This window comes from Myxococcus sp. AB056 (assembly GCF_006547365.1).
GTDB classification, from domain to species: domain Bacteria; phylum Myxococcota; class Myxococcia; order Myxococcales; family Myxococcaceae; genus Myxococcus; species Myxococcus virescens.
In genome coordinates, this window is record NZ_VHLB01000050.1 from 1 (window position 1) to 56122 (window position 56122).

Below are 56122 nucleotides of genomic sequence, written 5' to 3' on the forward strand. Positions count from 1 at the left end.
ACCCACAGCAGGGCGACTGGAAGAAGCCCCGTCCAGAGGTTGCCACGCCCACCACGCCGAAATGACCCCATGACACGCTCCAAGGAGCCTGCTCCCGTCCACCGGAAGCGAGGCCCTGGGAACCTAAGCAGCGTGTCCAGCCCCCGGCATTCCCCCCCAGCCCAGGGGCACTGTCACATGGCAAGGGGGCATCCAGGCGATCAGCGCGCCCATGTGCCCCAGCGTGCCGGGGTGTGCGGCAGCGGAATAGGTCTCCCCCCGAACGGTTGGCAGTGCACGCCTTGGCACAGGGGTGGCGGAATCCTTTGGTCCCAGCGCCGCCCACGAATTAAGAGAACCCTTCCATGGAAAGCGCCGCCCCCGACTCTCTGCCCGTGCCCGACGCCTCGAGCGACGACCTCCGTGCCGTCGAGGAGCTCGCCCAGGCTCGCAACGAAATCGTCGCCCAGATTGAAAAGCGCGTCGTCGGTCAGCGCGAGGTGGTGGAGCACCTCCTCATCTCCCTCTTCAGCCGCGGCCACTGCCTCTTCGTGGGTGTGCCGGGCCTCGCCAAGACGCTGCTCATCTCCACGCTGGCGGACGTCCTCAACCTGTCCTTCAACCGCATCCAGTTCACGCCGGACCTGATGCCGTCGGACATCACCGGCACGGACATCCTGGAAGAGGACCGCACCACCGGCCGGCGTACCTTCCGCTTCCTCCAGGGTCCGCTGTTCGCGAACATCATCCTGGCGGACGAGGTGAACCGCACCCCGCCGAAGACGCAGGCCGCGCTGCTGCAAGCCATGCAGGAGTACCGCATCACCGCCGGTGGCCGCACGTACCCGCTGGAGCTGCCCTTCCTCGTCTTCGCCACGCAGAACCCCATCGAGCAGGAGGGCACCTATCCGCTGCCCGAGGCCCAGCTCGACCGCTTCATGTTCCTGGTGGACGTGGGCTACCCCACCGCCGACGAAGAGGTGCAAATCGTCAAGAGCACCACCGGCGGTCCGCAGCCGAAGCTGGAGAAGATTCTGTCTCCCGAGCGCATCCTCGCGCTTCAAGAGCTGGTGCGCCGCGTACCGGTGCCGGACCACGTGGTGCGCTACGCCGTGGAGCTGGTGCGCCACACGCGGCCCAAGGAGCCTGGCGCGCTGGACTTCATCGCCAAGAACGCGTCCTGGGGCGCCGGCCCCCGCGCCAGCCAGTACCTGGTGGTGGCTTCCAAGGCGCGCGCCATCCTCCACGGCCGCTTCGTCGCCACCGTCGAGGACGTGCGCGCCCTGGCCCGTCCCGTGCTGCGCCACCGCGTGCTGCCCAACTTCACCGCGGAGAGCGAGGGCATCACCTCCGTGAAGCTCATCGACCAGCTCCTCACGGTGGTGAAGGGCTAGCCAGGCCCGCGCCATGCTGCTCGACGCCCAGACGCTGGCCCGCCTCCAGGGAGTGAAGCTGCGCGCCCGCGCGGTGATGGAGGGCGTGTTGTCCGGCCTCCACAAGAGCCCGCATCAGGGGCAGAGCGTGGAGTTCGCGGAGCACAAGGAGTACGCCCCCGGCGACGAGCTCCGCCACCTGGACTGGAAGGCCTACGGCAAGTTCGACAAGTACTACGTCAAGCGCTTCGAGCATGAGACGAACCTGCGCGCCGTCATGGTGGTGGATGCGTCCGCCTCCATGGGCTACCGCAGCGGCGCGCTGAGCAAGCTGGACGTGGCCACCACGCTGGCGGGCGCGCTGTGCTACCTGCTGGTGCGCCAGCAGGACGCGGCGGGCCTGGCGCTGATGGCGGGCGGCAAGTGGAAGGACGTGCCGCCGCGCGCGTCGGCCGGGCACCTCAACGTGCTGCTGGACACGCTGGAGCACACCGAGCCCACCGGCACCACGGACCTGGGCAGCGCGGCGGACCACCTGGCGGAGGTGTTGCCCCGGCGCTCCAGCGTCATCGTCCTGTCGGACCTGCTGGATGAGAACCAGGACGCCCTGCGCCGCATCCTCGCGCTGCGCCAGCGGAAGAACGACGTGTCCGTGTTCCACCTGGTGGACCCGGCGGAGCTGACGTTCCCCTTCGACGACCCCACGCTCTTCATCGACATGGAGGGCCAGGGCCGCATCGAGGTGAACCCGCGCGAAATCAAGGAGAGCTACCTGGAGGAGTTCAACGCCTTCCTGGCGAACGTGAAGGCCGCGTGCGCCGAGGCGGACGTGGACTACGACCTGGTGCGCACGGACGACAAGCTGGATGACGTGCTGCTGCGGTACCTGTCGCGGCGCGGGAGGCGCCGGTGACCTTCGGCAATCCGTGGATGCTGCTGGGCGCGTTGGGCGCCCTCATCCCCCTGCTGGTGCACCTGTTCGACCGGCGCCGTCCCCGGCCGCACCCCTTCGGGCCGCTGGCCTTCGTGATGCGCAGCCAGAAGCGCACCGCCAGCCGCCTCAAGCTCAAGCGCCTGCTGCTGTACGCGCTGCGCACGCTCATCCTGCTGGCCATCCCCATTGCCCTGGCGCGCCCGGAGCTGACGCGCGACGCGGCCGCCGCGCAGGTGGTGAAGGGCCCCGCGGCCACGGCCATCATCCTGGACGCGTCGCTGTCCATGCGCTGGTCGGACGGCACGCCGCTCTTCGAACGCGCCCGCGACGAGGCCCGCGACGCGCTGAAGGACCTGCTGCCCGAAGAGCCCGCCACCGTGCTGGTGTGCACGCAGTCCCCCGCCGCGCCGCCGCCACCGGGCTTCGACCGCGGCCGCCTGCGCTCGCTGGTGGATGAAGCGAAGGCCACCCACGGCACCGCGGACCTGTCGCGCTGCCTGGACATGGCGGCCCGCGCGCTGGAGGAGAACCCCATGCCGGCCAAGCGGCTGGTGCTGGTCTCCGACATGACGGCCGCGGCCTTCCGCCTGGAGGCGCCGCCGCCCACGGTGAAGGGCCCCACGGGCGCACCCGTGAAGCCTGAGGTGGTGCTGCGCGACGCGGCCGAGGGCCACGAGGTGCTGAACAACCGCGCCATCGTCGACCTCAAAGTGGAGCCCGCGCTCCAGGCCGGCCCGCGCACGTTCCAGTTCACCTTCACGGTGCGCAACTTCGGCGCAGAGCCGGTGAAGGACCTGGAGGCCGCGGTGCGCGTGGGCGAGTCCACGCTAGCCAAGGGCTTCGTGGACATCCCCCCGGGCGGCACGACGCAGAAGACGCTCACCGTGCGCTTCCCGCAGGGCGGCACGGTGCTGGGACAGGTGACGCTGGCGCCGGACGCGCTGGTGGAGGATGACCGGCGTTCGTTCGTGCTGCCGGTGCCCCGCGCGCTGAAGGCGCTGGTGGTGAATGGCTCGCCCCACGCGACGCGCTACCGGGATGAAGCCTTCTTCGTGGACGCGGCCCTCACCGCGCCGGGCTCGCCGGTGGAGGTGGCCACGCGCGACGCGGAGGTGGGCCTGCGCGAGGACTTCTCCGCCTATGACCTGGTCCTGCTGCTCAACGTGCCCGCGCCGAGCGCCGACGAGGCGCAGAAGCTGACGGCCTTCGTGGAGAGCGGCGGCGGCCTCTTCATCAGCATGGGCGACCGGGTGAACCCGGAGGCGTACAACCAGCGGCTGGGCCCGGTGCTGCCGCGTCCGCTGCGCCTGGTGCGCACCAGCGCCGAGCGCGACGACCCGGACGCGGACACCAAGAGCGCGCGGCTGGCGCAGGTCTCCGTGGAGCACGTCCTCTTCTCGCCCTTCACGGGGCAGGCGGAGGAAGGGCTCGTGGGGGCGCGCTTCTACAAGTACATGCTGCTGGAGGCGGACTCCCCGGGCACTGGCGGCGCCAGTCAGGTGCTGGCCACGTATGAGGACGGCGCGCCGGCGGTGGCCGTGGCGCGCAAGGGCAAGGGGCGCGTGGCGCTGCTCACCAGCACGGTGGACCGCGACTGGAGCGACTTCTCCATCCGCACCTCCTTCCTGCCGCTGATGCAGCGCTTCGCCGCGTACCTCACCGGCTCCCTGGACGAGCGCGAGGAGGTGCGCGTGCGCGTGGGCGAAAGCGCCACGCTGCGCCCGGAGGGGGCCCAGAAGGTGTCCTCGGTGCGCGCGCCGGATGGCGCCGAGGTCAGCGTGAAGGAGCAGCCGGAAGGCGCGCTGGTGGCCGGGCCGGTGACGGAGCCGGGCGTGTACTCGGTGCTGGGCGCGGACGGGAAGGTGCAGCCGGACCTGTCCTTCGCCGCCGTGCTCGACCCTTCCGAGAGCGACCTGGGACGTGTGCCGACGGACACCCTCACCGCCTACTTCGGAGAAGAGACAGTGAAGGCCTCCACGGGTGACGCGGACAAGCCGACGGTGCCGCTGTGGACCTGGCTCATCCTGGCCGCGTGTCTGGCGTTCTTCTTCGAAGGCACGCTGCTGCGCAAGTAGCCTTCACCAGGCCCGGAGCCGGCGCATCACGACGCCGCCGACGAGGACGACCGCCGCACCCGCCGCGAGACGCGGAAGGCCCCTCCGCAGCTTGTGCTCGGCCACGTCCACCCGGTCCGCCAGCAGCAACATCATCCAGTGCCGCGCCGAACACCACCACCGTGTCCCCGGGCTGGATGCCGCCCATCTCCGCGCCCAGGTAGCCCGTGGGGAAGATGTCGCTGAGGAAGAGGACGTCCTCCTCGTCCACGACGCCGGCGAACTCGTGGCCGAACGTACAGCCCACCCGCGTGTCGGGGATGAGGCCGTGCAACAGGTGCAGGTCCGAGCCACAGATGGCCGTCTTCGTGACCCGGAGCACCGCGTCCTGTGGGTGCTCGATGCGGGGGTCCGGCTTGTCCTTCACCCGAACCCGATAGGGGCCTTCGTAACTGAGTGCGCGCATGGGTGTGCCGCTCCTTTGTGGGGAAAGGAGTGAGGACCCCACACAGAGGTGGCAAGCCAGGGCTGGCGCCAGTCTGGATGCCCCCTTGCCCTGCCTGACGACCTCGGCACCGGGATGAGCGGGAGCCAGGCCTCAGCGAGTGCCGGCACCCACCCAAAACCGGCTATACGAGTAATTTTACACATTCAAGAAACTGATTCGCGAATGTACGAACTTAAGGAATTCTTGGGATTGAAGATAATTTCAGTTTCTCTGAAAATCTTGACTTGTACGTGACGTTCTCCGGCTTCCGGGGATGTCGCGGACAAGCCCCCTTGCACTCAGGAGAACACCTTGAAGCGCTCCACCCTGAAATTGACCTCGGCCGCAACGGCCCTCATCTCGTTGAGCACCTTCGGCGTGGGCTGCGGCCCCTCGGACAACGGCGCCGCGGTCCGCGTCGCCCAGAACCCGACGCAGTCCGGCCAGAGCCTCTTCAAGGGCATGGCCTTTGGCCTGGGCCCGGACGCCCACCACTTCGATGACATCTGGCAGCGTCCGGAAATCAAGGAGCGGCTGGGCGATGACACCCTGGCGAAGCGCGAACAGGCCGCCGAGTCAGTCATCGCCAAGATGGCTCAGTTGGACGCCGCGTTCTTCGAGCGCTTCAACAAGGACCTGCGCAGCGGCAATCACCTGGTCGTCGACCAGTTGCTGACCGACACGCGCACCCTGGTGATGTCCGCCGTGAATGAGCTGAGCAAGACCGCGGACCAGGAAGGCGGCGTGGGCATCGGCTCCATGGAGCACGTGCAGGCCGGTCTGACCGTCTACATCGAAACCGCCGCCGCGGTGATCCTCCTCGTGTTCCTCTTCATCACCCAGTTCGACATGACGCCGGTCATGGAGTCCGAGGCCAGCCGGCTCAAGCGCGATGTGTGGGTGGACATGCTGGTGAAGAAGTTCGCTCCCGCCGAGTAGTCCCCTGGGGAGTGTCCGCCGCCCTCACCGGTGGGCGCTCCCCTTCTTCCCTCCCTTTCACGAGCACGGCTGTGACCGCGTCTTCCCACTCCCCCCGAACCTCCTCGCCCCGCCGACTGGGCCTGCTGGCATTGGGCCTCATCCTCGGCTGGGCCAGCGTCACGATGTACGCCGTGCACGCGTCGTTGCCCTACAACCCCATCCACCTCCCCTTCGAGAAGCACTTCGACATGAAGCTGATTCTCCCGGAGGGGTGGGCCTTCTTCACGCGAGACCCACGTGAGGACCGGACGCTGCCCTACCTCCGCACGCCGGAAGGTCAATGGGTCTGGGCGAGCAATGCCCCCAACTTCCAGCTCCAGAATGCCTTCGGCATCAACCGTGTCTCGCGGGCCCAGAGCGTGGAGCTGGGCATCTTGACCAACGATGCCGCCGCGCTCGAACAGGTGGCCTGCAACGAGGCGCCCAGCACCTGCCTCGAGCGCGCCCCGGTGGCGAAGACGCTCCGCAACAAGAGCCCCCGCCCCACGATGTGCGGTGAGCTGGGGCTCGTCTTCCAGCGGACCATCCCGTGGGCCTGGAGCCGCACCCATCAGGACAAGCCCATCACCCTCCCCTCGAAGGTCCTGAGGTTGAACGTCGAATGCTGACCGAGCTTGGCAACCGCGCGCGCGCCTGGGTGGCGGGGCCTTCTCCGTGGACCAACGTCTACGGCCTGGCGCGAACACTCATCGCGCTGGCGACGGCGGGCACCCTCGCCTTCAGCCACTCCACGACGATGTTCCATCCCGTATCGGGCATCTCCAACACGCCGCTCTGCGATGGCCTCCGGGCGGCATCCCTCTTCTGCGTGCTCCCCGCTGGCTGGCTGGAGGTCGCGCGCTGGACGGCGGTGCTGCTGCTCGTGGTCGTCGCTTCCGGCTGGCGCCCGCGCCTCACGGGGCTCGTGCATTGGTGGGTGGCCGTCAGCCTGCACTGGTCCGCGACGCTGACGGACGGCGGTGACCAGATTGCCGCCATCCTGGCGCTGCTGATGCTGCCCCTGACGCTGACGGACGACCGGCGCTGGCATTGGAGCGCGCCTTCCGAAGCCGGCCTGAACGACGAGCCGAAGCGGCTCATCGCCCGGTCCGCCTGGGTGATGCTCCGTCTCCAGGTCGCGGGCATCTACTTCCATGCCTCCGTGGGCAAGTTCAAGGTGGCGGAGTGGGTGGACGGCACCGCGCTGTACTACTGGTTGCTGGACCCCCTGATTGGCGCCCCCGCCTGGCTGGCTCGCCTGATGCTCCCGGTGCTCAGCAGCCCCGTGGTGGCGCTGCTCACCTGGTCCGTCCTCCTGCTGGAGCTGGGACTCGCGATGGGGCCGCTGCTGAGCCCGTCCCTCCGGCGGGTGCTGTTGCCGCTGGGGATCGCCTTCCACCTGGGCATCGCCGTGTTCCACGGGCTCATCAGCTTCGTGGCCATCATGTTCGGCGCGCTCATCCTCCTGCTGCGCCCCTACGATGAGACCTTCCGCTTCGAGCGCCTCCACGCCTGGCTGCGGCAACCGCGTCCCCAGCCCGCCCCCGCGCCAGCAATGGAGCCGGTGACGGCGCAGGCGGTGCCCACCACCGAAGTCACCTGAGAGCGCCCATCGACGCCGCCGTCCCGGCCCCCGCCGGGGCGGCGGCTTCCGCGCTTCGACGAGCGGCTGGCGGGCGCCCTCCTGCTCGCCTGCCGCAGAGCAGGCATGAGGCCCCGCGTGGGTCCATCGTCGACCCGCGCGGCCTTTCCGCTACGCTGAAGCCCCCTCCCGTCAACGCGGGAGGGCTCACCAGCGGAGGCAGCGGCAGCCCATGGACATCCATCTGGCGGAGGAGATCCGCAAGCAGGTCGAAGAGGCCTTCCGCAAGCGCGGCCGGGTCAACATCGTCATCGCGGGCCGCAGCGGCGTGGGCAAGAGCACGCTGGTCAACGCGGTGTTCCACGGCCGCATCGCGGACACCGGCCAGGGCCGCCCCGTCACGAAGGAGACGCGCGAGTACACGAAGGACGGCATCCCCGTCAGCATCCTCGACACCCGCGGCCTGGAGCTGGGCGCCTTTCAAGAGACGCTGAAGCTGCTGGAGGAGCTGGTGGCCGCGCGCGCGAAGGACGCGGACGCCACGCGCCACCTGCACTGCGCCTGGTTGTGCATCAGCGAGGACTCGCGCCGCGTGGAGGACGGTGACCTGAAGGCGGCGGAGATGCTCGCGCGGCACATGCCGGTGGTGGTCGTCGTCACCAAGGCGCGCAGCGACCAGGGCTTCCGCGCGGAGGTGCAGAAGCTGCTGCCCATGTCCCGTAACGTCATGCGCGTGCGCGCGCTCCAGGAGACGGACGACGAGGGCCATACGCTCCAGCCCAAGGGCCTGGTGGAGCTCGTCGAGCTCACCATGGAGCTGGTCCCCGAAGCCCAGCGCAACGCCTTCGCCGCCGCCCAGCGCGTGAGCATCAGCCAGAAGCGCAAGCGCGCCCACGGCATCGTCGCCAGCGCCGCGGCCGCCGCTGGCCTCATTGGAGCCGTCCCCATCCCTTTCGCCGACGCCGCCCTGCTCGTCCCCACGCAGGTCGGAATGCTGGCGGGGGTGAGTAGCGTCTTCGGCCTCCCGATGACGGAGGCCTTCCTCTCCACGCTGGTGGGCGCGAGCATCACCGGCCTGGGCGCCACCTTCACCGGCCAGTCCATCGTATCCGGCCTGCTGAAGCTCGTCCCCGGCCCGGGCACGGCGATTGGCGCGCTCATCTCCGCCACCACCGCCACCGCGCTCACCACGCTGTTCGGCGAGGCCTACGTCGCCGTCCTCTCCAAGTTGATGGAGAAGCGCTGTGGCGAGTTGCCCACGGAAGAAGAGGTCATCCAGGCCTTCCGCGAGGAGATGTCCCTGCGCGGCGCCGCGTAGACGCCAGGGCTACTTCACGCGCTCGATTTTGTAACGGCGGCCCTTGATGCGGCCCTCGCTCAGCCGCTGGAAGGCCACCCGCGACACGCGCCGGGCGACGGCGACGTAGGCCACGTGGTCCTGGATTTCAATCTTGCCCACGTCGGTCGCGTTGAGTCCGCCCGCCTCGCCCGTGAGCGCGCCCAGGATGTCGCCGGGCCGCATCTTGTCCTTGCGTCCGGCGGAGATGTAGAGCGTGTCCCACGTCGACTCCAGGGACACCGCGTTGCGAGGGTCCGCCGAGGGCAGTGACTCCACGTCCCCGCGCTCCAGCTTCACGCCGGTGGCCAGCTCGATGTCGTCCACCTTGCGGCCATCCCGAGGCGTGACGATGGAGACGGCCAGGCCCGCGCGCCCCGCCCGTCCGGTGCGTCCGATGCGGTGCACGTAGGGCTCGGCCTGCATGGGCAGGTCGAAGTTGATGACGGCATCCAGCGCCTCCACGTCGATGCCGCGTCCCGCCACATCCGTGGCGATGAGCACCCGCGTGCTCTGGTTGCGGAACTTCGCCATCACCCGGTCGCGCTCGAACTGCTCCAAGTCCCCCTGGAGCCCGTCCACGCTGACGCCCGACGCGGAGAGCGACTTCTTCAACTCCACCACCGTTGCCTTGAGGTTGCAGAAGACGATGGCGGACGCCGGCTGGTAGTGCCGGAGGATGCGCAGCAACAGGGCCTGCTTCTCCTCCGGCTCGCAGTCGTAGCGAACCTGCTGGATGTCGGGCCCCGCCGTGGTGGTCTCCACCGTGACGCGGACGGGTTGACGCTGGAAGGCGCGGCTGAGTGCCTCGATGTCCGGCGGGAAGGTGGCGGAGAAGAGCACCGTCTGCCGCCGCGGCGGCATGGCCCCGAGGATGCGCTCCATGTCCTCGCGGAAGCCCATGTCGAGCATCCGGTCCGCCTCGTCCAGCACCACCGTGGACAACTGCCGCGTCTCCAGCGCCTCGCGGTCCAGCACATCCATCACCCGGCCCGGCGTTCCCACCGCCAGGTGCGCGCCCTTCTCCAGTGCTTCCAACTGCGGGCGGATGGGCTGGCCTCCCGCGAGCACCAGCACCTGGAGCCCGGGCAGCCGCCGCCCCAACCTGCGAATCTCGCCCGCCACCTGCGCGCACAGCTCTCGCGTCGGACACAGCACCAGCGCCTGCACCTTGCGGTGCTGCAACTGGACCTTCTGGAGCAGCGGCAGCGCGAAGGCCGCCGTCTTGCCGCTGCCCGTCTGCGCCTGGCCGACCAGGTCCCTGCCCTGGAGCAGCACCGGGATGCTCTGCGCCTGGATGGGCGTGGCCGTCTTGAAGTCGAGCTCCTCCAGGACCTGGAGCAGCGGGGGAGATAGCGCAAGCGCGGAAAAGTCCATTCGGGGCCTCGATGAGCGGAGGCACGGAAGGAGCCTCGGGTTCTGCAGGCCCCATGTCACACCCAGCGAAGGCAGGACAAGTGAAGCCGCCGACCTCTCCCCGCCGCCCGCACCGGATTGCCCGGCGCAGCTTCCGCGAAAAATCAAGCTTTACCTGAAATCACCAGCCCCGCCAGGAGCCGCCATGCCCTCCCGCCGCATCGGACCGGCCAGGCTGTCCACCCTTGTGTTCGCCACCGCCGGTGGCGGCATGAAGGAGCCATCCGCCGTGAAACCGCACGCTCCCTAACAGGGCGAGCGACCGGCAGCACATGCGCCAGGAAGTCCTGTTAAGTGGCGGTATCCCAATTTCTGGAGAACCCCACATGAAGACGTCTGCCTGGAAGCATCTGGCCCTCGCGGTGCCGCTGATGGCGGCCTGTGGCGGAGCGCCTCAGCAGCAGGAGGAGACGTCTGCCAGCGCCACGGCGTCACAGCAGGCGCCGCTCACCACGCCCACCGCCACGGTGCGCTTCCTCAACGGCTGGACGCACTCGCAGCACGGTGCCATCGTCCGCGGCGGCACGCTCGTCGTCGACTACGACCTGTACCGGATGACGGACTGTCACCACAGCACCTACGCCGGCCAGCAGGCGTGGGACACGCTGGCCTATGTCCGCTTCCTCCCCAGCGGCCAGCTCTTCAGCGGCAGCGTGAAGCAGGCCACGGGCAGCACCTCGTTCGTGAACAAGCCCTTCGAGGTGACGGTGCCGTCGGACGCCACGAGCGTGGAGACATGGTTCTTCACCTCTGGCCGCACCTGCACGCCGAAGTACGACAGCAACTACGGCCAGAACTACGTCTTCCCCGTGGAGGCGCAGTCGCCCTCCGCCGTGGTGTGGGCCGGTGACTGGGGCGGCAGCTTCGCGCGTGACTGCGAGCACCGCGACGGGCTGGCGGACCCCATCGTCATCGACAGCTACGTCATGGAGCGCGCCTGCAAGTTCGTGGACGCGGACGTGTACGTGCCCGGCGTGACGGATGCCGCCACCGCGCGTCCGGAGCGCATCCAGGCGCAGGTGGAGTTCAGCGTGGACGGCGCCGCCACGCAGCACCGGTGGCTGGCCTATCAGGGGCGGGTGGGCAACAACTACCGGTACCGCTGGAACCTCGCCGCGGAACCGCTCGCGTATACGCCGTGGGGCGCCTATGCATTCGGGTTCCGCTATTCAACGGATGGCGTGAGCTGGTATCGCATCGCGAGCGGCGCTGGCCCCACGGGCGGCACCGCGCGGACCGTGCTGCGGAGCTTCTGAGACGGTCCACCGCTGTTGAATGCCGCTGGGGCCCGCGCGATTCAGCGGCATTCCGGAAGAGGCGCTGTGGCAAGAAGTGTTCCCCTGAGAAGGCGAGCGCACTGCTCCCATCATTCCAGCGGGGCCACACCCGGGCCGGGCCCAGGAAAGGGAACGCGAAATGACCGAAGGCACTCCACGCGTGGCGGAGCGGATTTCCACGGGCATCCCAGGCCTCGACACCGTGCTGCACGGAGGCTTTCGCAAGGCCCGCACCTACATGCTGATGGGCCTTCCGGGCTCGGGGAAGACCATCTTCGCCAACCAGGTGTGCTTCCACCACGCGAAGCGCCACGGCGGGCGCGTGCTCTATCTGACGCTGCTTGCGGAGTCGCACACGGAGCTGGTCGGCAACCTCTCCTCGCTGTCCTACTTCGACCCCACGCTGCTGCCCAATGCCATCACCTATCTGAGCGCCTTCACGGTGCTGGAGCAGGGGGGGCTGGACGCGCTGGCGGAGCTCATCCGCAAGGAGACGAAGAACCACCAGGCCACGTTGCTCGTGTTGGACGGGCTGGTGGCCGCGGAGGAGGTGGCGCCGTCGCAGCAGGCCATCAAGAAGTTCATCCACGGCCTCCAGGTGGTGACGGGCCTCATGGGCTGCACGACGTTGATCCTCACCACCGGCCGCGGACAAGGCCTGCGCGCCGAGCACACCATGGTGGATGGGTTGATGCTGCTCCGGCAGCGCATGTTCGGCGCGCGTGCCGTGCGCGAGCTGTTCGTGCGCAAATTCCGGGGCAGCCCCTATCTGCTGGGCAAGCACAGCTTCGACATCACCCAGGACGGCATCATCATCTATCCCCGCCTGGAGACGCTCGCGGAGTCCGGGCCGCCGCCAGGGCCGCCGCAGGACGCGAGGTGCGCGTTTGGCATCCCCGGGATGGACGCGATGCTGACCGGGGGCGTGGCCCAGGGCTCGACGACCATCCTCCTGGGGCCGTCGGGCAGCGGCAAGACGCTGCTGGGACTGAACTTCCTCGCGGAAGGCGCCCGGCGGGGCGAGCGCGTCCACTACTTCGCCTTCTACGACTCCCCGGAGCGCATGGTGGTGCAGGCGGCGGGCATCGGGCTCGACCTCAAGCCGCTCATCGACCGGGGCGACTTCGAGGTCAGCTTCCGGCCGCCCACGGAGAACCTGCTGGACAAGCTGGGCGTTCAGTTGCTGGACATCATCCGGACCCGCGGCGTGCGCCGGCTCTTCCTGGACGGCTACGACGCGCTCCGCAGGGCGGCCGTCCGGCAGTCCCGCGTGTCGCGCTTCCTGGCCGCGCTGGTCAATGAGTGCCGCATGCGCGGCGTGACGCTGCTCTACTCCGTCGAATCGGTGACCGCGTTCGGTCCGGAGGTGGCCTTTCCCATGAAGGGCATCTCCATGGTGGCGGAGAACATCCTCTTCCTCCGCCAGGTCGAGCTGGACTCCCGGCTGCGCCGCTTCGTCACGGTGCTGAAGCTGCGCAACAGCCCGCACGACAACGCCCTGCGCGAGCTGTGCATCAGCCCGAAGGGGATGGAGGTGATGGGTGCCTTCACGGATGTCGAGGCGATGATGACCGGCGTGCCACGGTCGACCACGTGGTCCGAGCCCCGGCATCCCGGCGGCGGGCGCCAGGAGCCTTGAGCATGGGTCCCATCCTCATCGTCGATGACGAGTTCGGCATCGTCGAGGCCATGCGCGACCTCCTGAGCGATGAAGGCTACCGGACCGCCATCGCGCTCAATGGGAAGGAGGCCTTGGAGCGGATGGCCGAGGAGCACCCCTGCCTGGTGCTGCTCGATTACATGATGCCGGTGATGAACGGCCCAGCCCTGCTGGAGGCCATGGAGCGCAATCCCCTGCTGCGTGACATCCCCGTCGTCATGATGAGCGCCAGCCCGCCGGACTACTGGAAGCACCTGCGTTGCGCGGCCTTCCTGCCCAAGCCCTTTTCCCTGGACGAGCTGCTGGTGCTGGTGAAGCGCTTCGCCCAGGGCGCCATCCTCCAGTAGCGCGCCTCACCGCCCTGAGGCCTGACAGGCAGTCGACGCTTCCAGGAGAACCGCGTTCCCCCCGAGCGCCCAGCCCCCGGCTTCTGCCAGACTGCGCGCCGTGACGACCTCCTCCAGCCTCTACCGCGACTGTGCCCGCCTCTTCATGGTGGGCTTTCCCGGCACTCACATCGACAGCGAGCTGGCCGCGCTGATGGATGACGGCATCTACGGCGCCATCCTCTTCAAGCGCAACGTGGGCAGCGCCGCGGACACGGCCGCGTTGTGCCACGCGTTGAAAACACGCGCAGGCCGGCCCTTCATCCTGTCGGTGGACCAGGAGGGCGGCCGCGTGGCCCGGCTTCGCGGCGCGCCCTTCACCGCGCTGCCGCCCATGCGGGAGCTGGGGCAGCGCGGCGACGCGGCCCAGGTGGAGCGCGTGGGCCGGCTGCTGGCGTATGAGCTGCGCGCGCTGGGCTTCGACTGGGACTTCGCGCCGGTGCTGGACGTGGACACCAACCCGGCCAACCCCGTCATTGGCGACCGCAGCTTCAGCCGCGAGGCGGAGGAAGTGGCGCGGCTGGGCGTAGCGCTCGCGCGGGGACTGGAGGCGGGCGGCGTGGCTTCGTGTGGCAAGCACTTCCCCGGCCACGGCGACACCACCACCGACAGCCACCTGACGTTGCCGCGGCTGCCGCACGACTTGGAGCGGCTGCGCAGCGTGGAGTTGGTGCCTTTCCGCGCCTTCGCCCAGGCGGGGCTGGCGTCCCTGATGACGGCGCACGTCCTCTTCGACGCGCTGGACCCCGGGGTGCCCGCCACCATGAGTCCGCGCGTGCTCCAGGGGGTGCTGCGCGAGGAGCTGGGCTTTGACGGGGTGCTCGTCAGCGACGACCTGGAGATGAAGGCCATTGCCGGCCACTACTCCGTGGAGGAAGCCACGGTGCAGGGCACGCTCGCGGGCGTGGACCTGTTCCTGGTGTGCCACAACGCGGACGTGCAGCGCCGCGCCATCGAAGCCCTGGTGAAGGCGGTGGAGTCCGGTCGCGTGTCACGGGAGCGAATCGCGCAGGCACACCGGCGGCTGGACGCGCTCAGTGCCCGCTTCGCGCACCCGGCGGAGGACCGGCTCGCCCTGCTGGGGAGCCCGGAGCATCACGCACTGGCCGAGGGGCTCGTCAGCACCTTCACCGGCCGCGACCCGACCGAGGTGATGCTGGCCTCTCGCTGAAAGCGAAGGGGCCGGGTGCCACCCGCTCCCGGCGCCCTGCACCGGGAGCGGCTGGAAGGGGCGGCACGAGCAGCCCGCCCCGGTGTGACTTCAGCGGCGGTAGGGGCCGCTGCGGTCCTGCCAGCCCAGCGGGCTGTAGCCGCTGTAGTGACCGCCGCGCTTGCCGCCCAGCGTGGCGCCGTCCTCACCACCCAAGCCATGGGCCGCGGGCGAGTACGCGGCGCCGCCCTCCGCGTGGTACCGGTCATTCATCATCTTCCCGGCGTCGTCCTGGATGGAGCGACCCTGGGTGCCGTCGTTCTTCGGCGTGCGCGGGTCGATGCTGGATCCAATCTGGTCGATGGTGCCGTTGTAGCCCCGGTTCGCCGGCAGCGTCCAAGGCGGCAGCGGCTTGTTGGTGTTGCCACCCTCGATGTTCTTCATCGAATCGGGCTGGTCACCGCGCTGGGCGACGAGGCTGCCACGTGGCTCATCCGGCTGACTGCCACCGGTCTCCGGAAGCCCCCGGCAGCCCACGGCCAGAACCGCACCCGCCACCAATGCCGCCGCCGAACCCCACCGCCGAATATTCCGCTCGCGCATGTCGACTCCTCCGAGTCCCTTCAATCTGGTTGCTCGTACTTCCCGAAGATGGGGCACGCCGGGCATGGAGACCACGGGGTGACTCCATGTCCGCATGACGACGGACTGCCCGAACCCCACATATAGCCCCAGCGGCGGCCGGGAGCAGCCATCTTCGGCGCTCCCGGCGCCCGCCCCGCTGAGGGCTTCTTCTTCGTCGAGGAAGCCCACTTCGAGGTCGCGGGCTGGTTCCTCGCCCGGAGCCGCCGGTCTCCGTGGCGGATTGCTTGCTGGAAGACGTCTGAACCGACGTCCGCCCAGGCCCAGAGCGCTACTTCCTGGAGGCCTTCTTCGCCGCCGCGGACTTCTTCGCGGGCGCCGGCTTCTTCCCGGCCGAGGCCTTCTTCGCCGCCGCGGGCTTCTTCACTGGAGTCGACTTCTTCCCGGCCGAGGTCTTCTTCGCAGCCGCGGGCTTCTTCGCGGGCGCCGGCTTCTTCGCAGCCGCGGACTTCTTCGCCACAGGGGCTTTCTTCGCAGCCGCGGGATTCTTCGCCACAGGGGCTTTCTTCGCGGTCGCGGCCTTCTTCGCCGCACGGGGTGCCTTGGCGGCCGGAGCCGCCTTCTTCGCCGTCGCCTTGCTGGTCGCGGCGGACTTCCCCGAGACAGTCTTGCCCGCCGGAGCCTTCTTCGTGGCGGCCACCTTCTTCCCCGCGGGCGCCTTCTTCGCGGCGGGCTTCTTCACAGCACTGTCCGCCGCCGGAGCTTCGCCCTTCAGCGCGGCCAGCACCTCGGCGACGTGGCCGTTCACCTTCACCTTGGGCCACACCTGCTTCAGAACGCCATCCGGGCCGATGAGGAACGTGGCCCGGGTGATGCCCAGGAACTTGCGGCCATAGAGCGACTTCTCCCCCCAGACGCCGTAGGCCTCGGACACCGTGTGGTCCACGTCGGCCAGCAGCGGGAAGGGCAGGTTGTACTTGGTCGCGAACTTCCGGTGGCTCGCGGTGCTGTCCGCGGACACGCCCAACACCACCGCGCCCGCGGCCTCCAGCGCCGAGTGCTCGTCACGGAAGCCACACGCCTCCACGGTGCATCCGGGGGTGTCGTCCTTCGGGTAGAAGTAGAGGACGACACTCCGGCCCGCGAACTGCGCGAGCGAAACCGGGTTTCCATCCTGGTCGGCGAGTTGGAAGGCGGGGGCCTGGTCACCTGCTTGGGGCATGGGCATGCGGGCTCATTAACCACAAAGCCCGCGCCACTCAACGCCCAGCGACAGCGTCCCGCTAGTGCGCGGGGTGCCCCGGCTCACTGCCATGGTCATGACCATGCTCCCCGGGCGGATGGCTGTGGGCCTCCAGCCGGACCAGCTCCGTCCGGCAGTCCGTCAGGGCCTGGTGCAAGGGCTCCCGGTCCGCGCCCTCCGGCGTCTGGCCCAGCCGGATCGCCAGGGCCTCACACGCGGCGCGCTTGGTATCCACCTCCGATGTCCCGGGGCCCGTGGAACCCGGCGTGGCCAGGGGGCGCGGCGGCAGCTTTTCCCGCAGGCGACGGATGGCGGCGATCCGCTGCTCCGCTTCCGGGCGGACCTTGGAGTCCTTGGGAATCGCCTCGAAGGCGTTGATGACGGGGTCCCATGCCGGGTCCAGGGGGGACACGCGGCGGTCAATCAGGTCGCGGTAGGACTTCTCTGCGTCCCGGAGCTGATCGGGTCCCTTGTCGCAGCCAGGCGACAGAAGCAGACAGAGCGCGAGCGGCATGACGGCGGACAGCCGTCGGGTGATCATCCTCATGAAGGGTCGGTTCTCCTCTCCTGCTGGCCTCCCGATTGAAGCACGGCTAGGGTGCCGCGTCGTGCAGCCCATTCTCCTCGCCTTCCTGCTTGGCCTGTCCCAAGGCATGCTCCACGCCGTGGGCCCGGACCACTGCGCCGCTATGGCCACCCTCGGAACCCTGGGGGGAGGCCGGCGCCGCGCCGCCATCGCCACCGCCGTACGGTTCGCGCTGGGACACGCCGTCATGCTGGGCGGCATCGCCGCGCTCTGCATCCTGGCGGGCGTGGGCCTTTCAGAAACCTTCGAGCGCTGGGCCGAGATTTTCGGCGGCGCCGTGCTGGTGGCCCTCGCGGTGGCCGCCCTGCTTTTCCCCAGCAGCCTGGACCACGGACACCCGCACCTGCCCGGCCACACCCAGGAGCCGCATCAGCACGTGCACACGGTGAGCACCACCGCTGGCGCGCTGATGGCCGTCAGCGGCGTGCGCTCGCTGCTGCTGGCGCTGCCTCCCCTGCTGGTGGGTGGCAGCATGAGCGCGGCCGCGTGGATGTACCTGCCCGGCTTCGCGCTGGGCATCCTCATCGGCATGGGCGTGGTGGGGCTGATTTTCGCGGAGGGCATCGCCCGGCTGAACGCGCAAATCACCCGCTGGGTGCAGCGCGTGGTGGCCGTGGGCTCCGGCGCGCTGGGCCTGTTCTGGATTGGCTCGCGGCTGGTCGGCGGCTGAGCCCCCGCGCGGCGTCCCCGCCCATGACGGCGGGGACGGACGGCGCGGCGGCTACCCGCGCTTGTCCAGGATGCCCAGCGACATCATCGCCACCAGGAAGCCGTAGACGACGTGCTCGGGGCGGTTGGCGAAGGCCAGCAGCTCCGCCACGGTGCGGTTGCCATCGATTTTCGGCAGCAGCTCCGCCTCCCACCGCTCCAGCTCCACTTCGTTGAGCTGGTAGGCCGGAGCCACGGCGGGAATGAGGCGGTCCTCCGGCTGGAGCAGGCGCCGCAGGCGCTCCGGCTTGTAGAGCTTCTTGATGCCCCGGACGATGAGGTTGGCCGGGTGCACGTCCAGCTTGATGGACTCCGCGCTCGCCTTCTCGCGGAAGCTCAGCACGTACGAGCCTTCATCCCACGCGAAGAGCGAGTAGATGACGGCCTTCACCTGCTGACCCACGTAGTAGAGGCGCTCGGTGTCCTTGAGCAGCCCGCGCTCCACCAGCACGTCACCGGTGCGGCGGTTGGACTGCGCGGCCACCGCCGACGCGTCCTGGAGCTGCTCCGGCTTGATCTTCCCCACGCGAACGAGGAACTGGCCGAAGCGGTCCGCGAGCAGGTTGGAGAGGGCGAACACCGGCGTGCCCTTCTCGAAGTAGACGACCTTCTTCACCTTGCCCTTCTGCACGCCCAGCTCGCCCGTCTCGCGGGAGAGGTAGAAGGCGGTGAGGAGCGAAGGCAGGTTGTCGCGGATTTCACCGCGGCGGCTGCCCGGCGCGCCCGCGGGCGGCGGGTCCGGCGGACGGCCCGGCGTGGGCGGGCGCACCTGCGTGGCCGGCACCTTCTGCATGGGGCTGGCCGTGAGGTTGGCGCCGCGAATCTCCGCCGTGATGTTGCCGCCGCCCGTCACCTTGATGCGGCCGGTCAGCTCCATGGCGTCCTGCGGGCCTTCCTCCTCCACGTCGATGTCCAGTTCCACCTCGAAGGCGTCCTGGAGCGACGCGGCCGCCGCGGCGGGCTTCTCCGGAGGCAGCACCTTCGTCATCGCCTCGAGCAGCTTCTGAGCCTCGAAGGGTTTCTCGAAGTAGCCGGCGGCCTGGTACTTGGTGCGCGACTCGACGGCGTGCTTGCCACCCTTGAAGACGCCGGTGATGAAGAGGAGCGGGAGCTGGGGGTTGTCCTTACGCAGCGCGTCCGCGAGGTGGTACCCCATCATGTCGGGCAGCAGGATGTCGAGCACGGCCGCCGCCGGGGGCTGGGCCTTGGCCAGCTCCACTGCCTGCTTGCCGCGGCTCGCACCAATGACCTCGTAGCCCGCCTCCTCGAAGAGCTGCGTGAGGAGGGACAACAGCTCCTGATTGTCATCGACGACGAGGATTCGGGGTGCCATCGCGGGGCGTACCGTACCAGATGCGAAGGGAAGGGTCAGACAATCTGCCCCCGGGTGCTCCAGCCACCGCGGAAGATGCATCCGACCCTCCATGCGGTTAGGGTGACGCCCTCGATGTCCCCCTTCCGCTCCCACCTGCGTCACCTGCTGGCCTGCCTTCCCCTCCTGCTGCCCCTCGGGGCCATGGCCCAGTCCGACGGGGGGTTCGACGCGGGCCTCCCCGACGCTTCCGTGGGAGAGGGCGGCGCGGACCGGGACAACCCCGAGGGGGACGACAGTACAGGCAGGGTGAATACGTCCTGCCGTAGCACCCGGGATTGCTCCCCCCGCTTCTCCTGCGATGACGGGCGCTGCCGCTACACTGGCGTGCGCCAGGCAGACCAGCAAGGCTGCGTGCTGGGTGGCCAGGCCGCGCTCCTCATCGTCGGCCTGGCCGCTGTGGGCGGCTACAGGCGCAGGCGTTAGGAGCACACGCATGAGGCTGGGGCTCAAAGCGGACAACCTGCTGGAGCGCGTGGCGGACTGGTTCAACCTGGCCCCACAGCCGGTGGCCCATGCCTTCTTCGGGATGATGGCGTCGCGGACGCTGATGGCCGGCGTGCGGCTGGGCGTCTATGAAGCCCTGACGGACGGGCCCGCGTCGGCGGAGACGCTGGCGGCGCGGCTGAAGCTGTCCCAGGAGGGCACTCGCACGCTGCTGGAGGCCCTCATCGCATGCGAGGCCGTGGAGCGTCAGCGCGGTGGACGCTACCGGCTGGCCCCTCGCGCCAGGCGATGGTTGGACCCGCGCTCGCCCCGGTACGTGGGCGCCTTCCTGGAGTTCAACTACGCGCAGTGGGACTGGTGGAACGGGCTGGAGGGCGTGGTGCGCACCGGCCAGGCGGTGGACATCCACGGCTTCGCGCCCGACGACGCGCGCTGGCGCGACTACATCCACGCCATGCACCAGATGGCGCGGCTGGCGGCTCCGGAAGTCGTTGCGGCCATCCCCCTGCCCCGCGGTGCGAAGCAGGTGTTGGACCTGGGCGGCGCGCACGGCTGGTTCGCCGCCGAGCTGTGCCTGCGCAACCGGGGCTTGAAGGCCACGGTGTTGGATTTGGAAGGCAGCGCCCGCGTGGGCCGGGAAATCATCGCCTCGGCGGGGCTGAGTCACCTCGTCACCCACCGCGAAGGCGACATCCTCACCGCGGAGCTGGGCGGCCCGTACGACGGGGTGATGCTCTTCCAGGTGATGCACCACCTGTCCCCCGCACAGAACGTGGCCCTGCTGCGACGGGTGCGCGCTTCACTGGCGCCCCGGGGGACGCTGGCGGTGCTGGAGTATCTGCGCGAGAACGCCGACACGCCCACCAGTGCGGCGCCGTTGATTGGCTTGCACTACTTCCTCACGTCCGGCGCGGCCGCCTATACGCCCGCCGAGGTGGAAGGATTCCTGGACGACGCGGGCTTCCGCATCGAGACCAGCCGCCCCATCCGGCACCTGCCCTTGCAGACGCTCCTGGTGGCCCGACTGGACTGAGCGTCCACCCGACCGCTGAACTGGCGTGCCTGCCCGCGGAGGCCTGCCCACCCGGGAGACGCCTGCGCTACCCTGCCCGTCCCTTTGACGGCTCCCGTCACACCGCTGCCCATGCTTCCGCAAACACCACTTCCCGAGGACCCGCCGGACGTCCCGCTCGCTGTCGACCTCGACGGGACGCTGGTACGCACGGACACGCTGCACGAGAACCTGCTCGTCCTCTTCAAACGCGCGCCCTGGCTGCTGTTTCTGGCGCCGCTGTGGGTGCTCAAGGGCAAGGCCTTCTTCAAAGCGGAAGTGGCCCGGCGCGCCGCCCTGGACGCAGCCAGCCTGCCCTACCACGAGGAGCTCCTGACGTACTTGCACGAGGAGAAGTCCCGAGGACGCCGGCTGGTGCTGGCCACCGCGGCGGACCGGCGCATCGCCGAGGCCGTGGCCGCGCACCTGGGTCTCTTCTCTGACGTCGTCGCCAGCGAAGCGACGGTGAACCTGTCCGGCGAGCGCAAGCTCGCGAAGCTGAAGGAGCTGCTGGGCACCTTCGACTACGCGGGCAACGACGCGGTAGACCTGCCCTTGTGGCGTGAATGCCGCCGCATCGTCGTGGTCCACGCGCCAGCCGGGGTGCTGAAACAAGCACAGGGCCTGGGCCGCGACATCCACCGCGTCTTCGAGCGCCCAGCGACCCGCCTTCGCACCTGGGTGAAGGCGCTGCGCGTGCACCAGTGGGCGAAGAACGCGCTCGTCTTCGTGCCGCTCCTGGCCGCCCACAAGGGCACCGAGCCGGACAAGCTGATTCAGGCACTGCTGGCGTTTGCGGCCTTCAGCCTGTGCGCCTCCAGCGTGTACGTGCTGAATGACCTGCTGGACCTGGACTCCGACCGGCGACACCCGACGAAGAAGCAGCGTCCGTTCGCGGCGTGCACGCTGTCGGTGAGCACTGGCGTCATGCTGGCCCCCGTGCTGCTGCTGGCTGGCGCCGCGGTGTGTCTGCTGTTGCCGCCCGCCTTCTCCGCCCTGCTGGGCACCTACTACGTGCTGACGCTGGCCTACTCACTGCGGCTGAAGCAGGTGGTGATGTTGGACGTGCTGGTGCTGGCCGGGCTGTACACGGTGCGCATCTTCGGCGGCGCGCTCGCGGTGGACGTGCCCACGTCCAGTTGGCTGATGATGTTCAGCATGTTCCTCTTCCTCTCGCTCGCGCTGGTGAAGCGACTGAGCGAGGTCCGGCGCCTGCGGCAGTCCAATGAGACGTCCGCGCATGGCCGTGGCTACCTGGCCCAGGACTACGAGCAGCTCGCCAGCCTGGGCGCGGCTTCGGGACAGGTGTCCGTGCTGGTGCTGGCGCTCTACATCACCTCCGATGAAGTGACGGCGCTGTACGCACACCCAGAGCGGCTATGGCTCATCTGCCCGGTGATGCTGTACTGGGTGGGCCGGGTGTGGCTGCTGGCTCACCGCGGGCTGGTGAACGAGGACCCGCTCGTCTTCGCCCTGAGGGACCGGGTGAGCTACGCCGTGGGGCTCGTGTGCGCGCTGGTGCTATGGGCCGCCACGTGAGAGGTCTGGCGCGATGAAGCCACGGGAGTCCTGGGGGCGTTATCCTCAAGTCGAGCAGCAGACGCACGCCCTGGTGTGGCGCACGGATGCGCTGCCCCGGAAGGACGGGAGTCTGCTGCCCCACGGGCTGGGGCGCAGCTACGGCGATTCGTGCCTCAACGCGGGGGGCACGCTGCTGCTCACCTCGGGGCTCGACCGCTTCATCGCCTTCGACCCGGCCACCGGAGTGGTCCGCTGCGAAGCGGGCGTGTCGCTGGACACGATTCTGCGCCTGGCCGCTCCGCGCGGCTGGTTCCTCCCGGTGACACCGGGCACCAAGTTCGTGACGGTGGGCGGCGCCATCGCCAACGACGTGCACGGGAAGAACCACCACCGGGGTGGCACCTTCGGCCGCTACGTGCGCCGCTTCGAGCTGCTGCGCTCGGACGGCAGCCGCCGGGTGTGCGCGCCGGATGAGAATCCGGACTGGTACGGCGCGACGATTGGCGGCCTGGGCCTCACCGGGCTCGTCACGTGGGCCGAGGTGCAGCTCACGCCCATCAGCAACCCGTACGTGCTCCAGGAGACGGTGCCCTTCGGAAACCTGGATGGGTTCCTCGACGTGGCCCGCGCGTCGGAGAAGGACTACGAGTTCACCATGGCGTGGGTGGACTGCCTGGCCCGGGGCAAGAAGCTGGGCCGGGGGCTCCTGTACCGGGGCAACTTCGCGCCGCCGCAGTTCGACGGGCTGCCGCTGGCCAGGAGTCACCTGTCGCACGGCGTGGGGCTGGCGGTGCCCATGGACATGCCGGCCTTCTGTCTCAACCGGCTGTCGGTGTCCGCCTTCAACTGGCTCTACTACCACCGGCAGAACGGCAAGCCGAAGCAGCGGCTGACGCACTACGACCCGTTCTTCTACCCGCTGGACGCCATCTACGCGTGGAACCGCATCTATGGCCGGCGCGGCTTCCTCCAGTTCCAGTGCGTGGTGCCCTACACCACCGCGCGGGACGCGCTGAAGGAAATCCTGGAGCGCAGCTCGCGCGGCGGACTGCCCAGCTTCCTGTCGGTGCTGAAGACGTTCGGTGACATTCCCTCGCCGGGGTGGATGTCCTTCCCTCGCGAGGGCGTGACGCTGGCCATGGACTTCGCCAACCGCGGCGAGAAGACGTGGAAGCTGGTGGAGGATTTGGACCAGTTGACGCGGCAGGCGGGCGGCGCGGTGTACCCGGCAAAGGACGCGCGGATGAGCCCGGAGAACTTCGCGGCGTACTTCCCGCAGCGTGAGCGCTTCATGCAGTACGTGGACCCGTCGTTCTCCTCGTCGTTCTGGCGGCGGGTGAACCCGGTGTCCCTGCCCTTTTCCCTGGCCGCGGAGCGAGGCGAGACGGCATCCCCGCCGCCTCGGTCCCTGCTTGCCATCCGCTGACCTTCTTTCCGAGATTCGCTCCCCATGAAGAAAGTGCTCGTCCTCGGCGCCACCAGCGCCATTGCCCAGGCGACGGTGCGGCTCCTGGCCGCGCGCGGCGCCTCGCTGTACCTCACCGGCCGCAACGCGGCGAACCTCGACGCGGTGACGAAGGACGCCGCCACGCGCGGCGCGGCGAAGGTCGCGTCGCAGGTGGTGGACCTGAACGACTTCGACACCCACGAGGCGCTGGTGGAGGCCGCGTACACGGCGCTGGACGGGCTGGACGGCGTGGTGCTGGCGCACGGCGTGCTGGGTGACCAGGCGGAGGCGCAGCGCTCGTGGGCGGCGACGGAGGCGGTGCTGCGCACCAACTTCCTGAGCGCGGTGTCGCTGCTCACAGTGCTGGCCAACCGCTTCGAGGCGCAGAAGGCCGGCACGCTGGTGGTGATTTCGTCGGTGGCGGGTGACCGCGGCCGGCAGAGCAACTACGTGTACGGCGCGTCGAAGGGCGCGCTCAACGTCTTCCTCCAGGGCCTGCGCAACCGGCTGGCGAAGTCCAACGTCGCGGTGGTGACAGTGAAGCCGGGCTTCGTCGACACGCCGATGACGGCGCACCTGCCGAAGAACAAGCTGTTCGCCTCGCCGGAGAAGGTGGCGCGCGGACTCTTGAGCGCCGCGGACTCGCGGAAGAACGAAGTCTACGTGCCCGGCATCTGGGCGCTCATCATGCTCATCATCCGGACGATTCCGGAGACCGTGTTCAAGCGCATGAAGCTCTGAGCAGACATGGCGGCCCCCTGGCGGTGAGACAAGGCCCGCCAGGGGAGCACCTCCGCTGTGACGGGGGCGACTGGAAATCACCTGGGATACTCCGGATAGACTGTCGGGCCAGCCCACCATGAGCGCCACGGCCCCACTGTCCTCGGTCCCCGAGCCCCAGCCCGCAGCGTCCGAAGCGAGCGTGACACCTTCCGCGCCCGAAGCCTGGAGTCTCGCGCGGCGGCTGGCCTTCCGCTTCGCCTTCGCCTACCTGAGCATCTATTACTTCCCGTTCCCCTTGGACCTCATCCCAGTCCTGGGCGAGTCCATCCACGGGTTCCAGGACGGGCTCTGGAAGGCCGCGGTGCCCTGGGTCGGCAAGCACGTGCTGCGGCTGTCCACGGACATCACCGTGATGCCCAACGGCAGCGGCGACACCACGTTCAACTACGTGCAGGTGCTGATGAACTTCGTCATCGCCGTGGCGGTGACGGGCGTCTGGTCCGTCATGGACCGGCGCCGCACCGAGTACGTGAAGGCCCACGACGTGCTGCACGCGAACGTCCGGTACGTGCTCGCGATGAGCATGCTGTCCTACGGGCTGGCCAAGCTCTTCAAGTCCCAGTTCCCCTTCCCCAGCCCGGAGCGGCTGGCACAGCCGCTGGGAGACTTCTCCCCCATGGGGCTGCTGTGGAACTTCATGGGCTACTCGACGGGCTACAATGTCTTCACGGGCGGCGCGGAGTTCCTGGGCGGCTGCCTGCTGCTGTTCCGGCGTACAACGACGCTGGGCGCGCTCGTCGTCGCGGGCGTCATGGTCAACGTGGTGGCGCTCAACTTCTTCTACGACGTCCCCGTCAAACTCTATTCGTCCCACCTGCTGCTGATGTCGCTGTTCCTGGTGCTGCCCGATGCCCGGCGGCTGCTCGACGTGCTGGTGCTCAACCGCGCCACGCAGCCTCGCCCGCTCCAGCCGCCGTTCCCACCTTCGCGCTGGCTGAGTGGCGCCGGGCTCGTGATGAAGGTCCTGGTGGTGGGCGGCATCGCCTATGGGTTTGGGAGCTCGCGGCTGGAGTTCATCCGCAAGTACGGGGACTCCGCGCCGCGTCCCCCGTTCTACGGCTACTACACGGTCGACTCCTTCACCCAGGACGGGCAGCGCCTGGATGCCACGTCCGGAGACGCCCGGCGGTGGAAGGCGGTGGCCGTCAGCCGCTTCGGCCGGATGAACATCAAGCGCATGGACGACACCGTGAAGTCCTTCGGCCTGGAGGAGGACGCACCGAAGAAGACGCTCACCCTCATCGACGGCCAGGACGACTCCGCGAAGAAGTTCGTGCTCGCCTACACACGCTCGGACGCGAACCAGCTCGTCCTCCAGGGCACGCTCCAGGAGGCCGCCATCGAGGTCCGCCTCACGCGGGTGGATGAGTCCAAGTTCCTCTTGCTCAACCGGGGCTTCAACTGGATTCAGGAGGCCCCCTTCAACCGCTGACTCAGTCCAGCGCAGGCACGTCACGGCCCTCGCCGAAGCCCAGGGCCCAGAAGCGCGGCCGGACGGGCTCGCGCGCCAGCAGCCACAGCAGGTGGTACTTCGCCTCGTCCTGCCCATCCAACGCGAGCGCGAAGGTGCCGTAGTGCATGGCCACCGACGTGGCCGAGCGCAGCACCTTGTGCGCCTGGAGGGCTTCCACCGGCCCCATGTGGACCGGGCGGAAGGCGGTGGGCCGGTAGGCGCCAATGGGCAGCACCGACAGCCGCATGGGACCGAAGCGCTCGGCCATCATCGCGAAGTGGGGACCGAAGCCCGTGTCGCCGGCGAAGAACACCGGCCCGCCGGATGTGGCGAGGACGTAGCCCGCCCAGAGCGTCGCCGCGCTGTCGGTGAGCCCGCGGTTGGAGCGGTGCTGCGCCGGCACCGCCGTCACCGTGCGGCCCGGCGCCACCTCCGTGGACTGCCACCAGTCCAGCTCCACCACGTGCCGGAAGCCCTCGCCGTCCAGCAGCGCCTTGTTGCCCAGACCCACGATGAAGCGCGGATGGTGCGCCTCCTCCAGGCGCCGCAGCGTCGGCAAGTCCATGTGGTCGTAGTGGTTGTGACTCACCACCACCACGTCGATGGGCGGCAGGTCCTCGAAACGGATGCCCGGAGGCCGCACGCGCTTGGGGCCGATGAAGGACACCGGGCTCGGACGGTCCGAATAGATGGGGTCCGTCAGCATGTTGAGCCCGTCCGCCTGGACGAGCACGGTGGCGTGGTTGATGAACGTCACCCGGAGCTGTCCCGGCCCCACGCGCTCCGGAGGCGGCTTGCCTGGAGCGAATTCCTCGTAGTCCCGCCACGGGCCGCGAGGCCCCTTGCGCAGCGCCTTGAAGACCTCGTCTGGACTCAGGCGCTTGAGGGGCTCCAGGTTCTGGAACTGCTCACCGTCGAAGTGCGCCGTCACCGGGCCCTGATGACGGGGACCCGCGAAGAGGCAGCCCCCAAGCCACGGTGCCGACAGCAACAGCACCAGCGACAGGAGTTTCGTCATGGGCCGGGAAGAACGGTCCAGGGACATGGGTGCGGTGCTCCATCCAGACAGGACTGGGAAGACGCCCGCGCGGCCCGGGCTCGACGTCCATGTCTCGGCGTGACAGTGGACCGGGTTTGCGCCCGTCCGGCAACCGGCAACACACTTCTGGGCACGCCACTGCCCCCGCGCTCACGTCACGACGGCGTGCAGGATGCGCTCGAACAGCCAGGGCGTCTTCCCCAGCAGCCGCACCACGGGACGGCGAAGCCAGGGCCGTCGCGCCAGCATGAGCAGCGCGCCTGTCGACCGGGAGTACTTGCGGAAGACCCGCTGGAAACACTGCTCGTAGGGCATCAGCGCCTCGCGCGTGGCGCCATGGACGAGCGCCTCCGGTAGCAGGTTCCCCAGCGACTCCGCGCACACGAAGGCCAACGACAGGCCCTCTCCGGTGATGGCGTCCACGTAGCCCGCCGCGTCTCCCACCAGCGCGAAGCGGTCGGCGATGCGCGCTCGGGCCACCCGGGCCAGCGGTCCCGCGCCGCGGGGCTGGGAGTCCGGCTCCGAGCCAGAGAGCCGCTCCGACAGTCTGGGGAAGCAGGCCAGCAGCGTCTCGAAGCTCACCCGCCCTTCCACCCCGCCGTCCTCCCAGAGGAAGGCCAAGCCCACGCGCCGCGCGCCCGTGGGCGTCACGTAGGCCTCCACGCCATGCGCGAAGTGGATCTCCACATAGGGCGTCCACGGCGCGACCTGGAAGTGTCGTCGCAGGCCGAAACGGCGCGGTCCCGTCGGCTCCACCTCCAGACCTTCCGCGCGGCGCAGCGGTGAAGCCAGCCCATCCGCGGCCACCAGCATGGCGGCCTCCACCGGGCCTTCGGCCGTCTGCAGCACCACGCCATTGCCATCCCGCTGGTGGGACAGCACCTGCGTGCGCTCGCGCAGCTCCACGCCCACCGTTCGCGCCCGCGACACCAGCGCCGTGGCCAGCGCCACGCGCCGCACGCCCAGCGCGCCCTTGCCTGGGAACAGGCCCTCCGCCGTGCTGCCATCCTCCTGGACGTAGCGGATGCCCACGAAGGGATGGCTGCCCTGGTCATCCAGCAGAGGCAGGACGCCCAACCGCTCCAGCACCGCCATGCCGGGAGGCAGCAGCCCTTCGCCACAGGCCTTGTCCACCGGCGCGGTGCCGCGCTCCAGCACCACGGTGTTCAGCCCCCGCTGCGTGGTGGTGATGGCCACCGCCAGCCCCGCGGGCCCTCCGCCCACCACGGCGACGTCATACCGCTTCACGGCGTGGACTCCTCCGGGACTCCCATCCCCATGATGGCATGTCTCACGCTGACGCCGTGCACGGCCCCACGGCCTGAGGCCTCACGTGTCGCTCTCCGCGCGGACCATCGCCAACGCGCTCCGAGCCATCTCCACCGCCAGCCCCACCGCGCCAACCTTCTTCGGCGGCGCCAGCTCCTCGGCCAGGTAGCGGCGCAGCGCCTCGGCGCGGCGCAGCTTGCCGCTGGACGTGCGCGGCAACGTGCCTGGCACGAGCATCCGCACGGTGTGAGGCCGCACGCCCGTGGTCTCCACCACCGCCGCGCGGATGCGCTCCTCGACCACGTCATCCGCCTCCTGCCCCGAACGCTCCGCGAGGATGAGCAGCGCCTCGTCCTCGCCCCCTTCGGGCGTGAAGCCCAGCGCCACCGCGCAGCCCGCGCGCACGCCCGCCACGCTCTGCAGCGGCTCCTCGAACGCCTGCGGCGCGTGGTTCGCGCCTCGGATGATGACCACGTCCTTCGCCCGGCCCGTGAGGAACAGCTCGCCCTCCGCGACGAAGCCCAGGTCGCCCGTGTCCAGCCATCCGTCCCGCGTCAGCGTCCGGTCCGTGGCCTGCGCATCCGCGAAGTAGCCGGCCATCAGGGACGGCCCCCGCGCGAAGACCCGGCCCACGCACCGCTCCGCGAGCGCCTCGCCCGTCTCGCCGCGCACCTCCACCTCGAAGCCCGCCACGGGCATGCCCACGCTCACCAACTCACGCGAGCCCTCCGCCACCCGGCCTTCCCGGGCCAGCAGCCCCGCGTCCACGCCCAGCGCGCGCGGCCCCCGCCCTTCCGGCGGGAAGGTGACCGCGAGCGACGCCTCGGACAGCCCGTACACCGGCCGCAGCGCCCGCGCGGAGAAGCCCCACCGCTCGAAACGCACCGAGAAGCGGCGCAGCGTGTCCACGGACACCGGCTCCGCGCCGTTGAGCGCGTGCCGCCACGACGACAGGTCCACCCCGTCCAGCTCCGCGTCCTTCACCCGCTTCAAACACAGGCCATAGGCGAAGTTGGGCGCGGGAGAGATGTAGCCCCGGTGGCGAGACAGCGCGCGGAGCCACAACGCGGGCCGTGCGAGGAAGGCCTCGGGGGGAATCAGCACCAGGCTTCCCGGGTAGTACAGCGCGGACAGCAGACAGCCGATGAGCCCCATGTCGTGGTACAGCGGCAGCCAGCTCACGCCCACCCGGGGCACCCCCGCCCCCAGCGGCATCGCCATCTCCAGCGCCGCGACCTGCGCCAGCAGGGCTTCGTGCGTCAGCGTCACCGGCTTCGGATCCACCGTGGAACCGGACGAGAACTGGATGAGCCCCAGCGCGTCCGGCCGCACCGGAACCTCCAGCACGTCATCCCCCCGGGACACGTCGTCCACCGTGTAGCACCCCAGCCGGGGGCGCGCGCGCTCCACGCTGGGCCCCAGCAGCAGGCGCACGCGAGCGTCCGTCAAAACCATCACCGAGCCCGTCACGTGGAGCATCCGCGAGGTCGCGCGGTGGTACTCCTCCAGTCGCCCCAGCCGCACCGGCGGGTACAGCGGCACCGGCACCGCGCCCGCGAGCAACGTGCCGAAGAAGGCGTCCATGAAGGCCGGCGACGTGGGCAGCAGCAACGCCACCCGGTCACCCTCGCTCACGCCCAGCCGGGCCAGCCCCGCGGCGGTGCGCTTCGCCCGGCGGTACACGTCCGCCCAGGGCATGGCCACCTCGCGCTCGGCCGCGTCCACGAAGGTGAGCCCCAGCGGCGACGTGCGCCCGGTGTCCGCGAGCGCCGCGTTCACCGTCAGATGCCTGGGTGGAGGCAACGCCGGGCCCACCAGTCGCGAGCCAGCATCCTTCACGGCAGGGCCTCCTCCGGCCTGGGTTCCACCGGAGCCGCGACCCGCTGCGCCACCAGCTTCGCCAGGTCGCCCACCGTGCGCACGCCCTGCGCGTCCTCTTCGGACAGGCGGATGCGGAAGCGGTTCTCCAGCCCCACCGCCAGCACCGTGAGGCCCAGGCTGTCCAACTGGAGGTCACGCACCAGGTCTTGCGAGGGCTCCACCGCGCCCTTCCACTCCAGCTCCTCGGTGACGATGCGATGAATCTCCGTCATGACCTCCAGTTCGCGTTCAGCCACGTGGCACCTCCGGAATGAAACGAGGGCGATGGGAGAACGCCTGCGCGTACACATCACCCAGCGCCGCCTCTTCCGCGCGGATTCGCACGTAGAGCAGCGCCGCATTGCCCACTGAGAAGACCAGCGCCGTCCACCATGCACCGTGGATGAGCGGCACGCACGCCAGTTCCAACACCACCGCGACATAGTTGGGATGGCGCAGGAAGCGATAGGGCCCGCCCGTCACCGGCGCCAGCCCCGGTACCACGATGATGCGCGAGTTCCACCGGTCGCCCAACGTGGCGATGGCCCAGTACCGCAGCCCCTGCGCCAGCACCGCGCCCGCCAGCGCCGCCCAGCCCCACGCGCCCGGGAAGCCGCGCAGCAGCAGGAACACCTCCGCCACGCACGCCACCAGGAACAGCGTGTGGAACACCACCATGAAGCGGTAGTGCCGCTGCCCTGTCTCCACACCGCCGCGCGCGAAGGCCCGGGCGGCGTTGCGCTTGGAGAGCACCAGCTCCACCAGCCGCTCCACGACGAGCGCGGCCATGAAGCCCAGGAAGAGGGCGTGCGTGGAGGTCACCATCGCAGCAGCACCATCTCCGCGCCGAAGCCCGGCCCCATGGCCATCATCACGCCCCACTCCCCCGGCTGCGCGCGGACAGACTCCAGCGTCTCTCCGAGCACGAAGAGCACCGACGCGGAGGAGAGATTGCCCACCTCACGCAAGGAGGCCCACGAGCGCTCCAGCGCCGAGGGCGCCAGCTCCAGCGCCTCCTCGAAGGCCTCCAACACCTTGGGCCCGCCGGTGTGTGCCACCCAGTGCCGGATGTCCCCGCGCTTCAGTCCATGCTGCGCGAGGAAGCCATCCACATTGCCCCGGATGTGGTCCTTCACGAGCCCCGGCACCTTCGCGGACAGCACCACCTTGAAGCCGGTGTCCACCACGTCCCAGCCCATGATGCGCTCGGTGTCCGGGTAGAACACGGAGCGCGACGCCACCACCCGCGGCCCTCGCGCACCCGGGGCCGCCGCGCCTCGGAGCACCGCGCACGCCGCGCCGTCGCCGAAGAGGCCGGACGCGATGATGTTCGGGATGGACAGGTCCTCGCGCTGCAACGTGAGCGAACACAACTCCACGGCGATGACGAGCGCTGTGTGCTCCGGAAAGCCGCGCAGGTAGTCCGCCGCCCGGGCCACGCCCGCCGCGCCCGCCACGCATCCCAGACCGAAGAGCGGCGTGCGCTTGAAGTCCTCCCGGAAGCGCATGCGGTTGGCCAGCCGCGCGTCGATGCTCGGCGTGGCGATGCCCGTCACGGTGACGAAGAAGACGTGGTCCACCTCCTCGGGCGTGAGCTCCGCCGCGTCCAGGGCCTTGCGCACCACCGTTTCGCCCAGCTCCGTGGCCGAGCGAATCCAGGCGTCATTGCGCTGTTGGAATGTCAGCAGCGGCGGATAGGCATCCAGGGGCAACGCCAGATGCCGTCCTCCCACCTGGACGGCACGGTGCAGGTCCTCCAGCCGCTCCAGGTTGAAGTGGCGCGTGGCCCACAGCTCGCGGAACGCGGCGATGAGCTGCTCCTGACTGGCGTAGTGCGGCGGGAGTGCCCGCCCCACGGCACGGATGGAGGGCGAGCAGTCCTGGCCTGAGGCACTGAGCATGGCGTTCCCGGGTCATTCGCGTCGGTGGAGAGTTGACGCTTAATCGGAGACAGCGTCCAACGCGATACGGGATGTTCCCGCTTCCGTCTCCCGCACGCACCTCGCATGTCCGACTGTCACGCGGATGACGCACACGGCCGTCGCGGCCGACGCATCAACAACACGTGCCGGGAACCCCCTGGGCGGTGGCGTCGAAGAAATCCGTCCCGCGCCATACACAAGCGCTGAACGAACCTTGCTCAACGCCGGATGAAGGCCGCCGCCAGCAACAGGAGCAGCGCCCACGTCAGCCCTCCCGGTGCCGACGAACAGCCACCCTCGTCACGCGGAGGCGAAGGCCGGGGCTCACCTGGCACACCCGCGTCGACACCACCGTCCAGGTCGCCTCCTGGACCTGCGTCGACGCCCCCATCCAGGTCGACCCCACCGTCCGGGTCGGGCGGTGGCACGGTGGCGCAGGGCGCGCCGGAGTCCTCCCCGGAGATGCACAGCCGCCCATACCGGCCCAGGCCGTCGCGCCGTCCGTCCACCACGGCGACGATGACGTGCGTGGCGTCCTCGGCGTCCACGTGAGCGGACAGGGTCCCCAGGCCGTCCGCGCGTGCGACGCGCAGCACCTGCGTCGGCGTCACCGCGGCCACCAGCAGGTGGATGGCGGGAGAGTCCTCGCCCTCGGTGGGCTCGAAGGAGGCGGTGACAGAAGACGTTCCGCCTTCCACCTCGAAGTAGCGAGCCGACGCGGCCGCCACCCGCACGGACGGCTCCGCCATCGGCAGCGTGCGTGGCGCGACGGTCAGCTGCGCGTAGCCCTCACCGTTCTCATAACCCGCGCCCTGTGCTCGGCGCGGTCCGGTGGCCAGGTTCCACAGGGCGAACTCCGCGAAGGCGGTGTCGAAGTCAGCGCCCCAGTCGCGCTGTAGCGCCGTCTCCACCAGCACCGGCCAGCGGACCGACGGCGTCACGACGCTCTCCTCCCACAGCGAGCGCACCACTCCATCCCCGAAGCGCTCGCCCAGGAACTGGAAGTAGATGCTCGTGCCATAGCTGAAGGACACCGCCGGCCCTTCCGGGTCCAGCACCAGGGTGCGGTCCGGACGCGACAGGTACGCGGCGGTGAATCGCTCCAGGTCATCCAGCGCGGGCCGGTAGCGCTCACTGGCCCAGACCGCGGTGCCCTCCGATGCCACGCTGCCCAGGCCCGGGTGGTAGGCCGCCTGCACCGCGTGGAAGAACTCGTGGCTGGCGAGGATGTCCACCGCCTCGTCATGGGACGGGTAGTTGTAGCCCGCGAAGTCGTTCTCCTGGAGCATGTGCCCGGAGCAGCGCGACGACGCCTCCAGACAGCCGTCCAGCCGGAAGGCTCCGTCCGCGATGCCACCGAAGTCCACCAGGTACACATCGAAGCGGCCGTCGCCGCCGTTGTCGCTCCCCACCCAGCCGTCATCCGGCGGCAGACGGAAGCCCAGCCCTTCATAGAAGGCGGCGACGCGGTCATACGCGGACGCGACGGTCTCCACGGCGTCCGGAACACCACTCCCATCCGCGTCCACCGACGGCACAGCGTTGGACCCCGAACGGGAGAAGTGGATGCGGAAGAGCCCCCCAGGGGACACGACCGATTCCACCGCCTCGCCCTCGTCGAAGCGCGGAGGCATCGCCGAGGGCGAGGTGGGGCGCGCTCCCGCTTGCAGTCCCGCTTCCCACGTCACGAACGAATCGTGCCGTTCGTGCGGTTCACGCGAAGCCTGCTGGACAGGTCCACACCCGAAAGGGATGAGCAGGAGCAGCGCCCGGAGCTTCATGGCAGGAAGGCCCACTTCACGCGGAGCTGCCCCGAGCCGCTCGGCGTCCCCGACGGCAACTCGTTCGTCGCGTTGCAATGCTCCTGCACGGCCAGCTCGTAGTAGGACGTCACCTCGAACTTCACGTGGCGCCCATCCGCCAGGCGGATGATGAAGACATCCCCCGACATCTTCACGCAGCCCTGGTAGGACCAGAAGCTGCTCAGCGCCATCGTCGGCCCGGCGAGCCCCGAGTTGTCCGGGATGAACTCACACGTGTCGGTGTACCAGGCGTCGGACTGGAAGGTCAGGTCCGCGGGCACGGACGTCACGGTCTCGAAGCGGGTGCCCGTGGGCAGCCGCGCCACGCCAATGCAGGACGGGCCGGACGTGCCACCGTTCAGCCGGATGTAGTAGCGACGGAACGCGATGTCCCAGCCATGGTCGCCCAGCGACGTCTGGTCGTCGATGTTGACCCGCGCCAGGCCCTCGGGCGTGAAGCGAGCGTAGGTGTAGGACTGGTTCACCGTGAGGCCACCCGCGCGGGCGTCGATGTACGAACGGAACTCGCCCGCCGGCGCCTCCTCCTCGACCATCGCCGTCGTCGACGGCGTCGTGAGCAGGTTCAGCCGGTCGATGCTCTGCTCGCTGCAGGGCACGTCGCTCTGGCACAGCGGCTCCGTGCCCGCATCCGGCTCGGGCTCCGTGCCCGCGTCCGGCTCGGGCTCCGTTCCAGAGTCCGGCGTCGGGTTCGTCCCGGAGTCTGGCTGTCCGGCGTCGGGCACCGGGGTGGGGTCTTCATCAGACGAACCACAATTCACGAACAGGGCCAGCGCCATCGCCACGGCGGCCAGCACCCACAGGCCCTGCTTGCTGGCCTTCGTGTGCATCGTTTCTTCGGTGTGAGTCTTCATCAACGGCCCTCTCCCTCGGATGGTGCGGAGCCGGAGACCACCCATGGCCAGGACAAGGCGCACACGGCGCAGTGCCATTCCGGCCTCCACGCGCGGCACCATAATTGATAACGATTCTCATATTCAATATTCGACCCATGAAATCATCGTCCTCCTGAAGCGCCCATGCCGGGAATGCCCGCAGTCCTCGCCAATACCCTCGTGCCGTGGTTCGCGAAGGCCACCCGCGTCACTTCGGTTGAGACGCTGGCACCTCGACTGCGCCGCGTGCGCTTCGAGGGCGAGTCGCTCAAGGGTGTCCGCGCCGAGCCCGGCCACGAAGTGGAGTTCCGTGTCGGCCCGACGGCCTTCCGGCACGACACGCCGTCACTGGTGGACCCAGCGCGTGGAGCGCTCAAGGTCGTCGTCTTCTTCCATGCCAAGGCCCCGGAAGCAGCTGTCGTCATGCTGCGCCAGGAACTGCTCGACCGACGCGGCTTCGCGAAGCGCGACGTGCGCAGCAAGGCTTACTGGCGGGACGGCAAGCGGGGCCTCTGAGCGCAACGTGCGGAATGAAGCGAGCAGGCGGAGACTGTTGAGCGCGAGGAGGTACCGCCTGCCATGTGCGGTACGCAATCTCTCGACCTGCGCGATCGGTCCATCGCAGCCTGGCAAGAGAGTCCCCCCTTGCGGCCATTTCTCCGCGCGATGCAGCCGGTGGGCTGGCCCACTGCGGCGACACAATCGCCCAGCCCTTTTGAAGCGCGCCATGAGGCGAGCCGCCCCGAGGGCCGGGGCGCACCTCGGCAGCTCGCTGTTCGGAAATGTCGGGAGATTTCGCGGCGCAAAACCCCCGACATTTCCGAACAGCGAGCTACGGGAGTGACTCCGGCGCCCCCCCGGCGCGAGGGGCCTCCGGGGGGCGCGCGGTCCGTTCAGGATGAAATCCACCACGGAGGTGATGGCATCCGCGCGCGCCGTGCGCTCACGAGGCGTCCCCGCGCATGCACTCCTTGCGCGAACCGCTCCGTCCTGCTGTCGCTCGTCCTGCTCTGCCTGGCGTTCGCGCGGCCCACGGACGACACGTCGCGACGGTTCCGTCTCTCAGCACATCTGAGCTGCGCGCTGAGTCAGCGCAGCCGCCGGCACGCGGACGTCTTCACCGCCAGGGACACCCGCGCGCCGGGCACCACGCCCAGCTCACGCACCGACGCGGACGTGAGCCACACCACCCAGCGCACGCCCGCCACCTCCACGGTGGCCGCGTCCTCCCCCGTCGCCACGGGCTCCACATTCACCACCGTGCCCGTCATGACGTTGCGCGCGGAGACGCCCGTCAGCGGCTGGATGGACAGCAGGATGTCCGCGGCCGGCACGGCATAGGCCGCGCGCGCGCCCGGCGCCAGCGCGGGCGAGTCCGGCACCCACAACGACAACCCACCCTGCATCCGAAGCCGCAACCCGCCGTCGTCCGGACGCTCCAGGACTCCTTCGAGGATGTTCTCCTCCCCTTCCCCTTCACCGGCGAGCAGGCCTCGCGCCGCCGCGCCCAGCACCTCGGCCGCGGACCCGGCCGCGCGGACCTGCCCCTGGTCCAGCAGCAGCGCCTCCCGCGCCAGCACGCGCGCCTCGCCCAGTTGATGCGTCACGTACAGCATCGGCACCCGGGCCTCGTCGCGCACGCGCAGCAGATACGGCAGCACGCGTTCCTTCAGTGCCACGTCCAGCGCGGCGAGCGGCTCATCGAGCAACAACAACGCCGGGTCCGTGGCCAGCGCGCGCGCCAACGCCACGCGCTGCTTCTCGCCCCCGGACAGCGTGGCCGGGTAGCGGCGCAGCAGCGGCGCCAGCTCCAGAATCTCCACGGCCTCGTCCACGCGAGAGGCCCGTCCCGGCCGCACGCCAAAGCGAACGTTCTGCTCCGCCGTGAGATGCGGAAAGAGCAGCGCATCCTGGGGCACGTAGCCCATGCGGCGCTGTTCGGGCGGCACGTCGCTTCGGGCAACGCTGTCCAACAACACGCGGCCATCCAGCACCACCCGCCCCCGGGCGCCGCGCCGCAGCCCCGCGAGCACCTCCAGCAGCGACGTCTTCCCGGAGCCCGAGCGCCCCATCACCGCCACCGACGCGCCATCCAGCCGCGTGCCCACCTCCAGCGTGAAGCGCGCCAGTGGCAACCGGATGTCCAGCTCCAGGCTCACGCGCGCACCCTCCGCCCACGCCGCCGCGTCACCGCCTCGGTCGCGAACACCGCCACGAAGGCGAGCAGCGCCGCCACGCCCGCCAGCCGCAGCGCCTCCGCGTCCCGCCCCAACTGCGTGCGCTGGAAGATGGCCAGGGACAGCGTCTGCGTACGGCCTGGGATGTTGCCCGCCACCAGCACCGTGGCGCCGAACTCCCCCAGCGCGCGGGAGAACGCCAGCAGCGCGCCCACCAGCACACCGCGCCAGGCCAGCGGCAACGTCACCCGGAAGAAGGCGCGCGTGCGCGAATCGCCCAGGGTGCGCGCCACCGCAACCAGCCGCGGGTCCACCTCCTCGAAGCCCGAGCGCGCCGAGCGCACCAGCAACGGGAACGCCATCACCGCGCTCGCCAGCACCACGGCCTTGGGCGTGAAGACGACCTCCATGCCCCACGCGTCCAGCACGCGCCCCAACGGGCCGTTGCGCCCGAGCAACTCCAGCAGCACCAGCCCCACCGCCGTGGGCGGCAGCACCAGCGGCAGCGTCAGCACCGTCTCCACCACGCCCTTGCCTGGACCCTCCCACCGCGCCAGCGCGTACGCCACCGCGAGCCCTGGCGGCAGGATGAGCAGCGTGGCCAGCGTCGCCACCCAGAGTGTGAAGGACACCAACGCCGCGACGCCCTCCATCAGGGAGCCCGCGCGCTGGGAACGCCGAAGCCGTGGCGTGTGAAGACCTTCCGAGCCGCGTCCGACTGAAGGAAGCGCACGAATGCCCGCCCGGCCTCCGGCGCGGCGCCCTTCGTCAGCGCCGCCGCCGGATACACGATGCGCGGCACGTCCTGCTCAGGCACCTGGAAGGCGACGCGCACGCGCTTCGAATGTGCCGCATCCGTGGAATACACGACGCCTGCGTCCACGCGCCCCGTCTCCACCGCCGACAGCGCGGCGCGCACATTGAGCGCCGGCACGATATTCGGCGCCAGCGCCTTCCAGAGCCCCGCCTTCACCAGCCACGCCTTCGCATACACGCCCGCGGGCACCGCCTCCGGGTCCCCCAGCGACAGCCGCTTCAACCCACGCAACCCAGCGGGTGAGGACGGCGCCGACTTCGCGTCCACCGGCACCACCACCACCAGCCGGTTGGACAGCAGGTCCACGCGCGTCGAGGGCGCGACCAGGCCCGCCTTCTCCACCGCGTCCATCTGCGCCGTGTCGGCGGAGAGGAAAACGTCCGCGGGCGCTCCGGCCACGGCCTGACGTGCGAGGTCGCTCGAGGCCCCCAGGGAGAACTCCACCGCGTGGCCCGTGGCCTGGGTGAAGGCCGGCGCCAGCTCCTGGAGCGCGTCCGAGGTGCTCACGGCCGCGAACACCAGCACCGTGTCGGCCCGGGCAGACGCCCCCGACAACAGCATGGAGACGGCACAAAGCAGGAACAGATGACGCATGGCGTAGCACCTCGCATATCCGGACAACCCGCGTTGCATTGTCGTCAGGTCAGTGCCCATCTGGACAACAGATTGACCCGCCCATGCGGGGCCGCTATGGGATACTCCGTGTCACGGAAATTCCACAAAGAGGGTGAAGACGTTTCCGAGGACCTGGAGAAGCTCCAGAACCTGCTCCTCGCGCTGGGCCGGCGCAGTTCGCTCCGTGACCCCATCGCCAGCATGTGCGAGCAGCTCCAGTTTACGCCACCTCAGGTTCACGCCATCCTCTGGTTGGGTCAGGACGGCCCGCTCACCATGGGCGAGCTGGCGCGCCGGCTGGGGGTCACGGAGAAGACCGTCACGGGCGTGGTGGACCGGCTGGAGCGCCAGGGGCACCTGCTGCGCGAGCGCAGCGCCACCGACCGCCGCGTCGTGCACTGCCGCCTGACGGAGGAAGGCCAGTCGACCTGGGAGCGGCTCAACCGCGTGGTCGTCCATGGCATGCACCAGTTCCTGGGCATCCTCGACGTGGGAGACCGCAAGGCCCTCTTCCGCATCCTGGAGAAGCTGGTGAAGCGCATGAGCGCCCCGGCCACGCCCACGCCGCGTGAGCGCGCGGGCTGACAGCCGGGCCCCCGGCGAGGCCCCAGTCCCCCAGGCGGCCAGACAGGCTTCATGCCCGGGTGGTCAGCCCCCCTGCGTCGCGCGGCGGTCGCAGCTTGCGACAGGGGAGGAAGGCGATGAGGGTACACGCGCGCGGGGTGGCGGTAGGGGTGCTGCTGGGCCTGGTGGCCTGCCGGAAGGACGCGGAGGAGCCGCCTCCTTCCACGGCGACCTCCGCACCGAAGCCGACCGAGCCTCCCCCACTGCCCACCGGACGCGCCGTGGCGCTCGCCTCCGTCGCGCCCCTGGTGGCATCCGTGAGTCCGGCCGTCGTCAACGTGGAGGTGCGGCTGGGCGCGCCCACGCCTGGCGAGCCGAAGGACACGCCCTGGGGGGGTGAAGGTCCCTCGCCTTTCGGAGGCTTGCCGTTCGACGGTCTCCCTTTCGGCGACGCCCCCGAGGACCCGCTGTCTCCCTTCGAGGCCCCCTCGCCCTTCGCGCCGCCGGTGCGCGAGGGCATCGGCTCCGGCTTCATCATCGACGCCAGGGGACTGGTGCTGACCAACCACCACCTCGTGGAGGACGCGGAGGCGATTCAGGTACAGCTCGCCGACGGGCGCGACCTGGAGGCGCGCGTGCTGGGCTCGGACCCGCTCACCGACGTGGCGGTGCTCCAGCTCGAACGCCTGGACGGCGGCAAGCCCTTGCCGGTGGTGCGGCTGGGGGACTCGGATGCACTGCGTGTGGGGGACTGGGTGCTGGCCATTGGCAATCCCTTCGGCCTGACGTCCAGCACCAGCCTGGGCATCCTCGCCGCGAGGGAGCGCGACATCGCGGCGGGCCCCTTCGACGACTTCCTCCAGACGGACGCCGCCATCAACCCGGGCAACTCCGGCGGTCCGTTGTTCAACCTGAATGGCGAGGTGGTGGGCATCAACACCGCCATCGCCGGCGAGGGCTCGGGCATTGGCTTCGCGGTGCCCAGCAACCTCGTCAAATCGCTGCTGCCCCAGTTGGAGAAGAAGGGCACCGTCACCCGGGGCTGGCTGGGGCTGATGGTGCAGGACATGACGCCCGATTTGGGCGAGGCGCTGGGCGCGCCGGTGCAAGAGGGCGCGGTCGTCACCGACGTCACGGCGGAGACAGCGGCGGCCCGAGCCGGGCTTCGGCCGGACGACATCATCGTCGCCGCGGATGGGCAGCCCATCGACTCGGCGGGCGCGCTCACGCGGCTGGTGGCGCAGAAACCACCGGGCGAGGAGCTCACGCTCGCCCTCTACCGGGACGCGAAGAAGCGCGACGTGAAGGCGACGCTGGGCACGCGGCCCGACCTGGAAGGCGTCGCCGAGAAGGAGCCGGCCGTCGGCGGCTCGCAGCGCCCCGCCGAGCATCGCGTGGGGCTGAGCCTGATGGACATGGACCCGGCGCTGGCGGAGTCCCAGGAGCTGCCGCCCTCCGGCGCCTTGGTGACGGAGGTGGCCCCCGCCTCCATGGCCGAACACGCCGGCCTGCTGCCGGGCATGGTGGTGGTGGAGGCCGAGAACAAGCCCGTGCGAGGCGCGAAGGACGTGGTGACGGCGCTGCGGAAGACGAAGCCCGGCGAGTCCGTGCTGCTCCGCGTGGCCCTGCCGGGTGGCGCGCTGGAGCTGCGCGCGCTCACGGTGCCGGAGAAGTAGGCGCGCGCGCCAGCAGCACGCGGGGATGCAGCAACAGCGCGACGGCCTCGCGCACCGTCCAATAGATGCGGTCGAACGTGTCCAGGTTGCGCTCGGTCTCCAGCGCCGGACTGGTGGCCACCTCCCAGCCATACAGCCGGAAGTAGTTGCGCGCGCGCAGCAGGTGATACGGGTCCGACACCACCACCACGCGCCGAGCCCCCAGCCCGCGCAGCACCTCGGCCGTGAGCCGGGCGTTGTCGTCGGTGGAGTGACTTCCCTCCTCCAGGACACACGCCTCCGCCGGAACGCCCATCCGCGTCGCCAGCGCCAGCATGGCGCGTGCCTCGGAGGGTGGATTCACGCCCACGCCGCCGGAGAAGACGAGCCGGGGAGCCACGCCGCGGTGGTACAGCGCCACCGCGTGTTCGGTGCGCGCGCGCAGCGCCCCGGAAGGCACGCCCCCGGGCAACACGCGCGCGCCCAGCACCACCAGCACGTCCGCGGGCGCGGCCTGCTCGCGTTGACCGAAGCGGTCCACCACCCAGGCGAGGCCGAAGACGCCACACGTCAGCACGCCCGCCCCCACCATCAGGAGCCGGAAGAGGCGCGCCGTGCGCGGCGTGAGTGACGTGGGCGGCACCCTCCGCACGCTAGCCTGAAGTCGCCCCTCCGCCACCGCGCAATCCACGCCGATGCCCGGTGGCCACACACCGTCGCGCGTTGCCGCGGTGGCCAGCAAGAACTGCCGGGGTAGCGAGGATTTCCGGCGCTGGCGCGTCGCCTGAGCGCATGTCCCGAGGGGCCATGGGAAGGCCCGGGGAATGAACCGCATCTCGGCCGCGGCGCGTCGTGACCGGGCGCGTGCGCGGCATGACACGCAGGCCCGGGCGGACTGGACGTAGCCCCAGGGGTGCGCTCCAATCCCCCGGGTGATGACTCCTGAAGACGCAACGAAGGCCCTGTCGGAAGTGGAGCTGGTGCCCTGCGCGGAGATGGCGCTGATGGACGCGCGGCGGCTGGTGGACGCCTGCCTGGGCGCGGACGTGCCGGCGCTCGTGCATCGCGAGGCCTGCAGCAAGCCGGGATGCAGCCCGAAGTTCCAGGTGCTGGTGCGCCCCGAGGACGGCCCTCGCGTGGCCGCCCTGCTCCAGCAGCGGTGGATGGACAGCATCGAGCGCGAAGGCCTGGTGCCCATGGGACGCACCGCCGCTGCGGCGCCCCCCCTCTCCGAGGACGGCGAGCCGCCCTGCCCGGCCTGTGGCACCGCCGCGCCGCTGCTGGAAGGCGCCTGTAGCGACTGCGGACTCCAGCTCGATTGAGGGACGGGCGGACGCGAGCGGTTGTCACATCATCGCTTCGTCTCATGAAACATTTGCAGCACACTGTGGCCTGCAAACCCAAACGAGGGGCGTCCGCGCCCCCGCGGAGAGCGTGAATGGAAGTCAAAGGCGTCGCTTTCCTGGCCCGGCAACAGTTGATGGTGCAGACCCACGGGGAGGCGGCCTGGAAGGCGTTCCTCACCAACTTCGCGAAGAAGGAACCCTTCTTCTCCAAGCCCGTGATGCCGGTGTCGCGCATGCCGGCGGACGCGTTCCTCCGGCTCAACGACGAACTGCTGGCGCGCTTCTACAACAACAACCCGAGCGCATATTGGCAGTTCGGCGTGAAGTCCGCCGAGTACGCCCTGGGCCAGGGCCAGCTCAAGGCGATGTTCAGCCAGGGTGACTTCCGGCGCTTCCTGCTGTTCACCCCCGGCATCTGGAAGGGCTACTTCACCGAGGGCGACCTCAACGTGCTCCCCGGTCAGGGCCACACCGACCTGCACATCACCCACGTTCCCCGGCCACACCCCTACTTCGAGCTGTCCGTCATGGGCTTCGCCTCCGGCGGACTGGCGTACCTGGGCGCGCAGAACCTCGAGCACCAGGTGCTCAAGGGCTTCACGCGCAACGACAACGAAGTGCTGTACCGCTTCAACGTCGGCTGATGCCCGCGCTGGCCCGCGCCTCGTTCAAGGCGCGGTGCCAGTGGCCGCGCGCTCGGCAACCAGGGGCGCGGCTTCCGGCTTCAGCCGCAGGTCCGCCACCACGGGGTAGTGGTCGGACACGTCCACGCGCAGCACCCGGCTGGCCACGGACGTGAAGGCATCACACGCCAGCACGTAGTCGATGCGCAGCGTGGGCAGGAAGAGCGGCAGCGGATACGTGCCCCCCGTGCCCCCCGTCGCCGCGGCGACGTCATGCAGGGCCCGCCGCAGCAGCCGCGTGGAGCGTGAGTCCGGTCCGTCGTTGAGGTCCCCCAGCAACACCTTGGGCCGCGAATCCTGCGCCATCAGCCGCGCCACGTAGGCGCTCTGCCGCACGCGGGTGTCGCTGTTGAAGGGCTGGCGGATGAGGTGCGTGAGGTAGACGCTCACCTCGCGCCCATCCACCTCCACCACCGCATGCGCCACGGTGCGAGGCTCCGCGCCGCGCGGCCCCGGCAGCGGATACTGCGCCAGTGCCTCCAGCGGGAAGCGCGACAGCACGGCGATGCCGTAGGCCCCGCCGAACAAATCCGTGGTGCGGAAGTGGGCGCGGTACTTCAGGCCGGTGAGGCGCGACAGCTCCTCCGCCTGGTCCAGGCCGCGCGCGCGGGTGGACCCCACGTCCACCTCCTGCAAGGCGACGACGTCCGGCACCGCGGCGCGAATCACGTGCGCCACGCGCTCCAACCCGCGGGCGCCGGATTGGATGTTGAAGGTCATCACCCGCAGCTCTCCCGGGGCGCGCCGCACGGCGGCGACGGACTCGGTGGAGGCGAGGTAGCCAGGGCCGGTCGCACACGCGAGCGGCCCCATCAGGAACAAGAGGGGGAGGAGGCGGCGAACGCTCATGGGCGGAAGGGGCGCGATGTTAGGCCCCCTCCGCGAACCTGTCTCCCTGCCCCCCAGGCCCGTCCGGAAGGCAGCCGGCCTGGCGGGCCATCAGTAAGCAGGCTGGCAAGGCCGTGTCCGCCCTCCACCGGGGGGGCCCGACCCAGGAGCCGACCTGCGTCCGGTCCAGGCCGCCCTTCCCCCTGCTCCATCCCACGCCCAACCTGTTTCTTCATGAAAACGACACTGGCATCCGATTCGTCTGGCCGGTCCCGCTGGCGCTCGTGGGCGCTGATGGCCATTCCCGCCGCCCTGCTGCCCGTGGGACTCCTGCGCTACCGCGCCCGGCGCCGGTCACGCCGCCCGGCGCCCCTGCGCAGCGCCGTGGGCCTGGGGCTGGTGTCCGTGGCCATCCTGCGGCTGGCGGGCAACTCCCGGCGGAAGGTTCGACGGGTGCCGTCCTTCTCCGCCTTCCTGCCCGACGAGTTCACCGCCTCGGTGGCCTCCGGTCACTGACGGCGCTGTCGCGCACGGAGGCCTCCTTTCAACGAGGCCTAGCGGCGGCGGCGCAGGCGGGTGCCGAGCAGCACCAGGGCCGCGCCCAGCAACGGGATGCCGCCCGCGGCGGCGCAGCCACCGCCGTCATCACCACCACCACCGTCGCCGCCGCCAGTCGCCACGTTGACGTTGAGCGTGGTGGCCGCGGAGGCGTCTCCCTGATCGGTGCCGTTCTCGTTCACCGAGTTGCCCGCGCCGTACAGGGTGACGGTGCCGGGAGTGGACGGCGCCACCAGGGTGAAGTCGAAGCGGGCCTCTCCGCCGGAGAACGCCTGGATGTTCTTGTGGGTGACTTCCCCGCTCAGCTTGTACGAACCCGTGCCCGGGTTGAGCGTGCCGCCGTTGTCGCTCACCGCCACGTTGTAGCCCGCGCCGGCGGCCGGACCGCCCCGGACGACGAGCGTGTAGTTGCCGGTGGCGCCCGGCGCCAGCGTGGTGGGCCCTTCGATGGTCACCGTGGGTGCGCTGCCGCCGGTGTGGCACTCTGCACAGGTGAGGCTCGAGCCCTGCTTACCGCTTCGGCCACTGATGCCCATGGAATTGGCGAACGCGGAACCGGAGACAAGGCACGCCGACACAACGCCGGCAACTCCGAGTGATGCAAGGTACGACCGCATGAAGCCTCCAAAAAGGAACGACGGGAAGGAGGCTCTCTACATAGCGCGACCCTCCCACCCTTCACAGCCACCCTAACGGCCGCTACTGCGCAGCAATACCGCACAGGCCTCGTCACGAAGTTGAGACAAGGTGAAGCGCGTTCCCACACCGGAGTGCTCCAGTCCGGCCCCCAGGGAAAGCACCCCGTGCGCCATGGTCCAGGCCAGGTTGGCCAGCCGACGCGGCTGGAGCCCTGGGGCCAGCCGGCCCGCGCGCGCATCCGCCTGGAGCCGCGCCTCCAGCACGTCATTCAGATGTCCACTCAGCGCCAGCACCCGCGATTGGTGCGCCTCGGATTGCCGCCCCGTCAACTGCGGCCACAGATAGACGACGCGAAAGCCGTCCAGGTCCTCGGCGTACAAATCCACCCGGGCACGAACCAGCGCGGCCAGGGCCTCCACGCCGCTGGCCGCGGCCGTCACCGCCGCCTCCAGCACCTTCACCTCGCGCTCCAGACCCTCCACCGCCAGCGCCCCCACGAGGTCCTCCTTGGAGCGGAAGTAGTAGAACAGGGAAGGCTTGCTCAGGTCCGCCTCCGCCGCGACGGCCTCCAGGGTCAGTCCCAACACCCCGCCCCGGACCAGCACCGCCCGCGCGGCGACGAGGATGGCCTGGCGGCGCCCCTCCTGACGCCGCGCCTTGCGTGCCTCGCGCTCGGAGGGCTCTGCGGTGGGAGCCGGTGCGGGGGTGGACGCGGCTGGTGACACGGCGCCGCGACGGCGGCCCGGCGCGGTCTTGCGGCCACCGCCGCTAGAACCGGGCGAAGGCATTCCGCACCGCCTCCCGGCCGCCCTGCTCCACCACGTCACCGTGGCACACCACCACGCGCTCCACGTCCCAGGCCTGGGCCCGCGCCAGGGACGCGCGCACGGCCTCCCGGTCCTTGATGACGGAGCGGACCAGCATGGACGGCGCCAGCCGCTGCCACGCGCCGCTCAGCTTCAGGTACATGCGGGTGAACCACGAACCCGTCCGGTGCACGTTGAACGCCAGGTCGGTGACGAACAGCGTCTGGCTGGGGCGGTGGAAGAAGAGCAGCTCGTCCACCTTGGGCATCCCCTGGACGAGCACCTGGTCCAGGACGCCGGCCCAGCTGGCCTCGGCCGTGTCACCCAGCTCCAGGTCGATGCGCAGGTCCGGCCGCTTGCGCCGCAGCGCCGCGGGCGCGGCCACCTTCGCGTCGGGATAGGCCGCCGCCCAGTCCTGCACGTACAGGTGGTGCATCAGGTTGGGCGCCACCAGGAAGCGCACCGGCCCGAGCGCATCCACCGCCGCCCGCGCCTCCGGACTGAAGCGGACGGGCGAGTGGAGCCACAGCCCCCCATCCGGCAGGCGGACGGCCGTCATCCGGCCCCCCAAGTCCATTCCCCCGATGCGGAACTCCACCGCGAGCACGTGCACGTCGTCGGCCACCTGGCGAAACATGACTGCCTCCTGGATGCAGATTCAACCGGCGCTCATTATTCTGACCGTTGGTCGAAAAATGCAATCCCGTCCAGGAAGGAACCCAGCGCCCGTCCGGGCGACGGGGCCGTTGATTTCCGGGTGGGCCCGGCGTAGGCAACCGTCCTCTTTCCACGACTTTTGAAGGGTGCTCCGCACATGGCCGAGAAGCTCACGCCCCGCGAGAAGGGCTTTTCCGAGTGGTACGTCGACCTGGTCCAGAAGGCGAAGCTCGCCGACTACTCGGACGTGAAGGGCTGCATGGTCATCCGGCCCAATGGCTATGCGCTGTGGGAGAACATGCAGCGCGTCCTGGACAAGAAGTTCAAGGACCTGGGCCACAAGAACGCCTACTTCCCGCTGCTCATCCCCGAGAGCTACCTGAAGAAGGAAGCCGAGCACGTCGAGGGCTTCAACCCGCAGCTGGCCGTCGTCACCCACGCGGGTGGGTCCAAGCTGGAGGAGCCCTACGTCATCCGGCCCACCAGTGAGACCATCATCAACCGCAGCTTCGCCAAGTGGATCCAGAGCTACCGGGACCTCCCGCTGCTGCTGAACCAGTGGGCGAACGTGATGCGCTGGGAGATGCGCACGCGCCTGTTCCTGCGCACCACCGAGTTCCTCTGGCAGGAAGGCCACACCTGTCATGAGACGGAGGAGGACGCGGAGAAGGAGACCCGGCAGATGCTGGAGGTCTACCGGACCTTCGCCGAGGACTACATGGCGATGCCGGTGCTGACCGGCCAGAAGTCGGAGTCCGAGCGCTTCGCCGGCGCGCTGCGCACCTACAGCATCGAAGCGATGATGCAGGACAAGAAGGCGCTCCAGGCGGGCACCAGCCACAACCTGGGACAGAACTTCGCCAAGGCCTTCGACACCCAGTTCCAGGGCCGCGACGGCAAGATGCACCACGTGTGGCAGACGTCCTGGGGCGTGTCCACGCGCCTCATCGGCGGCCTCATCATGACCCACTCGGATGACGCCGGCCTCATCGTCCCGCCGAAGCTGGCGGCCACGCACGTGGTCATCATCCCCATCTTCGGCAAGGCCTCCGACGCGGAGAAGGCGCAGGTGCTGGAGAAGACGAACGCGCTGGCCGCGGACCTGCGCAAGGCCGGCCTGGGCGTGGTGCTGGACGACGACGACACCAAGAGCCCGGGCTTCAAGTACAACGAGCACGAGCTCATCGGCACGTGTCTGCGCATCGAACTGGGCCCCAAGGACCTGGCCAAGAACTCCTGCGTCATGGTCCGCCGTGACGTGCGCCAGAAGGAGTTCGTGTCGCTGGACGAGGCCGTGTCCAAGGCGCAGGTCATGCTGGACGCGATGCAGAAGGACCTGTTCACCAAGGCGAAGTCCTTCCGCGACTCGCACACCTTCGAGGTCAACTCCTACGAGGAGCTGAAGGAGAAGGCGGACCAGGGCTTCCTGCTGGCGCACTGGAACCTGGACCCCAAGGTGGAGGCGCGCATCAAGGAGGAGACGGGCCTGACGACGCGCTGCCGTCCCTTCGACCTCAAGCAGGAGCCGGGCAAGTGCGTCGTCACCGGCGAGCCTTCGCCGGGCCGCATCGTCTTCTCCAAGGCGTACTGAGTCCCCGTCACGTCAGGGCCGGCGGCAGGGCACGACATCGCCCGCCGCCGGCTCGAACCGGAAGGCGCCCCCGCAGCGCGCCTGGTGGCACCGGTCACGAGCAGGGCGACACCCACCGGCTCCGATGCTGAAGGGAATCGAAGGACTGTGTCTCGCTCATGAGGTCAGGAGCCGTGAGCCATGCGCCTGTTCACCGCCGTCACCCTGGGGCCCGCCATCGAAGCGCGCACCACCGAGGAGTTGCACCGGCTGCGCCCCCTGGCCCCCCAGGCCCGCTGGGTGAAGTTGGAGGGCCTCCATCTCACGCTCGTGTTCCTGGGGGACGTGGATGACGCACGCCTGCCCGCCATCCGCGATGCCCTGACGCCGATTGGAGCTCGGCACTCCCCCTTCGTCCTGTCTGTCGTCGGTGGCGGCGCTTTTGGCGCGCCCGCCCACCCACGCGTGCTCTGGGCGGATGTGTGCGGCGCCACGGACGCGCTGAAGGCCTTGCAGGCGGATACCGCCCAGGTGCTCCGGCCGCTCGGCTTCGAGCCCGAGCATCGCGAGTACACCGCGCACCTCACGCTGGCCCGCGCGAAGCACCCGCGCGGAGACGCCGCCCTCCTCGCATGTGTCCAGGCGCTGAAGGACACGTCACTGGGCGAGGGGCGTGTGGACCACCTGGTGCTTTTCGAGAGCAAGGGCGGCCATTACCTGCCCCGACTGGAGGTGCCCCTCACCCGCACGCTGGGGTAGCGGCCCCCTCGTGACGGCTGGCATCCCGGCTGCACTCTCCGCACGCCGGAAGCAGCCAAGCACCTGAAAGGACTCGTCAATGCGGTGGATGGTCATGCTGATGGTGTGGTTCGGCGCACACAACGCGGTCGCGGCGCCACAGGAGGGACTGGAGGCCCGGTTGCAGACGGGAGACATCGTCCTGCACACCTCGCGCTCCTCGCAGTCACAGGCCATCCAGAAGGCCACGCAGAGCCCCCTGTCCCATGTGGGCATGGTGGAGGTGACCGACCAGGGCGCGTGGGTCGTGGAGGCCGTGCAGCCGGTGCAGCGAATCCGGTTCTCGAAGTGGAAGGCCCGGGGCGAGAAGGGCGGCATCCTCGTCCTACGCCCTCGGGAACTGAGCGATGCGCAGCGCCAGCAGGCGGTGGCGGCGGCCAAGGCGCACCTGGGCAAGCCGTATGACTGGCACTTCGGCTGGGGGGATGACGCGATGTACTGCTCGGAGCTGGTGCGCAAGGCCTACGCCCAGGGTGCAGGCGTAGAGTATGGGAAAATGGAACGGCTGGACTCGCTCCGTGTGAAGGGCCTGGAGCAGCAGCTCCGCGAACGTTACGGGAAGCGGGTTCCCCTGGATTTGGAGCTGGTGACGCCCGCCAGCATCGCCGCGGATGCACGCCTGGAAGTGGTCCACTCCGACTTCCCGTCCGCGAGGTAGGTGCGGATTCGCGAGGATGCAGCGGCGGGGCACGGACGCGATAGAGTGTCCGCATGCGACGCGTTCTGGTGCTCCTCCCTCTCCTCGCGCTGGCCGGCTGTAAAAAGGACGAAAGCCCTGGCGCTGCCAAAGTCACGGTGGACTACTCGGGCTTTCTGCCCGGCTGCGTGCAGGTGAACGCACGCGACGAGGGCAGCGGCAAGGAGCTCTCCACCACCGTTGCCGGCAAGGGCGGGCCCACCGGAGGCTCACTGACGGTCGCGGTGATTGCGCCCGGCGGCTGGGGCTCGACCATCCAGGTGGAGGCGCGCGCCTTCGAGCAGACCTGTGACGCCGCGAGCCCCGTGGTGACGCGGTCCACGTCCGTGACGCTGACGCCAGGAACCCCCGTCCCGGTGGCCCTGTCCCTCCAGGCGACGGATGCGGACGGCGACGGGTACGTCTCCGTGCTCACGGGCGGCACGGACTGCCAAGACGCCAACCCGGACATCCACCCGGGAGCGACGGAGCGCTGCAACGACGTCGACGACAACTGCAACGGGCAGTCGGACACGGTGGAGCTGCGCCTGGGCCAGAGCTGCACGGAGGGCGAAGGTTGTGAGGGCGTCCGTGCCTGCGATGGGAACGGCGAGGTCATCTGCAACATGCCGCTGGCCGCGTATGCCTACCCTGACGTGGACCAGGACGGACACGGCGACCGGAACGCCGCTCGCGTCGCCTTCTGCGCCGGTATCCCGCAGGGCTATGTCACGGGTCCCGCGGACGACTGCAACGACAACAACGCCAGCATCCGGCCAGGTGCGACGGAGCTCTGCAACGGCGTCGACGACAACTGCAACGACCAGATTGACGAGACGTTCACCGACCTCGGCACGGCGTGCACCGCAGCCGCCCAGTGCGCCGGCGTCTACGTCTGCGACGCCTCGGGCATCGCCACCACCTGCCAGGCCACGACGACGCCCAACGACTGGTTCCTGGACGGCGACGGAGACACCTTTGGTGATGGCACGGCCGTGTCGTCCTGCGTCTCGCCTGGCGCGGGCTACGTCCAGGCTGGTGGTGACTGCAACGACGGCAACCCGTTCACCTACCCTGGCGCGCCGGAGCTGTGCGACGGCCTGGACAACAACTGCGACGGGAATGTCGAAGGCCCCGAGGTCTGCCCGAGCGGCGGTGCCAGTTGGGCAGCCCGCACCGTGGGCGCGAGCGATCAGGAGTGGCGCTCTATCTTCACGGAAGTTCCAGGCGACGTGACTGTCTCAGGGAACCAGGGAGGGACCGCGATACTCACGCCGTCCTCATCCACGTTCCAGACCAACGCGACCAACTGCGGCGACAGCACCAGGGGCTGGAACGCCGTCTGGGCGGACATGGCCAACCAGGGCCGCCTCTACCTCGGCTCGTCGGGAGGAAGCCTCACCTTCCTGGACAGGAGTCAGAATGCCTGCACCCAGACGCATGACATGACCCGATGGATCCGAGGGCTCGTCGGCTTCCGCCGCGAAGGGACCCTTGAGATTCATGGGGTCACTGAGAACTCCGGCTCAGCGAACCAAGGCCTGACTTTCACGTGGACCGGAGAGGCCGGGCCGAATGAGCTGAAATTCGGAACCACCACTGTCGGGCCGCTCTTCGACCTCCACGGGCGTTCCCGGTCATTGCTGTTCGCGGTCGGCGGCTTCGATGGCGGGTCCAGCAGACCTCGAATCTACCGTTTCAACACCAACACCAGTCAGTGGCAGTCGGAGAACGTGGAGACCACAATCTCAGGCCTGGGCCGACTTCGCGGCGTCTGGGTGGTGAACGACAAGCTCGCCTTCGCCGTCGGTGACCATACGGGCGGGAAGAACACCGTCCTCCAGTGGGACGGAAGCACCTGGAGCCGGATGCCCTTCCCCACCACGCACAACGAGATACTGACCTCCGTCATCGCCTTTGGTTCGAAGTCGGTCTACGTGACCGCGCAGAACGGCCGCATCTACCGGTATGACGGCACGGGGTGGCAGATCGCCTTCGAGAACACGAACCTGCGCTTCAACGACATCGCCGGCACCAGTCCCGCGGACCTCTGGGTCGCGGGCAACGCGGGCCAGATTCTCCACTGGCCCCAGTAAACCGGCTCACGTCACCCGCCGCGCCACCACGAAGCGGCGGGTGAACGGGAACGGCGTCCCATACGGCTGCGCGGGATAGGACTCGCGCAGCAACGGGCGCAGCGTCTCCACGAAGGCGCGCGCCTCCTCCCCCTTGAGCGCCGCGAGCACGGGCCGCAGCGTCGTCCCCAGCAGCCACTCCAGCACCGCGTCCTCGCCCGGGAGCACGTGCAGGTACGTCGTCTCCCAGGCCTCCACCGTCAGCCCCAGGGCGAAGAGCCAGGACGCGTACACAGGCAGGGACTCCACCGGTCTGCGCCGCACGGGCGCCAGGACAGAAGCGAAGCGCGGCAAGGCCCGCACCTCGTCGACACGCCGGTGCGAAGGCGCGTCGAAGTTGGCTGGTACCTGGAAGGCCAGCACCCCGCCGGGCGCCAGCTTCGCCACCAACCGCCCGAGCAACACCTCGTGGTCCGGCAACCAGTGCAGCGCTGCGTTGGACACGAGCACGTCCAGCGGCGCGGGAGGCTCCCAGTCCGCGAGGTCCGCCACCTCGAAGCGCACCGAGCCCACGGACGCACCGCGACGGGCCGCCTCAATCATCTCCGAGGACGCATCCACACCGGACACCTGGGCGGACGGCCAGCGCTCGGCCAACACGCGCGTGAGGTCCCCGGTGCCACACCCCAGGTCCGCGACCTGGGAGGGTGACGCCGCGTCCACCCGCGACAGCAAATCGAAGAAGGGACGCTTCCGCTCGTCGCGAAAGCGTGAGTACTGCGCCGGGTCCCACATGGCGGCCTCCTGTCACGGGAGAGCCTAACGCCCAGGGTCCTTCAGCGCGGCATCGCGGGACACGCTCCCAGGAAGGAAGCGTGTCCCCGGGACAACGGTCTTACTTGGCGCGGCGGCGACGGGCGCCCGCGTCCGGCGCGCTTCCGGCGTCCTCGCCACCCTCCACGGCGGCTCCGGTGCCGTCGGCCGCATCGGCCGTCCCGGCGTCCGTGCCCGCGTCGGGCTCCGGGAGCTCAATCTTCGGCGGCGGGTTCACCAGCGTGAGCGAGGTGAGGAACTCGTCCGCGCCCGGCGCGCCGATGCCCGCGTTGTAGACGGTGATGAGGTTGTAGACGCGCGGCCCCACCAGGAAGCTGCGGCCCTTCACCTCGCCGCTGGGCGACGCCAGCATGTACGCCTTGCCCGGGTAGCCATCCAGGGTGATGTCCTCGGAGCTCTTCAGCTCGCCACCCACCTGACCGGCGATGCCCTGGATGCCGCCGTTGATGAGCGCCTCGGCGGGCACCGTGGCGACGAACGCCTCCGGGTAGTCCACCGCGTTGACGATGTAGCTGACACCGCCCTCATTGGCCGCGTACGTGACGAGCGTGGCCTTGTCCGTCCGCTTCGGCAGGGCGGCCTCGCTGCGCTGCGCCTGCGGCGGGGGCCCCGGCAGCTTCACGGTGAAGCCCTCGGGAGCCTCCAGGACGTTGAACGCGACGGCGGGGGTCTCCTCTCCACCCTCGTTGGCGACCTCCTCGATGGTCGAGGTGGCTTCCCGGTTATCGGGCTTCTGCTGACCGGCGCACGCGGCGGCAATCAGCGACAGGGTGGCGAGGCTGGCGACAAGGCGGGACAACGGGGACATGGGCACACTTCCTGAGTGTGGTTGAACGCAGTGCGTCGACGGACGCTAGACGAACTTCCTGGTTGCTGACTACCCGACTTTGGGAGGGGAGCCAGTTTCATTGCGCGCCGGACTCTACCGGAGCGTCGGCGAGAGGACGTAGCACCCTCCACTACTCGCCGAGATACGCACGCCGGACCTCCGCGCTCTCCAGGAGCGCCTTGCCCGGCCCCGCCATCACGACCTCGCCCGTCTCCAACACATAGCCGTAGTGCGCGGCGTTGAGCGCCAGATGGGCGTTCTGCTCCACCAACAGCACGCTCACGCCCGTGGCATTCACCTCGCGCAGGGTGCGGAAGATGGCCTCCGTCACCTGCGGCGCCAGCCCCAGCGAAGGCTCATCCAACAACAGCAGCTGCGGCTTGCTCAACAGCGCGCGAGCAATGGCCAGCATCTGCTGCTCGCCGCCCGACAGCGTCCCGGCCATCTGCTTGCGGCGCTCCTTCAGCACCGGGAAGAGCGTGAAGCTCTTCTCCAGGTCCTGCTGGATGCCGGAGGTGTCCGTGCGCAGGTACGCGCCCAGCTCCAGGTTCTCCTGGACGGACATGTTGGGGAACACGCCCCGGCCTTCCGGCGCGTGCGCCATTCCGCGCGGCACCAGCTGGTGCGCCTTCATGGCCGTGGTGTCGTGCCCGTTGAACTGGATGCGTCCGGCGCTGGGCTTGAGCATGCCGCTCACCGCGCGCAGGGTGCTCGTCTTGCCCGCGCCGTTGGCGCCGATGAGGGCCACCACCTCGCCCTTGCCCACCGTCAGCGACACACCCTTGAGCGCCTGGATGGCGCCGTAGTGCACCTTGATGCCGTCCACCGACAGCAGCGGCGGGAAGGCCTGGCGCTCCCCCAGCGTCTTCACCTGCGCGTCGCTCACGCCGCCCCTCCCTGGCTCTCCAGGTAGCTGTCGCCCAGGTACGCCTCGATGACCTTCCGGTCGCTGCGCACCTGCGCCGGCGCGCCCCGGGCAATCGTCTCGCCGTGGTCCAGCACGGTGATGCATTCGCAGATGCCCATGACCAGCTTCATGTCGTGCTCGATGACGAGCACCCCCAGCTTGAAGTCGTCCCGGAGCTTGCGGATGAGCACCATCAGGTCCGCCTTCTCACGGGTGTTCATGCCCGCCGCGGGCTCGTCCAGCAGCAGCACCTTGGGCTGCGTGCCCAGCGCGCGCGCGATTTCCAGCCGGCGCTGCTCACCGTAAGGCAGGTTGCGAGCCTCCTCGTCGCGGCGGTGCGACAGGCCCATGACCTCCAGCAGGTGCTCCGCCTGCTGCGTCAGCTCCCGCTCCTCCTGCTGGAAGCGCGGCGTCAGCAGCAGCGCGCGCCACCAGTCGCGGTAGTTGATGAAGGCGCCCTTCATCTTCGCGCCCAACCCCACGCCTTCGGGGTGCAGCGCGCCCTGCGCCCGGCACGCCACCTTCACGTTGTCCAGCGCGGTGAGCGCGCGGAACAGGCGGATGTTCTGGAAGGTGCGCGCCAGCCCCAGGTGGTTGATTTGATGCGGCAGCCACCCGTTCACCCGCTGCCCGCCCACGCGGACCTCGCCCTGGGTGGGCTGGTACACGCCGGTCAGCACGTTGAACGCCGTGGACTTGCCGGCGCCGTTGGGGCCGATGAGCCCCTGCAGGTCGCCCTGCCGCACGGAGAGGTTGAAGTCCGTCAGCGCCTTGAGGCCGCCGAACTGGATGCACACCCCGTCCGCCTGGAGCAATGGCGCTCCGGCCTCCGCCTTCGTCTCCTGCACGGCCGCGCTCACGCCAGCCCCCTGCGCTTGCGCGGAATCCACCGCGGCAGCACGTCCCAGATTTCCTTCGTCCCGAACAGGCCCTGGGGCCGCGCCAGCATCAGCGCCACCAGCAGCAGGCCGTACACGGGCATGCGAATCTGGTCCACCTTCTGCGCCAGGCTGCCTTCGGCCCCCAGCAGGGTGAACAGCGAGCGCATGCCTTCGGGCAGCAGCGTGAGGAACGTGGCCGCGACGATGGCGCCCGTCGTGGAGCCCAGGCCGCCCAGCACCACCATGACGACGATTTCCATCGACTTCACGAAGGTGAAGGAGCCGGGGTTGATGATGGGAACGAAGTGCGCGAACAGCGCGCCGGCGATGCCCGCGAAGAACGACGAGATGACGAAGGCGCGGACCTTGTAGCCCGTGGTGTCCACGCCCATGGCCTCGGCGGCCACCTCGTCCTCGCGGATGGCCCACAGGCTGCGGCCGTGACTGGAGCCGGTGATGCGCCGGGCCACCAGCACCGTGAGGAACACGAAGAAGTACACCATGGCCGGCGACGACGTCTGGGGGATGCCGGACAGGCCCAGCGCCCGGCCGAACGCGTCCGTGTTCTGCACCACCACGCGGATGATTTCGCCGAAGCCCAGCGTGACGATGGCCAGGTAGTCCCCGCGCAGCCGCAGCGAGGGCAGGCCCACCAGGAAGCCGCACAGCGCCGCCGCCAGGCCGCCCACCAGCAGCGACGCGACGAAGAACACCTGGTCGCTGACCGCCACCGGCAGGAAGGAGAGCGCCACGTCCTTGAGGTTCAGCGACAGGACGCCGGAGATGTAGGCCCCCACCGCCATGAAGCCCGCATGGCCGATGGAGAACTGCCCCGTCATCCCGTTCACGATGTTGAGGCTGACCGCGAGGATGATGTTCACCCCCACCACCGACAGCAGGTAGGAGGCGAAGGGCGCGTCGCTCATCAGCCACTGGAAGAGCGCCAGCACCGGCAGTGCCAGCAGCACGGGCAGCAGGCCGCGCAGCGACGCGGGGACGCCGGAGCGGGCCTCGGGGGCGGGAATCGCCGGAGTCTCCATCAGACCTTCTCCGCGGCGACGCGGCCGAAGAGGCCGCCCGGCTTCACCAGCAGCACCAGGATGAGGAAGCCGAAGGCCACCGCATCACGCCAGGTGCTGGCCGCGTAGCCCACCACGAACTCCTCCACCAGGCCCAGCACCAGGCCGCCCACCACGGCGCCCGGCACGTGGCCGATGCCACCAATCACCGCCGCCACGAAGGCCTTGAGGCCCACGTACAGGCCCATCAGCGGGCTCACCGACGTGTCCTTGATGGCGTAGAGCAGGCCGGCGCCCGCCGCCAGCGCGCTGCTCAACATGAACGTCAGCGCGATGACGCGGTCGGTGGGGATGCCCATCAGCGCCGCCACGCGGTGGTCCCAGGACACCGCGCGCATGGCCCGGCCGAAGCGCGTGCGGAACACCAGGTACTGCAGGCCCACCATCAGCGCCACGGCGATGCCGAAGCTGATGACCTGCCAGTTCCACACCACCACGTCCCGGTCACCGATGACGAGCCACTCCACCGGCTCGATGACCTCCGGGAAGGCCCGCGGCGCCGCGCCCGGCAGGAAGCCGAGGTCCAGTTGGAAGCCGTAGGACAGCGCGAAGGAGA

General features: G+C 69.7%; 55 protein-coding genes and 1 pseudogene (1 of these 56 cut by a window edge). 28 read left to right on the forward strand and 28 right to left on the reverse strand.

Going from position 1 to position 56122, the window contains the following annotated elements:
* Positions 1-344: 344 nt before the first annotated feature.
* From FMP39_RS21475 to FMP39_RS21485, 3 genes are read left to right on the forward strand one after another with little or no spacing between them, the layout of a single operon-like run.
* Positions 345-1373 (forward strand): MoxR family ATPase, encoded by a 1029-nt coding sequence (locus FMP39_RS21475; RefSeq protein ID WP_141592162.1) that lies wholly within the window; start codon positions 345-347, stop codon positions 1371-1373.
* Positions 1374-1386: 13 nt separating this feature from the next.
* Positions 1387-2265 (forward strand): DUF58 domain-containing protein, encoded by an 879-nt coding sequence (locus FMP39_RS21480; protein ID WP_011556537.1) that lies wholly within the window; start codon positions 1387-1389, stop codon positions 2263-2265.
* Positions 2262-4361: a BatA domain-containing protein gene (locus FMP39_RS21485; RefSeq protein ID WP_141592163.1), complete on the forward strand. Its 2100-nt coding sequence runs from the start codon at positions 2262-2264 to the stop codon at positions 4359-4361. The genes FMP39_RS21480 and FMP39_RS21485 overlap by 4 nt, the downstream gene beginning before the upstream one ends.
* Positions 4362-4602: 241 nt before the next feature.
* On the opposite strand, the pseudogene FMP39_RS21490 reads toward FMP39_RS21485, so the two are convergent.
* Positions 4603-4806 (reverse strand): annotated as a pseudogene (locus FMP39_RS21490) (alcohol dehydrogenase catalytic domain-containing protein); the annotation flags it as partial.
* Between the two features lie 333 nt (positions 4807-5139).
* Here FMP39_RS21490 and FMP39_RS21495 point away from each other — a divergent pair.
* The 4 genes from FMP39_RS21495 to FMP39_RS21510 all read left to right on the forward strand — a co-directional run bounded on the left by FMP39_RS21495 (position 5140) and on the right by FMP39_RS21510 (position 8687).
* Complete coding sequence (locus FMP39_RS21495) at positions 5140-5766, forward strand: sporulation delaying protein family toxin (protein ID WP_141592164.1); 627 nt, start codon at positions 5140-5142, stop codon at positions 5764-5766.
* A gap of 71 nt (positions 5767-5837) precedes the next feature.
* On the forward strand, positions 5838-6416 hold the full coding sequence (locus FMP39_RS21500) for an SdpA family antimicrobial peptide system protein (RefSeq protein WP_228558196.1): 579 nt from the start codon (positions 5838-5840) through the stop codon (positions 6414-6416).
* Positions 6410-7390, forward strand: coding sequence for a sporulation-delaying protein SdpB family protein (locus tag FMP39_RS21505; RefSeq protein ID WP_141592165.1), 981 nt, complete (start codon positions 6410-6412; stop codon positions 7388-7390). The genes FMP39_RS21500 and FMP39_RS21505 overlap by 7 nt, the downstream gene beginning before the upstream one ends.
* Before the next feature lie 211 nt (positions 7391-7601).
* A complete protein-coding gene (locus FMP39_RS21510) occupies positions 7602-8687 on the forward strand; it encodes a YcjF family protein (protein WP_141592166.1) in 1086 nt (361 codons plus the stop codon).
* A gap of 9 nt (positions 8688-8696) precedes the next feature.
* On the opposite strand, the gene dbpA is transcribed toward FMP39_RS21510, so the two are convergent.
* Positions 8697-10082 (reverse strand): ATP-dependent RNA helicase DbpA, encoded by a 1386-nt coding sequence (dbpA, locus tag FMP39_RS21515; RefSeq protein ID WP_141592167.1) that lies wholly within the window; start codon positions 10080-10082, stop codon positions 8697-8699.
* A 365-nt stretch (positions 10083-10447) separates the two neighbouring features.
* Here dbpA and FMP39_RS21520 point away from each other — a divergent pair, with 365 nt between their 5' ends.
* The 4 genes from FMP39_RS21520 to nagZ all read left to right on the forward strand — a co-directional run bounded on the left by FMP39_RS21520 (position 10448) and on the right by nagZ (position 14615).
* A complete protein-coding gene (locus tag FMP39_RS21520) occupies positions 10448-11377 on the forward strand; it encodes a DUF6209 family protein (protein WP_141592168.1) in 930 nt (309 codons plus the stop codon).
* Between the two features lie 160 nt (positions 11378-11537).
* Positions 11538-13037, forward strand: coding sequence for an ATPase domain-containing protein (locus FMP39_RS21525; RefSeq protein WP_141592169.1), 1500 nt, complete (start codon positions 11538-11540; stop codon positions 13035-13037).
* A 2-nt stretch (positions 13038-13039) separates the two neighbouring features.
* A complete protein-coding gene (locus FMP39_RS21530) occupies positions 13040-13405 on the forward strand; it encodes a two-component system response regulator (protein WP_141592170.1) in 366 nt (121 codons plus the stop codon).
* A gap of 100 nt (positions 13406-13505) precedes the next feature.
* Positions 13506-14615, forward strand: a complete 1110-nt coding sequence (gene nagZ, locus FMP39_RS21535) for a beta-N-acetylhexosaminidase (RefSeq protein WP_141592171.1) — start codon at positions 13506-13508, stop codon at positions 14613-14615.
* 90 nt (positions 14616-14705) lie between these two features.
* Here the strand turns inward: nagZ and FMP39_RS21540 are convergent, their stop codons facing one another.
* The 3 genes from FMP39_RS21540 to FMP39_RS21550 all read right to left on the reverse strand — a co-directional run bounded on the left by FMP39_RS21540 (position 14706) and on the right by FMP39_RS21550 (position 16960).
* Complete coding sequence (locus FMP39_RS21540; protein ID WP_141592172.1) at positions 14706-15197, reverse strand: hypothetical protein; 492 nt, start codon at positions 15195-15197, stop codon at positions 14706-14708.
* Positions 15198-15507: 310 nt separating this feature from the next.
* On the reverse strand, positions 15508-16398 hold the full coding sequence (gene bcp, locus FMP39_RS21545) for a thioredoxin-dependent thiol peroxidase (protein ID WP_228558197.1): 891 nt from the start codon (positions 16396-16398) through the stop codon (positions 15508-15510).
* Positions 16399-16459: 61 nt separating this feature from the next.
* Positions 16460-16960 (reverse strand): hypothetical protein, encoded by a 501-nt coding sequence (locus FMP39_RS21550; protein ID WP_141592213.1) that lies wholly within the window; start codon positions 16958-16960, stop codon positions 16460-16462.
* Between the two features lie 67 nt (positions 16961-17027).
* Between FMP39_RS21550 and FMP39_RS21555 the strand changes: the two genes are divergently transcribed.
* Positions 17028-17675: a hypothetical protein gene (locus FMP39_RS21555; protein ID WP_026113860.1), complete on the forward strand. Its 648-nt coding sequence runs from the start codon at positions 17028-17030 to the stop codon at positions 17673-17675.
* 51 nt (positions 17676-17726) lie between these two features.
* Here FMP39_RS21555 and FMP39_RS21560 read toward each other — a convergent pair whose 3' ends face one another.
* Complete coding sequence (locus tag FMP39_RS21560) at positions 17727-19046, reverse strand: response regulator (RefSeq protein WP_186817769.1); 1320 nt, start codon at positions 19044-19046, stop codon at positions 17727-17729.
* A gap of 114 nt (positions 19047-19160) precedes the next feature.
* On the opposite strand from FMP39_RS21560, the gene FMP39_RS21565 reads away from it, so the two are divergent.
* From FMP39_RS21565 to FMP39_RS21590, 6 genes are all read left to right on the forward strand, one after another.
* Positions 19161-19511, forward strand: a complete 351-nt coding sequence (locus FMP39_RS21565) for an MXAN_6627.5 family MYXO-CTERM protein (protein WP_194858505.1) — start codon at positions 19161-19163, stop codon at positions 19509-19511.
* Between the two features lie 10 nt (positions 19512-19521).
* Positions 19522-20565, forward strand: coding sequence for a class I SAM-dependent methyltransferase (locus tag FMP39_RS21570; RefSeq protein WP_141592175.1), 1044 nt, complete (start codon positions 19522-19524; stop codon positions 20563-20565).
* Between the two features lie 111 nt (positions 20566-20676).
* Positions 20677-22122: a UbiA family prenyltransferase gene (locus tag FMP39_RS21575; protein WP_194858510.1), complete on the forward strand. Its 1446-nt coding sequence runs from the start codon at positions 20677-20679 to the stop codon at positions 22120-22122.
* A gap of 13 nt (positions 22123-22135) precedes the next feature.
* Positions 22136-23530 carry an FAD-binding oxidoreductase gene (locus FMP39_RS21580; protein ID WP_141592177.1) on the forward strand — a complete coding sequence of 465 codons (1395 nt, stop codon included), beginning with the start codon at positions 22136-22138 and terminating at the stop codon, positions 23528-23530.
* Positions 23531-23554: 24 nt separating this feature from the next.
* Complete coding sequence (locus FMP39_RS21585; protein ID WP_011556557.1) at positions 23555-24292, forward strand: SDR family oxidoreductase; 738 nt, start codon at positions 23555-23557, stop codon at positions 24290-24292.
* A 118-nt stretch (positions 24293-24410) separates the two neighbouring features.
* A complete protein-coding gene (locus FMP39_RS21590) occupies positions 24411-25766 on the forward strand; it encodes a DoxX family membrane protein (RefSeq protein WP_141592178.1) in 1356 nt (451 codons plus the stop codon).
* 1 nt (position 25767) lies between these two features.
* On the opposite strand, the gene FMP39_RS21595 is transcribed toward FMP39_RS21590, so the two are convergent.
* The 8 genes from FMP39_RS21595 to FMP39_RS21630 all read right to left on the reverse strand — a co-directional run bounded on the left by FMP39_RS21595 (position 25768) and on the right by FMP39_RS21630 (position 34551).
* Positions 25768-26805, reverse strand: coding sequence for an MBL fold metallo-hydrolase (locus FMP39_RS21595; RefSeq protein WP_228558198.1), 1038 nt, complete (start codon positions 26803-26805; stop codon positions 25768-25770).
* 171 nt (positions 26806-26976) lie between these two features.
* Entirely contained in the window at positions 26977-28074 is a 1098-nt protein-coding gene (locus FMP39_RS21600) for an NAD(P)/FAD-dependent oxidoreductase (protein WP_141592180.1), read from the reverse strand.
* Positions 28075-28155: 81 nt separating this feature from the next.
* Positions 28156-29934: a fatty acyl-AMP ligase gene (locus tag FMP39_RS21605; protein WP_141592181.1), complete on the reverse strand. Its 1779-nt coding sequence runs from the start codon at positions 29932-29934 to the stop codon at positions 28156-28158.
* Positions 29931-30212: an acyl carrier protein gene (locus FMP39_RS21610; protein WP_020478192.1), complete on the reverse strand. Its 282-nt coding sequence runs from the start codon at positions 30210-30212 to the stop codon at positions 29931-29933. Before FMP39_RS21610 ends, FMP39_RS21605 begins: the two co-directional genes overlap by 4 nt.
* A complete protein-coding gene (locus tag FMP39_RS21615; protein WP_141592182.1) occupies positions 30205-30780 on the reverse strand; it encodes an isoprenylcysteine carboxyl methyltransferase family protein in 576 nt (191 codons plus the stop codon). Before FMP39_RS21615 ends, FMP39_RS21610 begins: the two co-directional genes overlap by 8 nt.
* Entirely contained in the window at positions 30774-31856 is a 1083-nt protein-coding gene (locus FMP39_RS21620) for a type III polyketide synthase (protein WP_141592183.1), read from the reverse strand. The genes FMP39_RS21615 and FMP39_RS21620 overlap by 7 nt, the downstream gene beginning before the upstream one ends.
* A 239-nt stretch (positions 31857-32095) precedes the next feature.
* A complete protein-coding gene (locus tag FMP39_RS21625) occupies positions 32096-33658 on the reverse strand; it encodes an MXAN_6640 family putative metalloprotease (RefSeq protein ID WP_255508526.1) in 1563 nt (520 codons plus the stop codon).
* Complete coding sequence (locus FMP39_RS21630; protein ID WP_305036075.1) at positions 33655-34551, reverse strand: HmuY family protein; 897 nt, start codon at positions 34549-34551, stop codon at positions 33655-33657. The genes FMP39_RS21625 and FMP39_RS21630 overlap by 4 nt, the downstream gene beginning before the upstream one ends.
* A 174-nt stretch (positions 34552-34725) precedes the next feature.
* Here FMP39_RS21630 and FMP39_RS21635 point away from each other — a divergent pair, with 174 nt between their 5' ends.
* Positions 34726-35088, forward strand: coding sequence for a hypothetical protein (locus FMP39_RS21635; protein ID WP_153904240.1), 363 nt, complete (start codon positions 34726-34728; stop codon positions 35086-35088).
* Between the two features lie 572 nt (positions 35089-35660).
* Here FMP39_RS21635 and modC read toward each other — a convergent pair.
* The 3 genes from modC to modA are packed head-to-tail and all read right to left on the reverse strand — an operon-like array spanning position 35661 to position 38160.
* The gene (gene modC / locus FMP39_RS21640) at positions 35661-36731 is read right to left on the reverse strand and encodes a molybdenum ABC transporter ATP-binding protein (protein ID WP_141592186.1); all 1071 of its coding nucleotides are present in this window, start codon (positions 36729-36731) and stop codon (positions 35661-35663) included.
* The gene (gene modB, locus FMP39_RS21645) at positions 36728-37381 is read right to left on the reverse strand and encodes a molybdate ABC transporter permease subunit (protein WP_228558199.1); all 654 of its coding nucleotides are present in this window, start codon (positions 37379-37381) and stop codon (positions 36728-36730) included. Before modB ends, modC begins: the two co-directional genes overlap by 4 nt.
* 20 nt (positions 37382-37401) lie before the next feature.
* Positions 37402-38160, reverse strand: a complete 759-nt coding sequence (gene modA, locus FMP39_RS21650; RefSeq protein ID WP_141592188.1) for a molybdate ABC transporter substrate-binding protein — start codon at positions 38158-38160, stop codon at positions 37402-37404.
* Positions 38161-38256: 96 nt separating this feature from the next.
* On the opposite strand from modA, the gene FMP39_RS21655 reads away from it, so the two are divergent.
* Positions 38257-38766 carry a MarR family winged helix-turn-helix transcriptional regulator gene (locus FMP39_RS21655; RefSeq protein ID WP_141592189.1) on the forward strand — a complete coding sequence of 170 codons (510 nt, stop codon included), beginning with the start codon at positions 38257-38259 and terminating at the stop codon, positions 38764-38766.
* A gap of 116 nt (positions 38767-38882) precedes the next feature.
* Positions 38883-40421, forward strand: coding sequence for a trypsin-like peptidase domain-containing protein (locus FMP39_RS21660; RefSeq protein ID WP_228558200.1), 1539 nt, complete (start codon positions 38883-38885; stop codon positions 40419-40421).
* On the opposite strand, the gene FMP39_RS21665 is transcribed toward FMP39_RS21660, so the two are convergent.
* Positions 40402-41043, reverse strand: coding sequence for a YdcF family protein (locus tag FMP39_RS21665; RefSeq protein WP_194858507.1), 642 nt, complete (start codon positions 41041-41043; stop codon positions 40402-40404). The genes FMP39_RS21660 and FMP39_RS21665 overlap by 20 nt on opposite strands.
* 292 nt (positions 41044-41335) lie before the next feature.
* Here FMP39_RS21665 and FMP39_RS21670 point away from each other — a divergent pair, with 292 nt between their 5' ends.
* Both FMP39_RS21670 and FMP39_RS21675 read left to right on the forward strand, forming a co-directional pair.
* Positions 41336-41722, forward strand: a complete 387-nt coding sequence (locus tag FMP39_RS21670; RefSeq protein ID WP_194858508.1) for a hypothetical protein — start codon at positions 41336-41338, stop codon at positions 41720-41722.
* A 116-nt stretch (positions 41723-41838) separates the two neighbouring features.
* Positions 41839-42390, forward strand: a complete 552-nt coding sequence (locus tag FMP39_RS21675; RefSeq protein WP_141592192.1) for a hypothetical protein — start codon at positions 41839-41841, stop codon at positions 42388-42390.
* 24 nt (positions 42391-42414) lie between these two features.
* On the opposite strand, the gene FMP39_RS21680 is transcribed toward FMP39_RS21675, so the two are convergent.
* On the reverse strand, positions 42415-43278 hold the full coding sequence (locus FMP39_RS21680) for an endonuclease/exonuclease/phosphatase family protein (protein ID WP_141592193.1): 864 nt from the start codon (positions 43276-43278) through the stop codon (positions 42415-42417).
* A 213-nt stretch (positions 43279-43491) separates the two neighbouring features.
* Here FMP39_RS21680 and FMP39_RS21685 point away from each other — a divergent pair, with 213 nt between their 5' ends.
* Positions 43492-43773: a hypothetical protein gene (locus tag FMP39_RS21685; protein ID WP_228558201.1), complete on the forward strand. Its 282-nt coding sequence runs from the start codon at positions 43492-43494 to the stop codon at positions 43771-43773.
* 38 nt (positions 43774-43811) lie between these two features.
* Here FMP39_RS21685 and FMP39_RS21690 read toward each other — a convergent pair whose 3' ends face one another.
* The 3 genes from FMP39_RS21690 to FMP39_RS21700 form a co-directional block, all read right to left on the reverse strand.
* Complete coding sequence (locus FMP39_RS21690; protein WP_141592195.1) at positions 43812-44432, reverse strand: MXAN_6652 family MXYO-CTERM-anchored protein; 621 nt, start codon at positions 44430-44432, stop codon at positions 43812-43814.
* A gap of 72 nt (positions 44433-44504) precedes the next feature.
* The gene (locus tag FMP39_RS38485; RefSeq protein WP_141592196.1) at positions 44505-45242 is read right to left on the reverse strand and encodes a TetR/AcrR family transcriptional regulator; all 738 of its coding nucleotides are present in this window, start codon (positions 45240-45242) and stop codon (positions 44505-44507) included.
* Positions 45223-45897, reverse strand: coding sequence for a DUF4336 domain-containing protein (locus tag FMP39_RS21700; RefSeq protein WP_090488104.1), 675 nt, complete (start codon positions 45895-45897; stop codon positions 45223-45225). Before FMP39_RS21700 ends, FMP39_RS38485 begins: the two co-directional genes overlap by 20 nt.
* 159 nt (positions 45898-46056) lie before the next feature.
* Between FMP39_RS21700 and proS the strand changes: the two genes are divergently transcribed.
* The 4 genes from proS to FMP39_RS21720 all read left to right on the forward strand — a co-directional run bounded on the left by proS (position 46057) and on the right by FMP39_RS21720 (position 51057).
* Entirely contained in the window at positions 46057-47508 is a 1452-nt protein-coding gene (gene proS / locus FMP39_RS21705; protein WP_228558203.1) for a proline--tRNA ligase, read from the forward strand.
* 180 nt (positions 47509-47688) lie between these two features.
* A complete protein-coding gene (gene thpR / locus FMP39_RS21710; protein ID WP_141592198.1) occupies positions 47689-48246 on the forward strand; it encodes an RNA 2',3'-cyclic phosphodiesterase in 558 nt (185 codons plus the stop codon).
* A gap of 79 nt (positions 48247-48325) precedes the next feature.
* Positions 48326-48943: a YiiX family permuted papain-like enzyme gene (locus tag FMP39_RS21715; protein ID WP_141592199.1), complete on the forward strand. Its 618-nt coding sequence runs from the start codon at positions 48326-48328 to the stop codon at positions 48941-48943.
* Between the two features lie 53 nt (positions 48944-48996).
* Entirely contained in the window at positions 48997-51057 is a 2061-nt protein-coding gene (locus FMP39_RS21720) for a putative metal-binding motif-containing protein (RefSeq protein WP_141592200.1), read from the forward strand.
* 6 nt (positions 51058-51063) lie between these two features.
* Here FMP39_RS21720 and FMP39_RS21725 read toward each other — a convergent pair whose 3' ends face one another.
* The 6 genes from FMP39_RS21725 to FMP39_RS21750 form a co-directional block, all read right to left on the reverse strand.
* Positions 51064-51831: a methyltransferase domain-containing protein gene (locus tag FMP39_RS21725; protein WP_141592201.1), complete on the reverse strand. Its 768-nt coding sequence runs from the start codon at positions 51829-51831 to the stop codon at positions 51064-51066.
* 100 nt (positions 51832-51931) lie between these two features.
* Complete coding sequence (locus FMP39_RS21730; RefSeq protein ID WP_228558204.1) at positions 51932-52678, reverse strand: hypothetical protein; 747 nt, start codon at positions 52676-52678, stop codon at positions 51932-51934.
* A gap of 151 nt (positions 52679-52829) precedes the next feature.
* Complete coding sequence (locus FMP39_RS21735; RefSeq protein ID WP_090488093.1) at positions 52830-53585, reverse strand: ABC transporter ATP-binding protein; 756 nt, start codon at positions 53583-53585, stop codon at positions 52830-52832.
* A complete protein-coding gene (locus tag FMP39_RS21740; protein ID WP_141592202.1) occupies positions 53582-54466 on the reverse strand; it encodes an ABC transporter ATP-binding protein in 885 nt (294 codons plus the stop codon). The genes FMP39_RS21735 and FMP39_RS21740 overlap by 4 nt, the downstream gene beginning before the upstream one ends.
* Positions 54463-55527, reverse strand: coding sequence for a branched-chain amino acid ABC transporter permease (locus FMP39_RS21745; protein ID WP_141592203.1), 1065 nt, complete (start codon positions 55525-55527; stop codon positions 54463-54465). Before FMP39_RS21745 ends, FMP39_RS21740 begins: the two co-directional genes overlap by 4 nt.
* Positions 55527-56122: the 3' portion of a branched-chain amino acid ABC transporter permease gene (locus tag FMP39_RS21750; RefSeq protein ID WP_011556589.1), read on the reverse strand. Its footprint extends 325 nt past the window's final position; the window shows 596 of its 921 coding nt (coding positions 326-921); the start codon falls outside the window, past its right edge — the gene reads right to left on this strand; the stop codon is at positions 55527-55529. The genes FMP39_RS21745 and FMP39_RS21750 overlap by 1 nt, the downstream gene beginning before the upstream one ends.

Coding starts and splice junctions, on each gene's coding strand:
- FMP39_RS21475 (WP_141592162.1), top strand. CDS start 345: ATGGAAAGCGCCGCCCCCGACTCTCTGCCCGTGCCCGACGCCTCGAGC.
- FMP39_RS21480 (WP_011556537.1), top strand. CDS start 1,387: ATGCTGCTCGACGCCCAGACGCTGGCCCGCCTCCAGGGAGTGAAGCTG.
- FMP39_RS21505 (WP_141592165.1), top strand. CDS start 6,410: ATGCTGACCGAGCTTGGCAACCGCGCGCGCGCCTGGGTGGCGGGGCCT.
- FMP39_RS21510 (WP_141592166.1), top strand. CDS start 7,602: ATGGACATCCATCTGGCGGAGGAGATCCGCAAGCAGGTCGAAGAGGCC.
- dbpA (WP_141592167.1), bottom strand. CDS start 10,082: ATGGACTTTTCCGCGCTTGCGCTATCTCCCCCGCTGCTCCAGGTCCTG.
- FMP39_RS21520 (WP_141592168.1), top strand. CDS start 10,448: ATGAAGACGTCTGCCTGGAAGCATCTGGCCCTCGCGGTGCCGCTGATG.
- FMP39_RS21525 (WP_141592169.1), top strand. CDS start 11,538: ATGACCGAAGGCACTCCACGCGTGGCGGAGCGGATTTCCACGGGCATC.
- FMP39_RS21530 (WP_141592170.1), top strand. CDS start 13,040: ATGGGTCCCATCCTCATCGTCGATGACGAGTTCGGCATCGTCGAGGCC.
- FMP39_RS21540 (WP_141592172.1), bottom strand. CDS start 15,197: ATGCGCGAGCGGAATATTCGGCGGTGGGGTTCGGCGGCGGCATTGGTG.
- bcp (WP_228558197.1), bottom strand. CDS start 16,398: ATGCCCCAAGCAGGTGACCAGGCCCCCGCCTTCCAACTCGCCGACCAG.
- FMP39_RS21550 (WP_141592213.1), bottom strand. CDS start 16,960: ATGATCACCCGACGGCTGTCCGCCGTCATGCCGCTCGCGCTCTGTCTG.
- FMP39_RS21560 (WP_186817769.1), bottom strand. CDS start 19,046: ATGGCACCCCGAATCCTCGTCGTCGATGACAATCAGGAGCTGTTGTCC.
- FMP39_RS21565 (WP_194858505.1), top strand. CDS start 19,161: ATGTCCCCCTTCCGCTCCCACCTGCGTCACCTGCTGGCCTGCCTTCCC.
- FMP39_RS21570 (WP_141592175.1), top strand. CDS start 19,522: ATGAGGCTGGGGCTCAAAGCGGACAACCTGCTGGAGCGCGTGGCGGAC.
- FMP39_RS21575 (WP_194858510.1), top strand. CDS start 20,677: ATGCTTCCGCAAACACCACTTCCCGAGGACCCGCCGGACGTCCCGCTC.
- FMP39_RS21580 (WP_141592177.1), top strand. CDS start 22,136: ATGAAGCCACGGGAGTCCTGGGGGCGTTATCCTCAAGTCGAGCAGCAG.
- FMP39_RS21585 (WP_011556557.1), top strand. CDS start 23,555: ATGAAGAAAGTGCTCGTCCTCGGCGCCACCAGCGCCATTGCCCAGGCG.
- FMP39_RS21590 (WP_141592178.1), top strand. CDS start 24,411: ATGAGCGCCACGGCCCCACTGTCCTCGGTCCCCGAGCCCCAGCCCGCA.
- FMP39_RS21595 (WP_228558198.1), bottom strand. CDS start 26,805: ATGACGAAACTCCTGTCGCTGGTGCTGTTGCTGTCGGCACCGTGGCTT.
- FMP39_RS21615 (WP_141592182.1), bottom strand. CDS start 30,780: ATGGTGACCTCCACGCACGCCCTCTTCCTGGGCTTCATGGCCGCGCTC.
- FMP39_RS21620 (WP_141592183.1), bottom strand. CDS start 31,856: ATGCTCAGTGCCTCAGGCCAGGACTGCTCGCCCTCCATCCGTGCCGTG.
- FMP39_RS21625 (WP_255508526.1), bottom strand. CDS start 33,658: ATGAAGCTCCGGGCGCTGCTCCTGCTCATCCCTTTCGGGTGTGGACCT.
- FMP39_RS21630 (WP_305036075.1), bottom strand. CDS start 34,551: ATGAAGACTCACACCGAAGAAACGATGCACACGAAGGCCAGCAAGCAG.
- FMP39_RS21635 (WP_153904240.1), top strand. CDS start 34,726: ATGCCCGCAGTCCTCGCCAATACCCTCGTGCCGTGGTTCGCGAAGGCC.
- modA (WP_141592188.1), bottom strand. CDS start 38,160: ATGCGTCATCTGTTCCTGCTTTGTGCCGTCTCCATGCTGTTGTCGGGG.
- FMP39_RS21655 (WP_141592189.1), top strand. CDS start 38,257: ATGGGATACTCCGTGTCACGGAAATTCCACAAAGAGGGTGAAGACGTT.
- FMP39_RS21660 (WP_228558200.1), top strand. CDS start 38,883: ATGAGGGTACACGCGCGCGGGGTGGCGGTAGGGGTGCTGCTGGGCCTG.
- FMP39_RS21670 (WP_194858508.1), top strand. CDS start 41,336: ATGACTCCTGAAGACGCAACGAAGGCCCTGTCGGAAGTGGAGCTGGTG.
- FMP39_RS21675 (WP_141592192.1), top strand. CDS start 41,839: ATGGAAGTCAAAGGCGTCGCTTTCCTGGCCCGGCAACAGTTGATGGTG.
- FMP39_RS21680 (WP_141592193.1), bottom strand. CDS start 43,278: ATGAGCGTTCGCCGCCTCCTCCCCCTCTTGTTCCTGATGGGGCCGCTC.
- FMP39_RS21685 (WP_228558201.1), top strand. CDS start 43,492: ATGAAAACGACACTGGCATCCGATTCGTCTGGCCGGTCCCGCTGGCGC.
- FMP39_RS21690 (WP_141592195.1), bottom strand. CDS start 44,432: ATGCGGTCGTACCTTGCATCACTCGGAGTTGCCGGCGTTGTGTCGGCG.
- FMP39_RS38485 (WP_141592196.1), bottom strand. CDS start 45,242: ATGCCTTCGCCCGGTTCTAGCGGCGGTGGCCGCAAGACCGCGCCGGGC.
- FMP39_RS21700 (WP_090488104.1), bottom strand. CDS start 45,897: ATGTTTCGCCAGGTGGCCGACGACGTGCACGTGCTCGCGGTGGAGTTC.
- thpR (WP_141592198.1), top strand. CDS start 47,689: ATGCGCCTGTTCACCGCCGTCACCCTGGGGCCCGCCATCGAAGCGCGC.
- FMP39_RS21715 (WP_141592199.1), top strand. CDS start 48,326: ATGCGGTGGATGGTCATGCTGATGGTGTGGTTCGGCGCACACAACGCG.
- FMP39_RS21720 (WP_141592200.1), top strand. CDS start 48,997: ATGCGACGCGTTCTGGTGCTCCTCCCTCTCCTCGCGCTGGCCGGCTGT.
- FMP39_RS21725 (WP_141592201.1), bottom strand. CDS start 51,831: ATGTGGGACCCGGCGCAGTACTCACGCTTTCGCGACGAGCGGAAGCGT.
- FMP39_RS21730 (WP_228558204.1), bottom strand. CDS start 52,678: ATGTCCCCGTTGTCCCGCCTTGTCGCCAGCCTCGCCACCCTGTCGCTG.
- FMP39_RS21745 (WP_141592203.1), bottom strand. CDS start 55,527: ATGGAGACTCCGGCGATTCCCGCCCCCGAGGCCCGCTCCGGCGTCCCC.